The 57,671-nt window shown below is 62.1% G+C and carries 52 protein-coding genes (2 of these 52 running past the window's edge); 25 read left to right on the top strand and 27 right to left on the bottom strand.

The window, feature by feature from the left end:
- Positions 1-56: the 3' portion of an NADPH-dependent FMN reductase gene (locus ACT9T4_RS04320; protein ID WP_499115659.1), read on the top strand. 541 nt of this gene lie to the left of the window's left edge; only the last 56 of its 597 coding nucleotides appear in the window; its start codon lies beyond the left edge, outside the window; the stop codon is at positions 54-56.
- Between the two features lie 104 nt (positions 57-160).
- Here ACT9T4_RS04320 and ACT9T4_RS04315 read toward each other — a convergent pair whose 3' ends face one another.
- From ACT9T4_RS04315 to ACT9T4_RS04300, 4 genes are read right to left on the bottom strand one after another with little or no spacing between them, the layout of a single operon-like run.
- Complete coding sequence (locus ACT9T4_RS04315) at positions 161-1,483, bottom strand: sensor histidine kinase (protein WP_179538177.1); 1,323 nt, start codon at positions 1,481-1,483, stop codon at positions 161-163.
- Complete coding sequence (locus tag ACT9T4_RS04310) at positions 1,480-2,148, bottom strand: response regulator transcription factor (RefSeq protein WP_042552622.1); 669 nt, start codon at positions 2,146-2,148, stop codon at positions 1,480-1,482. Before ACT9T4_RS04310 ends, ACT9T4_RS04315 begins: the two co-directional genes overlap by 4 nt.
- A 1-nt stretch (position 2,149) precedes the next feature.
- Complete coding sequence (locus ACT9T4_RS04305) at positions 2,150-2,428, bottom strand: PepSY domain-containing protein (protein WP_373565145.1); 279 nt, start codon at positions 2,426-2,428, stop codon at positions 2,150-2,152.
- A gap of 35 nt (positions 2,429-2,463) precedes the next feature.
- Positions 2,464-2,772, bottom strand: a complete 309-nt coding sequence (locus tag ACT9T4_RS04300) for a PepSY domain-containing protein (RefSeq protein WP_042552620.1) — start codon at positions 2,770-2,772, stop codon at positions 2,464-2,466.
- A 129-nt stretch (positions 2,773-2,901) separates the two neighbouring features.
- Between ACT9T4_RS04300 and ACT9T4_RS04295 the strand changes: the two genes are divergently transcribed.
- The 6 genes from ACT9T4_RS04295 to ACT9T4_RS04270 all read left to right on the top strand — a co-directional run bounded on the left by ACT9T4_RS04295 (position 2,902) and on the right by ACT9T4_RS04270 (position 8,414).
- A complete protein-coding gene (locus ACT9T4_RS04295) occupies positions 2,902-3,981 on the top strand; it encodes a patatin-like phospholipase domain-containing protein (RefSeq protein ID WP_042552619.1) in 1,080 nt (359 codons plus the stop codon).
- 345 nt (positions 3,982-4,326) lie between these two features.
- Positions 4,327-4,596, top strand: a complete 270-nt coding sequence (locus ACT9T4_RS04290; RefSeq protein WP_042552618.1) for a hypothetical protein — start codon at positions 4,327-4,329, stop codon at positions 4,594-4,596.
- 294 nt (positions 4,597-4,890) lie between these two features.
- Positions 4,891-5,916, top strand: coding sequence for a DNA topoisomerase IB (locus tag ACT9T4_RS04285; protein ID WP_499115655.1), 1,026 nt, complete (start codon positions 4,891-4,893; stop codon positions 5,914-5,916).
- 93 nt (positions 5,917-6,009) lie between these two features.
- Positions 6,010-7,020 (top strand): GlxA family transcriptional regulator, encoded by a 1,011-nt coding sequence (locus ACT9T4_RS04280; protein ID WP_499115653.1) that lies wholly within the window; start codon positions 6,010-6,012, stop codon positions 7,018-7,020.
- Positions 7,013-7,264: a DUF1272 domain-containing protein gene (locus ACT9T4_RS04275; protein WP_499115651.1), complete on the top strand. Its 252-nt coding sequence runs from the start codon at positions 7,013-7,015 to the stop codon at positions 7,262-7,264. Before ACT9T4_RS04280 ends, ACT9T4_RS04275 begins: the two co-directional genes overlap by 8 nt.
- Complete coding sequence (locus tag ACT9T4_RS04270) at positions 7,251-8,414, top strand: MFS transporter (RefSeq protein WP_231570114.1); 1,164 nt, start codon at positions 7,251-7,253, stop codon at positions 8,412-8,414. The genes ACT9T4_RS04275 and ACT9T4_RS04270 overlap by 14 nt, the downstream gene beginning before the upstream one ends.
- A gap of 4 nt (positions 8,415-8,418) precedes the next feature.
- On the opposite strand, the gene ACT9T4_RS04265 is transcribed toward ACT9T4_RS04270, so the two are convergent.
- From ACT9T4_RS04265 to ACT9T4_RS04245, 5 genes are all read right to left on the bottom strand, one after another.
- The gene (locus ACT9T4_RS04265; RefSeq protein WP_042552613.1) at positions 8,419-9,375 is read right to left on the bottom strand and encodes a GGDEF domain-containing protein; all 957 of its coding nucleotides are present in this window, start codon (positions 9,373-9,375) and stop codon (positions 8,419-8,421) included.
- Between the two features lie 5 nt (positions 9,376-9,380).
- Positions 9,381-10,382 (bottom strand): response regulator, encoded by a 1,002-nt coding sequence (locus ACT9T4_RS04260; protein ID WP_042552612.1) that lies wholly within the window; start codon positions 10,380-10,382, stop codon positions 9,381-9,383.
- Between the two features lie 202 nt (positions 10,383-10,584).
- The gene (gene nfuA, locus ACT9T4_RS04255) at positions 10,585-11,169 is read right to left on the bottom strand and encodes a Fe-S biogenesis protein NfuA (protein WP_042552611.1); all 585 of its coding nucleotides are present in this window, start codon (positions 11,167-11,169) and stop codon (positions 10,585-10,587) included.
- Positions 11,170-11,240: 71 nt separating this feature from the next.
- Positions 11,241-12,260 carry an acyltransferase family protein gene (locus ACT9T4_RS04250; RefSeq protein WP_179538184.1) on the bottom strand — a complete coding sequence of 340 codons (1,020 nt, stop codon included), beginning with the start codon at positions 12,258-12,260 and terminating at the stop codon, positions 11,241-11,243.
- 236 nt (positions 12,261-12,496) lie between these two features.
- Complete coding sequence (locus ACT9T4_RS04245) at positions 12,497-14,776, bottom strand: fatty acid cis/trans isomerase (protein ID WP_499115648.1); 2,280 nt, start codon at positions 14,774-14,776, stop codon at positions 12,497-12,499.
- Between the two features lie 197 nt (positions 14,777-14,973).
- On the opposite strand from ACT9T4_RS04245, the gene metH reads away from it, so the two are divergent.
- From metH to ACT9T4_RS04230, 3 genes are read left to right on the top strand one after another with little or no spacing between them, the layout of a single operon-like run.
- Complete coding sequence (gene metH / locus ACT9T4_RS04240; protein ID WP_499115646.1) at positions 14,974-18,690, top strand: methionine synthase; 3,717 nt, start codon at positions 14,974-14,976, stop codon at positions 18,688-18,690.
- Positions 18,687-19,007: a DUF5629 family protein gene (locus ACT9T4_RS04235; protein WP_499115644.1), complete on the top strand. Its 321-nt coding sequence runs from the start codon at positions 18,687-18,689 to the stop codon at positions 19,005-19,007. The genes metH and ACT9T4_RS04235 overlap by 4 nt, the downstream gene beginning before the upstream one ends.
- A gap of 26 nt (positions 19,008-19,033) precedes the next feature.
- Positions 19,034-19,453, top strand: coding sequence for a hypothetical protein (locus ACT9T4_RS04230; RefSeq protein WP_042552607.1), 420 nt, complete (start codon positions 19,034-19,036; stop codon positions 19,451-19,453).
- A gap of 38 nt (positions 19,454-19,491) precedes the next feature.
- On the opposite strand, the gene ACT9T4_RS04225 is transcribed toward ACT9T4_RS04230, so the two are convergent.
- From ACT9T4_RS04225 to ACT9T4_RS04215, 3 genes are all read right to left on the bottom strand, one after another.
- On the bottom strand, positions 19,492-19,794 hold the full coding sequence (locus tag ACT9T4_RS04225; RefSeq protein WP_499115642.1) for a DUF1883 domain-containing protein: 303 nt from the start codon (positions 19,792-19,794) through the stop codon (positions 19,492-19,494).
- 39 nt (positions 19,795-19,833) lie between these two features.
- Positions 19,834-20,544, bottom strand: a complete 711-nt coding sequence (locus ACT9T4_RS04220; RefSeq protein WP_499115640.1) for a substrate-binding periplasmic protein — start codon at positions 20,542-20,544, stop codon at positions 19,834-19,836.
- A 143-nt stretch (positions 20,545-20,687) separates the two neighbouring features.
- A complete protein-coding gene (locus tag ACT9T4_RS04215) occupies positions 20,688-21,614 on the bottom strand; it encodes a ZIP family metal transporter (RefSeq protein WP_042552604.1) in 927 nt (308 codons plus the stop codon).
- A gap of 635 nt (positions 21,615-22,249) precedes the next feature.
- On the opposite strand from ACT9T4_RS04215, the gene ACT9T4_RS04210 reads away from it, so the two are divergent.
- The gene (locus ACT9T4_RS04210) at positions 22,250-23,908 is read left to right on the top strand and encodes a nitrite/sulfite reductase (protein ID WP_499115637.1); all 1,659 of its coding nucleotides are present in this window, start codon (positions 22,250-22,252) and stop codon (positions 23,906-23,908) included.
- A complete protein-coding gene (locus ACT9T4_RS04205) occupies positions 23,892-24,389 on the top strand; it encodes a DUF934 domain-containing protein (protein WP_042552602.1) in 498 nt (165 codons plus the stop codon). Before ACT9T4_RS04210 ends, ACT9T4_RS04205 begins: the two co-directional genes overlap by 17 nt.
- 50 nt (positions 24,390-24,439) lie before the next feature.
- Here ACT9T4_RS04205 and ACT9T4_RS04200 read toward each other — a convergent pair whose 3' ends face one another.
- Positions 24,440-24,658, bottom strand: a complete 219-nt coding sequence (locus ACT9T4_RS04200) for a hypothetical protein (protein ID WP_042552601.1) — start codon at positions 24,656-24,658, stop codon at positions 24,440-24,442.
- 245 nt (positions 24,659-24,903) lie between these two features.
- Here ACT9T4_RS04200 and ACT9T4_RS04195 point away from each other — a divergent pair, with 245 nt between their 5' ends.
- The gene (locus ACT9T4_RS04195) at positions 24,904-27,282 is read left to right on the top strand and encodes a catalase (protein WP_499115634.1); all 2,379 of its coding nucleotides are present in this window, start codon (positions 24,904-24,906) and stop codon (positions 27,280-27,282) included.
- Positions 27,283-27,420: 138 nt separating this feature from the next.
- Here ACT9T4_RS04195 and ACT9T4_RS04190 read toward each other — a convergent pair whose 3' ends face one another.
- Positions 27,421-28,413, bottom strand: a complete 993-nt coding sequence (locus ACT9T4_RS04190; RefSeq protein ID WP_042552599.1) for a YhdH/YhfP family quinone oxidoreductase — start codon at positions 28,411-28,413, stop codon at positions 27,421-27,423.
- A gap of 37 nt (positions 28,414-28,450) precedes the next feature.
- Complete coding sequence (gene sohB / locus ACT9T4_RS04185) at positions 28,451-29,470, bottom strand: protease SohB (RefSeq protein WP_042552598.1); 1,020 nt, start codon at positions 29,468-29,470, stop codon at positions 28,451-28,453.
- 209 nt (positions 29,471-29,679) lie between these two features.
- Here sohB and ACT9T4_RS04180 point away from each other — a divergent pair, with 209 nt between their 5' ends.
- From ACT9T4_RS04180 to ACT9T4_RS04165, 4 genes are all read left to right on the top strand, one after another.
- Positions 29,680-30,378: a histidine phosphatase family protein gene (locus ACT9T4_RS04180; RefSeq protein ID WP_042552597.1), complete on the top strand. Its 699-nt coding sequence runs from the start codon at positions 29,680-29,682 to the stop codon at positions 30,376-30,378.
- A 57-nt stretch (positions 30,379-30,435) separates the two neighbouring features.
- Positions 30,436-30,747: an SCP2 sterol-binding domain-containing protein gene (locus ACT9T4_RS04175; protein WP_042552596.1), complete on the top strand. Its 312-nt coding sequence runs from the start codon at positions 30,436-30,438 to the stop codon at positions 30,745-30,747.
- Between the two features lie 197 nt (positions 30,748-30,944).
- Positions 30,945-32,012 (top strand): phosphotransferase family protein, encoded by a 1,068-nt coding sequence (locus ACT9T4_RS04170; RefSeq protein ID WP_042552595.1) that lies wholly within the window; start codon positions 30,945-30,947, stop codon positions 32,010-32,012.
- A gap of 24 nt (positions 32,013-32,036) precedes the next feature.
- Positions 32,037-32,804 (top strand): SDR family oxidoreductase, encoded by a 768-nt coding sequence (locus ACT9T4_RS04165; RefSeq protein WP_042552594.1) that lies wholly within the window; start codon positions 32,037-32,039, stop codon positions 32,802-32,804.
- Between the two features lie 11 nt (positions 32,805-32,815).
- Here ACT9T4_RS04165 and ACT9T4_RS04160 read toward each other — a convergent pair whose 3' ends face one another.
- A complete protein-coding gene (locus ACT9T4_RS04160; RefSeq protein ID WP_042552593.1) occupies positions 32,816-33,463 on the bottom strand; it encodes a hypothetical protein in 648 nt (215 codons plus the stop codon).
- Between the two features lie 98 nt (positions 33,464-33,561).
- Between ACT9T4_RS04160 and ACT9T4_RS04155 the strand changes: the two genes are divergently transcribed.
- Positions 33,562-34,347, top strand: coding sequence for a TSUP family transporter (locus ACT9T4_RS04155; protein WP_179538192.1), 786 nt, complete (start codon positions 33,562-33,564; stop codon positions 34,345-34,347).
- Here the strand turns inward: ACT9T4_RS04155 and nudC are convergent.
- From nudC to ACT9T4_RS04120, 7 genes are all read right to left on the bottom strand, one after another.
- Positions 34,315-35,145 carry an NAD(+) diphosphatase gene (gene nudC, locus ACT9T4_RS04150; RefSeq protein ID WP_499115628.1) on the bottom strand — a complete coding sequence of 277 codons (831 nt, stop codon included), beginning with the start codon at positions 35,143-35,145 and terminating at the stop codon, positions 34,315-34,317. The two genes, ACT9T4_RS04155 and nudC, sit on opposite strands and share 33 nt — an antisense overlap.
- A complete protein-coding gene (locus tag ACT9T4_RS04145) occupies positions 35,145-36,803 on the bottom strand; it encodes a FimL-related protein (protein ID WP_499115627.1) in 1,659 nt (552 codons plus the stop codon). The genes nudC and ACT9T4_RS04145 overlap by 1 nt, the downstream gene beginning before the upstream one ends.
- 38 nt (positions 36,804-36,841) lie before the next feature.
- Positions 36,842-37,654, bottom strand: coding sequence for a crotonase/enoyl-CoA hydratase family protein (locus ACT9T4_RS04140; protein ID WP_042552589.1), 813 nt, complete (start codon positions 37,652-37,654; stop codon positions 36,842-36,844).
- Positions 37,655-37,855: 201 nt separating this feature from the next.
- Entirely contained in the window at positions 37,856-40,114 is a 2,259-nt protein-coding gene (locus ACT9T4_RS04135; RefSeq protein WP_042552588.1) for an Orn/Lys/Arg family decarboxylase, read from the bottom strand.
- A 115-nt stretch (positions 40,115-40,229) separates the two neighbouring features.
- Positions 40,230-40,973, bottom strand: coding sequence for a DNA polymerase III subunit epsilon (dnaQ, locus tag ACT9T4_RS04130; protein WP_082045724.1), 744 nt, complete (start codon positions 40,971-40,973; stop codon positions 40,230-40,232).
- Positions 40,966-41,418: a ribonuclease HI gene (rnhA, locus tag ACT9T4_RS04125; RefSeq protein ID WP_042552587.1), complete on the bottom strand. Its 453-nt coding sequence runs from the start codon at positions 41,416-41,418 to the stop codon at positions 40,966-40,968. Before rnhA ends, dnaQ begins: the two co-directional genes overlap by 8 nt.
- A gap of 45 nt (positions 41,419-41,463) precedes the next feature.
- Positions 41,464-42,225 (bottom strand): class I SAM-dependent methyltransferase, encoded by a 762-nt coding sequence (locus ACT9T4_RS04120; protein WP_179538195.1) that lies wholly within the window; start codon positions 42,223-42,225, stop codon positions 41,464-41,466.
- Positions 42,226-42,327: 102 nt separating this feature from the next.
- On the opposite strand from ACT9T4_RS04120, the gene gloB reads away from it, so the two are divergent.
- The 7 genes from gloB to ACT9T4_RS04085 all read left to right on the top strand — a co-directional run bounded on the left by gloB (position 42,328) and on the right by ACT9T4_RS04085 (position 52,271).
- Positions 42,328-43,101 (top strand): hydroxyacylglutathione hydrolase, encoded by a 774-nt coding sequence (gloB, locus tag ACT9T4_RS04115; RefSeq protein ID WP_499115823.1) that lies wholly within the window; start codon positions 42,328-42,330, stop codon positions 43,099-43,101.
- A 99-nt stretch (positions 43,102-43,200) separates the two neighbouring features.
- On the top strand, positions 43,201-44,757 hold the full coding sequence (locus ACT9T4_RS04110) for a lytic transglycosylase domain-containing protein (protein WP_499115623.1): 1,557 nt from the start codon (positions 43,201-43,203) through the stop codon (positions 44,755-44,757).
- Positions 44,758-44,864: 107 nt separating this feature from the next.
- Positions 44,865-46,697: an extracellular solute-binding protein gene (locus tag ACT9T4_RS04105; protein WP_042552583.1), complete on the top strand. Its 1,833-nt coding sequence runs from the start codon at positions 44,865-44,867 to the stop codon at positions 46,695-46,697.
- 23 nt (positions 46,698-46,720) lie between these two features.
- A complete protein-coding gene (locus ACT9T4_RS04100; RefSeq protein ID WP_231570113.1) occupies positions 46,721-48,544 on the top strand; it encodes an extracellular solute-binding protein in 1,824 nt (607 codons plus the stop codon).
- On the top strand, positions 48,545-49,633 hold the full coding sequence (locus tag ACT9T4_RS04095) for a microcin C ABC transporter permease YejB (RefSeq protein ID WP_042552581.1): 1,089 nt from the start codon (positions 48,545-48,547) through the stop codon (positions 49,631-49,633). It abuts the gene before it with no gap.
- Between the two features lie 3 nt (positions 49,634-49,636).
- The gene (locus ACT9T4_RS04090) at positions 49,637-50,656 is read left to right on the top strand and encodes an ABC transporter permease (RefSeq protein WP_042552580.1); all 1,020 of its coding nucleotides are present in this window, start codon (positions 49,637-49,639) and stop codon (positions 50,654-50,656) included.
- Position 50,657: 1 nt separating this feature from the next.
- Positions 50,658-52,271 (top strand): ABC transporter ATP-binding protein, encoded by a 1,614-nt coding sequence (locus ACT9T4_RS04085; protein WP_179538197.1) that lies wholly within the window; start codon positions 50,658-50,660, stop codon positions 52,269-52,271.
- Between the two features lie 119 nt (positions 52,272-52,390).
- Here the strand turns inward: ACT9T4_RS04085 and ACT9T4_RS04080 are convergent, their stop codons facing one another.
- The 4 genes from ACT9T4_RS04080 to clpX form a co-directional block, all read right to left on the bottom strand.
- Positions 52,391-54,250 (bottom strand): SurA N-terminal domain-containing protein, encoded by a 1,860-nt coding sequence (locus ACT9T4_RS04080; protein WP_499115619.1) that lies wholly within the window; start codon positions 54,248-54,250, stop codon positions 52,391-52,393.
- A gap of 217 nt (positions 54,251-54,467) precedes the next feature.
- Entirely contained in the window at positions 54,468-54,740 is a 273-nt protein-coding gene (gene hupB / locus ACT9T4_RS04075; RefSeq protein WP_003239952.1) for a nucleoid-associated protein HU-beta, read from the bottom strand.
- A 136-nt stretch (positions 54,741-54,876) separates the two neighbouring features.
- Positions 54,877-57,273, bottom strand: coding sequence for an endopeptidase La (gene lon / locus ACT9T4_RS04070; RefSeq protein WP_042552577.1), 2,397 nt, complete (start codon positions 57,271-57,273; stop codon positions 54,877-54,879).
- A 149-nt stretch (positions 57,274-57,422) separates the two neighbouring features.
- A protein-coding gene (gene clpX / locus ACT9T4_RS04065; protein WP_042552576.1) for an ATP-dependent Clp protease ATP-binding subunit ClpX crosses the window boundary here: on the bottom strand, positions 57,423-57,671 show its end. It continues 1,032 nt past the right edge of the window; the window shows 249 of its 1,281 coding nt (coding positions 1,033-1,281); the start codon falls outside the window, past its right edge — the gene reads right to left on this strand; its stop codon occupies positions 57,423-57,425.

Genomic DNA, 57,671 nt, shown 5'->3' with positions numbered 1-57,671 from the left:
AGCCGGTACGGGCCAATATCGACCTGAGCGATCCGGCGTTCACCAACGGCATGTAAGCAACAGCGAGGTATTCGTCGATCGATGCCTCGCACTGCAACCAGGCCATGAGCCGGGTTGGAACCGAGGAAAACCCTGGTCACAACGCTCAGCGCAATAGCGATCAGCGGCCGCGCAGCGGCAACTCGATTCTCACCCGCAGCCCACCCAGATCACTGTCGTGCAACGATATCGTGCCGCCCCAGGCGTCGACGATATCACGCACGATGCCCAGCCCCAGGCCGTGCCCGGCGGTCTGCTCATCCAGACGAATGCCGCGGCTGAGCACCTCCTCGCGCCGCTCGCTGTCGATCCCCGGGCCATCGTCGTCGACGTCCATCACGTAGGCGTCGGCCGTGCGCCCGATATGCAGGCGCACCTGGCTGTCTGCCCACTTGCAGGCGTTGTCCAGCAGGTTGCCGAGCAGTTCCAGCAGATCTTCGCGGTCCCGTGGCAGACGCAGGTCCGGCGGCGAGGCCTGCCAGCTCAGATCCAGGCCGCTATCGTGGATCATGCCCAGGGTGGCGAACAGCCCAGGCAACTCTTCTCTGCAATCGAAATGCGCGCCGGGCAAGGCCTCTCCGGCCAGCCGGGCACGGCCCAGCTCGCGGGCGATACGCTGCTCGATCTGCTGCAGGTGTTCGATCAGGTTGTCGCGCAGCTCCGGATGGGCGCGCAGTTCGTCCCGCGAAGCCAGGTTGACCAGCACCGCCAGCGGCGTTTTCAGGGCATGCCCGAGGTTGCCCAGGGCATTGCGTGAACGCTTCAGGGTTTCTTCGGTGTGGGCCAGCAGATGGTTGATCTGCTCGACCAGGGGCTCGAGTTCCTCGGGTACCCGCTCATCCAGTTCCGAACGCTGGCCTTGCTGGAGTTGGGCGATTTGCACCCGGGTCTGCTCCAGCGGGCGCAGTGCGCGGCTGACGGCAAGCCGTTGCAGCAACAGGATCAGGGCCAGGCTGCCCAGGCCCAGGCCCAGGCCGATGCGCTGCACGCGCCGGAAGCTTTCCAGAACCGGTGTGTAATCGCGAGCCACTGAAATGTTCAGTTGCTGGCCAAAACGCCGGTAATCGCCGCGAAATGTCACCAGCAATTGCCCCTGGGGGCCATCCTGCAGCTCGGGCTGCAGGCCATCCACATCGCTGGGCTGCAATTCGCTGTCCCACAGCGAACGTGAACGCCAGCTCTTGTCGGCGAAGTCGATGCGAAAATAAAGGCCGGAGTATGGGCGCTGGAACGCCGCACTGAGCCGCGACTCATCCAGCTGGATGCCGGAGGGCCCTCGCACCAGTGCAACGAGAAGCGATTGCGCCTCCTCCTCCAGGCCGGACTGCATGTAGCGCCGCAGGCTGTTGTCGAACAGCCACAGGCAGGTCTGCGCCAGCAGCAGGCCGATGATCAGCAGGACGCTGATCAGGCCGAGACTCAGGCGCCGCTGTATCGACCTCAAGCGGCGCTACCGCTGAACCGGTAGCCCTGGCCGCGTCGGGTTTCGATCACTTCGCGGCCGAGCTTGCGGCGCAGGTGATTGACGTGAACCTCGATGACGTTGGAGTCACGCTCGGTTTCACCATCGTAGAGATGCTCGGCCAGGTGACTCTTGGAGAGAATCTGCCCGGCGTGCAGCATGAAGTAGCGCAGCAGGCGAAACTCTGCAGCGGTCAACTCGATCTCCTGCTCGCCACGGCTGACGCACTGCCGGCCTTCATCCAGGTGCAAGCCGGCAGCCTGCAACTGTGGCTGGTTGGCCAGCCCGCGGGCACGGCGCAGCAGCGCCTGAATGCGCAACTGCAGCTCTTCGGGGTGAAACGGCTTGGTCAGATAATCGTCGGCACCGACCTTCAGCCCTTCGATACGCTCGGCCCAGGAGCCACGAGCGGTGAGCACCAGCACCGGGGTGGCAAGGCCACCCTTGCGCCATTCCTGCAGCACCTCTAGCCCCGGCTTGCCAGGCAGGCCGAGGTCGAGAATGATCAGGTCATAGGGCTCACTGGCCCCCTGATAGACGGCATCGCGGCCATCGGCCAGCCAGTCGACCGCGTAGCCCTGGCGGGTCAGCGAAGCGATCAGCTCATCGGCAAGCGGTACATGGTCTTCCACCAGCAACAGGCGCATGTCAGTCGTCTACCTCATCCTTCAGTATCCGCCCGTCGTGGGCGTCCAGTTCCAACTCGCGAACCACGCCCTCCCGGGTCAGCAGTTCCACTTCGTAAACGAAGACATCGTCCTCTTCCTCCAGCTCGGCCTCGAGCAGGGTCGCGCCGGGATAACGCTCCAGCGCTTCACGCATCAACTGGTCGAGCGGCAGGATCACGCCGCTCAAGCGCAGATCCCGCGCCTCGTCCTGATCGAGGTCACGCGCACTGGCGGCGCAAGTCAGCGTCACCAGCAGCATGATGGAAATGAAGCGTAAAAGCGGATTGCCTTTCATCAATCATCCTGATGGTTCTTGAGGATGGTGCCATTGGTCGCGTCGAGTTCGACATCCCATTTGCGGTTCTGGGCGTCACGCACTTCTACCTGATAGAGGTAGCGACCATATTCTTCCTCGAGTTCGGTGCCCTCCAGTTTACCGCCCGGATGCTCGGCAAGGGCAGCCTCATTGAGTTTTTCGAAGGACTGGATGGTTCCGGCGTCACGCAGCTTGAGTGCCTCGTCCGGACCCAGGTCACGGGCCTGGGCGATCCCGGCGGTGGCGATGAGAGCGGCAGCGGCGAACAATGCGGTCAATTTCTTCACGGTTAACTCCTTGGTGAACTGTTTCGACGGTGTTCAGATTAAGGGAAGCGACTTAACTCAAACTGAATTGCTGCACAGACCGGCCGGCACCGCACGCCTTATACTGGCGCCTTGCCGCCGGAGCCCCCCATGAGCGCCATTCAGATCAAGTACCCTGCCCTTACCCTCAAAGCGGGCCGCCGTGCCTTGGCGCGCATTCGCGAGCGTCATCTGCAGCCAGCGGATGTCGGCACCCTGCCCGGTGCCGCAGGTGGCCCCAAGGCGCTGGGCATCCAGGGGCTGGATATCGCGCTGTTCGGCGACTGGCTGGCGCGTGCCCCGCGCGAGCGCTCGTTGATCGGCGCCTCGATTGGCTCCTGGCGCTTCGCCAGTGCGTGTCTGCCAGAGCCAGCGGTGGCCTTGCGACGCCTGGGCGAGCTGTACACCGGCATGCGCTTCGCCAAGGGCGTGAGCATGCTCGAAGTGTCCCGGCGCTGTGCGCAGATGCTCGATGAACTGCTGCAGCAGCAAGATGCTGCAGTGCTCGACAATGCCCACTACCGGCTCAATATCGTGGTGGTGAAAAGCCACGGTCGGCTTGCCGAAGATGGCCGACGCGCGCTAGGGCTGGGTCTGTCGTCGGTGATGGGTAGCAACATCCTCGGGCGCCCGCGTCTGGCCCGCCACTTCGAGCGGGTGATTCTCCACGACGCGCGCCTGGCACCACCGCTGCACCCGCTCACCGATTTTCCTTCACGCTGCCTGCCGCTCGATGTCGGCAATCTGCGCCATGCACTGCTGGCATCCGGCTCGATCCCCTTCGTGATGCAGGGCGTACGCGACATTCCTGGTGTTGGGCCAGGCACCTATCGCGATGGCGGCCTGCTCGACTATCACCTGGACCTGCCATACAGCGGTGACGACATCGTGCTGTACCCGCACTTCACCGATCGCGTCATTCCCGGCTGGTTCGACAAGGGCATGCCCTGGCGTCGCGGTGACGCCACACGCCTGCAGGATGTCCTGCTCCTGGCGCCATCGCGGGAGTACCTGGCGCGCCTGCCCTTCGGCAAGCTGCCGGACCGCAAGGATTTCAGCCGTTTTCTCGGCGATGACGCCGGGCGTGAGCGCTACTGGCGCCTGGCAATGGACGAAAGTCAGCGCATGGGCGATGAATTTCTCGAACTGCTCGAGACCGGTAGCCTGGCAGACAGACTGCAGCCGCTCTAGGCGGTAGCGGCATGGTCGCCGGAAAACCGGCAGAAAATCCTTCGATACGCTTAAGCGCTTGCCGTTATTGATAAAAAATACGGAACCAAACGGAACCGAATACCCGGGTTATTTTCCTATTAACTGTTGGTGTCGTTTCAATGGTCGGTAACGTAATTGCGTACTGGAACCCTTGAAAACTTTGATGCTCGTCAACTTCACAATTTAATTTTCGGTTTTTTGAAAAATTAATTGATTCGGATGTGACTTGCAGGGCTCATCGAAACATCAACAGCTATGAACGTCAGCGTTAACACACGATGCTGACACTATGAATCATTGGGAAAACCTCGGAGAACCGACCCCATGAACGCTTCGCTGCGTTTCAATGATGCACTGCTGATTGCCGATCGTGCCTTTCAACCTTTTCACTGTGTCGCCTGGGCTCCCCAGGACGGTACCGGCGTGCTGAGCCTTACGGTCGTAGACCGCACCAGCACTCGCCTGATCGATCGTACGCAACTCACCAGCAGCATTTACAGCGATCCGCTAGAACTGGCCAAGGCACTGAAAAAGTCCCGTGACGAGCTGAGCAGCAAAGGCTTCGACCTCGCCCCGTGGAGCATGCCGGAATAGAGCGCCAGTCGCTGACTTTCGTTATTGCCATGAAAGTTGCCGCACTTCGGGTGCGGCAACTTGTCTCTGGATTGAAACATCCCCTTTCCGCGTTATCCGCCCCACTCACCGTATCGGTAAAAGACTGAACTTCCTGTCGTGTTCGGCTGGCTAAGTCTTTATCCGTCGCAACGAGCTGGCCGGCATGCATTACGTCGATGAAGTACAGCGGTTTCCGGTGACGTATTGCGTCGCCCTCCCCTTGGTTGGCATCACGCTCACCACCGTCTCCGTTGCCGCAGCGGAGGGCCGTCGATGAGCGATTCGTCGTTGATCCCCGAGCTACCCAACGACCTGCACTACGTCGATGACGGCGGCCCGGGGATCACCCGGCGCAAACTGCGCGGCAAGTTCTGCTACTTCGAGCCTGACGGTGAACGCATCCGCGATGCCGAGCAAATCGCGCGCATCAATGCACTGGCCATCCCGCCCGCCTACGTCGACGTATGGATCTGCCCGGATCCCAAGGGCCACCTGCAGGCTACCGGCCGCGACGCGCGAGGTCGCAAGCAATACCGTTATCACCCCCGCTGGCGCGAAGTGCGCGACACCGACAAGTACGCCAATCTGCTGCTGTTCGGCAAAGCACTGCCGAAACTGCGCCAGACGGTGGAGCAACACCTGCTGTTGCCCGAGCATGGTCGGGAAAAGGTCATGGCCACGGTCATTACCTTGCTCGACAACACGCTGATCCGTATCGGCAACGTACGTTACGCCAAGGAAAACCGCTCTTACGGCCTGACGACCCTGCGCAACCGCCACGTCGAAGTACAGGGTAGCGCCATACGTTTCCACTTCCGCGGCAAGAGCGGCATCGAGCACGAGGTGGAGGTCAGTGACCGGCGCCTGGCACGCATCATCCGCCGTTGCCTGGAGCTGCCGGGGCAGCATCTGTTCCAGTACCTCGACGCGAATGGCGAACGCCATACCGTGACATCGACCGACATCAACAACTACCTGCGCGAGCTCACGGGTGCCGATTTCACCGCCAAGGATTACCGCACCTGGGCGGGAAGCGCTCTGGCGCTGACCCTGTTGCGTGAACTGGAGTGGCAGCCGGAGAGCTCGGCCAAGAAGCACGTGGTGGCGATGGTCAAGCAGGTTGCCGAAGAGCTGCGCAACACGCCGGCGGTGTGCCGCAAATGCTACATCCACCCGGCCCTGATAGATGCCTTCCACTGCGGTGAGCTCGCCGATTTGCGCCTCGCTGCGGCGCGCAAGGGGCTGCGATCAGAGGAAAGCCTGCTGATGCGGTTTCTGGAAAAGATCCCAGTGCCCTGAGCCCCTTCAATGTGGCGAGATATGTGGGAATAATGTCATTGCCGCCACTCTCTCGCCCGCGCACACTGCGTCCATGTTCCCCGAGGGATTGTCATGGACGAAAGCAGATGCATCGCCGCACTGGTCTACACGGACTTCATGAGTCTCGACGTGGTCGGCCCCTTGCAGGTATTCGCCTCCGCCAACGTTGAGCGCAATCGCCAGGGGCTGGGCGATGCCTACCGCTTGCTGATGCTCGCCGAGCAGGCTGGGCAGGTGCGCAGCTCTTCTGGCATGCGCGTGGTGGCAGACGCCGCCTGGGCCGACTGTGACCCCGCCAGCCTGGACACCCTACTGATTCCCGGTGGTATCGGTGAAACCGTTCAGTGTGAAAACCAGGCCCTGCTGAGCTGGCTGCGCGGTGCCGAGCCCGGCATACGCCGCCTGGGATCGGTCTGTTCGGGAGCACTGATCCTGGCGCGTACCGGCCTGCTCGACGGCCAACGGGTGACGACGCACTGGGCGGATATAGACACCCTTCGCCAACACGATAAGTTACGCGTCGACAGCAACTGCCTGCACACCTACGACCCCGCTGGCGCCGGTGGCAGCGGCCATCTGTTCACCTCCGCGGGCGTCACGGCCGGTATCGATCTGGCCCTGGCGCTGGTGGAGGCCGACCTTGGCCGCAGCATGGCACTGGCCGTAGCGCGCCGCCTGGTGATGTTCCTGCGCCGCCCTGGCGGCCAGGCGCAGTTCAGCGCCCTGCTCGCCCCGGAACCCAGCCGCACGCCTCGGCTTGCCGAGCTGCTCGACTGGATTCCCGCCAATCTGGGGGCAGACCTGTCACTGGAGGCGCTGGCCAGCGAAGCGAAGATGGCGCCACGCACCCTTTCCCGGGTTTTCGCCAGGGAGCTGGGCACCGGCCCGGCACGTTACGTGGAGCGCATTCGCCTGGAAGCCGCCCGCGCGCTGCTCCAGGACGCCCAGGCCTCCGTGGCGACGGTCGCCCGCCTTACCGGCTTCGGCCACCCGGAGAACCTGCGCCGGGTCTTTCAGAAGCACCTTTCCATCAGCCCCCAGGAATACGCCGAACGTTTCGGCCAGGAGACATCCCATGCTTGAACTGCGCCCCAACTGCGAATGCTGCGACCGCGACCTGCCACCCGAGTCCTGCGACGCGCGCATCTGCTCGTTCGAATGCACCTACTGCAGCGAATGCGCCGACACCCACTTGCAAGGCCACTGCCCGAACTGCTCGGGCGAACTGGTCCGCCGCCCGATCCGCCCGGCCGCGAAGCTGCCTGCCAACCCGCCGTCGACGTTGCGGGTGCTCAAGGCTGGAGGATGCGATGCTGCTACTGCGTAACCGCGCGCTACTGATCCTGTTCTTCGCTCAGGCGCTGTATTGGAGCTGCTCGCTGATTGGCATCACCCTCACCGCCCTGATCGGTATGCAACTGTCTCCGTACAACAGCCTGGCGACATTGCCGCTGGCTCTGCTGGTGCTGGGCAATCTGCTGGCCACTCATCCGCTGTCGCTGTTCATGCAGCGTCATGGCCGCCGTCCCGGGCTGACGCTCGGCGCCGCAGCCGGAATCCTCGGCGGGCTGATCAGCGCCCTTGGCGTGTGGTTGGCGGATTTCAATCTGTTCTGCCTGGGCGCCTTGCCAATCGGGGTCTACCAGGCGTCCGCCATGTACTACCGTTTTGCTGCGCTGGAAACGGTGGATGAGGCACACAAGGGGCGCGCTGCAGCCTGGGTGATCGGTGGCGGTGTCTGTGCCGCCCTGCTTGCCCCTACCTTGACGCTATGGGCACGCAATGCATTGAGCACGCCTTTCGTCGGCGCTTACCTGCTGCTTGCGGTGCTGGCATTGCTGGGGTTTTTGCTGCTGAGCGCACTGCGCGAAGGGGCAATCCCCGCCGCTCCTCGTGGCAATATGCGCGAGCTGCTGGCTCGCCCGGCAATCCGCTCTGCGCTTGCCATTAGCGCCATCGGTCATGGCCTGATGATTCTGGTGATGAATGCCACACCGCTGGCCATGAGTTTTTGTGGTCTTTCAGTGGAAAGCGCGGCGCAGGTAATCCAGTGGCACATGCTAGGCATGTTTCTACCTGCGCTGATCGCTGGGCCGCTGGTGGACCGTCTCGGTGGCCGACGTATCGCGATGACTGGTGTCGCGCTGCTCAGCAGCAGCGCCTTGATCGCACTGACCGGTGAGACACAGCCATATTTCCTGATTTCATCGCTGCTACTTGGGATCGGCTGGAATCTGATGCTGGTAGCCGGCACCACGTTGCTGGTCAGCGCTCACAGCGCCGAGGAGCGTGGCAGGGCTCAGGGGTTGATGGAGCTGGCCAATGGCAGTGTTGCCGCCTGTGCGGCATTCGCATCCGGTGCGCTGATCACCGGACTGGGTTGGAGCCTGGTCAACCTGGCCATGCTGCCGGTGCTGGCAATAGCCGTCGTGGCGTTGCTGGGCCGATCGGCTCCAAGAGCGCCACTGGCAGGCTGAGCCATCAGGCACCGAAAACGGTCACCTGGTTACGACCGTTGCGCTTGGAGGTGTAAAGCGCCTGATCGGCCCACTGCAGCAGTTGCAGGTGGTCGTGGCTGGGTTCGCTCAGGTCTGCCACGCCAAGGCTGATGGTGAAGGGAATCACCTGCCCCTCGTGACTGATCTGCAGATGCTCGACCACGCCACGCAGGCGCTCGGCGAAGACTCGCCCACCTGCACAGTCGACGTCGGGCAGCAATACCACGAATTCCTCGCCACCGTAGCGCCCGGCAATGTCGGTATCGCGGATCTGCTCGCTGACCACCTTGGCCAGGCCCTGAATCACCGCATCGCCTGCCTGGTGGCCATAGGTGTCGTTGACCTTCTTGAAATGATCGATATCGAAGATCACCAGCGAGGCACTGCTGCCGTAGCGACGATGGCGGGCATGCTCGCGCTTGAGCTCTTCTTCCCAGTGCCCGCGATTGTTCAGGCCGGTCAGTCGGTCGGTACGCGACAGGTGCTTGAACTGATCGCTCATCGACTGCAACTGGCGCTTGTTCACCGCGACGCTGGTAACGTCATAGATGATCAGGCACAGGTGCTCGATCTTGCTGTTGGTGGCCTGCAGCGGCAGCACGGTGGTGTTCTGGTACATGAAATCTTCCAGGCCGGTAATCGGCTGGTAGTTCTTGAAGCGCACCAGATAAGGCCGCTGCTCCCAGATGGTGAAAGCCGGCGTGCCAAGGGTGGCGACGCTATCCACCTTGCGGCGAAACCAGCCTTCCTCGACCTCGGGAAACAGTTCGAAGAACGAGCGCTCGGCAGCATCCTGCGCGGTACGCCCGGAGTGATTCTCCATGAAGCTGTTCCATACCTCGACCCGGTAGTCGCGATCCAGCACCACCACACCGACGTCGATGCTCTGCACGATCGCCAGCAGCCAGTGGAACTCGTTGAAATCCATGTTCGCGACCATGTCTGTCATTCCATCAGGTAGGCGAGTTTTTTGGTCAGCAGCGGCACCGAGTCCTCGGTGAACAGCAACAGCAGGTCGAAGTGGATATTGTGCCCTTCGATGCTGTAACTGACTTCCACGGCGAGGGTCTTGCGCCAGCGCTGACCGTTGAGGCGGATCAGTTCGTCGATCGAGGCATGCTCACCGAGCACCTGCGGGTGGCCCTGGGAGAAGCTCACGTCGAGCTGCTCGGCAATGCCGCTCAGGCACGCGCCGATGATCACGCTGGACATGTCCAGGAGCATTTCCATGGACGAATAATTCTGCTGCTGCCACTGCATCAGCCTGGCCATGTCCCCTACTTCCGAGTCATGGAAGATGAGCAGGGCTTCACCGCTGATGCCGCCACCGATATAGCCCTGGCACACCGCAGTCAGCCCGTTGCCGCGCTGGGCATCGGCCAGCGCCATGTGCAGCTCGCTGACTTCGAGAATGTTCACGTTGGGGATCGGCAACTGCACGAACACACCCAGTACCCGCGCCAACAGCGCTGCCGCCTGGCCCATGGCGACGTTGACCACTTCGCGGAAAGCGTCGCGGAACGATACCTTGGGCTCTCCCAGCGCTGCCACGGGCGCCGTGGCCGGCGCGGAAGGCGCGCTGAGGAAGCCCAGACGGTCGAGGGTCTGGCGCAGCAATTCGGGATCGGCAGGTTTTTTCAGAAAGGCCAGCGCGCCGAGCTCCTGAACCCGGCGCACGGCTTCTTCCTGAACGTCACCGGAGACAACGATGACCTTCTGGGCAAGACCTTCGGCCTTGAGCGCGGCCAGCACGCCATAGCCGTCGAGCACCGGCATGGTCAGGTCGAGCAGCAATAGATCGAAATGCGCCGCACGAAGCTGCTCGAGGGCTTCCTCACCATTGCTGGCCTGGCTGACCGTTACCGGCCAATCCGTGGGCAAGGCGCGCAGCAGTTGCTTGCGTGCCATGTTCGAATCGTCGCAAACGAGAAGAGATGCTTCCGGCATCGGTACGCCTCGAGAAGGTGAGCCAGTTCCGGCTTGTTACGCTGCGGTGAAATGCCGACAACGATGGCGCCATCCTAGAGCGTTCCTGACAATCTATAGCAGAATGCCATTACGCTTTTGTTTTTTTATCCTGCTTTCGTGAACCGTAGCACCCTGAAAACGGACAAGGCGACCGAAGTCGCCTTTTGCAGCAAGCCGATGATCAGTAGTACGCGTTTTCGCGATTGCTGTGATCGGTCACGTCACGCACACCCTTGAGCTGCGGAATGCGTTCGAGCAAGGTCTTCTCGATACCTTCCTTGAGGGTCAGGTCGGCCTGGCCGCACCCCTGACAACCACCACCGAACTGCAGTACGGCGATGCCTTCGTCGACCACGTCGATGAGTGTCACCTGGCCGCCGTGGCTGGCCAGACCGGGATTGATCTCGGTTTGCAGGTAATAGTTGATACGCTCGTTGAGCGGGCTGTCTTCGTTGACCATCGGCACCTTGGCATTTGGCGCCTTGATGGTCAGCTGGCCACCCATGCGATCGGTGGCGTAGTCGACCACGGCGTCTTCCAGAAACGGCTCGCTGACGGCGTCGATCCACGCGGTGAAGCTGGCCAGGCCGATGGCCTGATCTTCCGGCTTCTGCTCACCGGGCTTGCAGTAGGCGATGCAGGTTTCCGCGTACTGGGTACCGGGCTGGGTGATGAAAACGCGAATGCCGATTCCGGGAGTATTCTGCTTGTTCAGCAGGTCTGCCAGGTAATCATGGGCGGCATCGGTAATGGTAATAGTGCTCATGGCAACTCCTCACGGTCATGTGCTGAATTGTACGCCAAATGGCGGCCCCGGACAAAGTCCTACTATTTTACTCAGGATAGCGCCTGAACACGGCCGCTGCCCGTGCGTTCGGCGATCCATACCTTGGCCTGCACGAAAAAGCGCTTTTCGATCAACTCGTAGCTGCCCCAGGACGCCAGGGCGATCAGCGGCATGCACGCGGCGATCACCACATAGGGATTGAGATCCAGGCTGGCCTGCAGGTACCAGCCCAGCGACAGCACGATCACGTGCAGCAGATACACCGAGTAGGAGCAGTCGCCCATTCGCGCCAGCAGGCGATTGTCCTTGAACCAGGGCTCCATGGCGATGCAGGCGGCGACGATCAGCGCACTCGGCACGCCCCAGTGCAACAGGCGCATGGTGTTGTCCAGGTGATAGATGGCCAGCAGCGAGCCGGCGATGAGCAGCAGTGGCAGCCACAAGCCCTGGCGGATCCAGCCGCGGTTGTAGACCATGCCCAGCAGCACGCCGAAGAGAAACTCGTAGACGATGCTGTTGCGGTAGAAATCGCTGACCCAGGGCTGCGTCGCCAGTAGCCCGAAAACCAGCAAGGTGCTGGTGATCAGCAGCAGGCGCAAGCGCTCTGGAACCATGAAGGCCAGCGCGAACAGCAGGTAGAAGAACATCTCGTAGTTCAGTGTCCAGCCGACGTTGAGCGTGGGGTACAGACCGAAACCAGCGGGGTTTTCTGCGGGGATGAACAGCAGCGACATCATCAGGTGCTGCATATCGAATGCCTGGGTCGGCATCACCGGGTTGGCGAAGGCGATGATCAGGGCGGCGATCAGCGAATACAGCCAGTACGCCGGGACGATACGCAGCGCGCGGTTGAGCATGAAGCGCCAGGGGGTGATGCTCTTGCCCTGGGTGGAGAGGTAGATCACCAGCCCGCTGATCACGAAGAAGATATCGACACCGACGGCTCCCTTGTCGGTGAACAGATAGCCCATGAAGCTATCTGCCTTGAAATCGAAGAACACCTGCATGACATGGTGAAAGACCACTACCCAGGCTGCCAACGCCCGCAATGCCTGCACTGAAATCAGCATAGAACCGCCATTCTCCCTCTCGTTGAAACCGATACGGGTGGCCCGGAATCAGACCACCACAAGGTCCGACCGCAGCGGTTTGAGAAAGGTCGAGAGAAATGCCCCTAGGTGCCCGGCAGGCCATGGCTGCCCGCCGGATTCCACGCTGCGCAGGTGCAGCTTGGAGGCGACGGCACTGGCGATGCGGCCCGTGCTTTACAGGCATTGCAGCGCTCGGCGCCAAGCGCTGCACGGGGTCAGAGGTTCTCGTAGCGATTCATGTCCAGCACGCCGGCTTCCACTGGGTCGTGCTCACGGATATGCGCGCTCAGGTCGTGAAAATACCGCCAGAACTGCGGATGGGTACGACGAATGCCCCAGCGCTCGACCACCTTGTCGAAGCTGGCGGAATTGTCGACCTGCTCCAGAGCGTCAACGAAATCCGCCACCTGACTGGCCGGCACCGAGAACATGAAGTTCGGGTAGCTGGTCATCACCTCCGGATAGAGGGTCAGGGTGTCCAGACGTGGCTGGTAACGCAGGTCCTCGCCAAGCATGAAGGCCACGTTGCTGTGCGCGCGGTTGCGCAACAGGCTGTAGACCTCACGGCGACCATTGCCAGCCTCGACACGTAACAAGGTCGCTTCCGGCAACTGGTGGATCACCTTGAGTTGCGAGGCAGGCCTGGAGGCCAGGCGACTCAGTGCCTGTTCCGCCTGCTGCAGGTCGGCTGGCAGGCCATCGCGATGGCAGTGCTGACCGGTACAACGATTGATCGGGTCAGGCCGTGCATTGAGGGCGGCGAAGCGCTGCAGCAACTGCTCGGCGAACTGCCGCTTGGGATCCTCGCCGGAGAGTGGCAGGCCACTCGGGGTTTTCCGGTCCAGCGGGTAGTAATCCATCCACGCCTTGAGCTTGCCGCTCTTCTGATACCAGTCGCTGAACAGCCCGGAACGCGCGTCGGCTGGCATCAGGCGCAGGAAATTCTGCTCCGCTCCGTTGCGGATCAGGTCGAAGTACAGGCGAGTCTGCGCCTGATGCGAGACATTGCCGAATACATCGAAATTCACCACCAGTTGGTAGTAGGTACGCTCGAGCAGTGGGTAATCCATCCACCACAGGGTCTGCGGAATTTCGCCGACCAGCCCTTTGCGCACCGAGGCGCTGTCGTGCTGACGGAAGATCGACAACAGCGCGTTGTCGTTGCCGCGCCAGATGTGTGACCAGTCAGGCGCAGGCGCCTCGGCATAGCCGGAGGTGCGCAGGGCCTCGTAATCGTTGCGCTTGTTGCGGTAGGCGCGCCACAGGCCCAGCAGGTCGCCGATCTGGTCGAGCTGGCCAGGCATGGACAGCAACGGTGTCGTCTCGCCCCGATAAGCTGGGTCGGTGATGTACAGATCATGCTGCGGGTCCTGGAAGACCACCCAGAAGTTGTCGCGAATCACGTCGGTAGCGATCTGCCCTCGGCATACCGGCCCGCGGATGAAAGTGCGCACGAAGTATTCGGCGTTATCGAGCATGAACTGATAACGCGCCTGAGCCGGAATCGCCTCGAAGGTTTCGAACGGGTTGGAGCGGCGCTGCACCCCGTAGCCCGGCACCACGCCCACCTGCCAGTCGCTACCGAAAAACAGCGATTTGACCCGGGCCAGCTTCTCGGCGCTCAGCGGGTAGGTGATGTGGGTCTTGTGGACGATCACGCCCTGGATCGGCATCAGGCGGTAATGGACGGTGGTACCGGGATCGTCATTGGGACGTCGGGTGGCGATGATGTCCACCGGCTGGCCGCTGGGCGTGCGCGAACGCACCAGTTGGAAGAAGTGCCCGGGCTCGCCACCTTTGAAATGCAGGTGCGCGAGAAACAGATGCTCATACAGCCAGCGGCTGACCAGGCCCTGCTCGTCACCCGGGGCGTTGAGAAAACGCTCCCACTCGGCGATCTGCCGCGCTTCGCCTGCACTGGGTTGCAATGCCTGCTCGTCGAGCGGCGCGCCCTGCTCCAGCCAGCGCTGCACCGTCTGGTAGTCCTGCGCGGTCAGGCCGGTGACCGCGAACGGCATGCCGGCCATGGGGTTCTTGGCCGCGAACGCCTCGAACTCGCCGGGCAACGGACACTGGTTTTCCCGGTCGATGCCAATGGCCAGGTCCTTGGGCAGCTTGCTGTTGGCGGGTAAAGGCGTGGCATGCCCGAGCTCGAGCATGCGCGCCATCAACGCAGCCTGGCCGCCCTGCTGTTCGAGTACCGAGTGGAAATCCTTGCGGCGCCAGGCCGGCTCACCGTGGGCGTCCATGAACAGCCGTGTGGTGGCCTGGGTCTTGGTGCGCGTACCGTCATAGACCGTGGCCTTGCTGGCACCGCGCTCGACGCCCTCGCCACTGCCCAGGTTGAGCTGGCACGGCGCGTCGTAACAGGCATGACAGGCCACGCAGTTCTGGGTGAAGATCGGCTCGATGTCGCGGGTATAAGAAACCGACTGCGCCACCGCCAACGGGCTGATCAAGGCAAGACAAACACTCAACAGCAGCCGGTAGCGCATGGTCGCAAATCCAAAAAAATAGCCGGCCATTCTAGCCGTCTCGCTTGTGCTATCGCTATGCCTGCATCGAGCGAAAATGGCAGGTCCGCCCCCGCGAACATGAGCATATTTCATGCACAACCGCGCAGCGCAGAAAATCCGCCAAGGTTTGTTATCATCTGCGGTCTTGTCGTAGCCTCCCGTTCAGAGCCTTTTCCATGCCCTTGTCAGATCGTAACGCCCGCTTTCAAGCACTTCAGCAAGCCCTCAAGAATCGCATCCTGATTCTCGACGGCGGCATGGGCACCATGATCCAGAGTTACAAGCTGGAAGAAGCCGATTACCGCGGCGAGCGCTTCGCCGACTGGCCGAGCGACGTCAAGGGCAACAACGACCTGCTGCTGCTCAGCCAGCCGCAGATCATCGCGGCCATCGAGAAGGCCTACCTGGATGCCGGCGCGGACATCCTCGAAACCAACACCTTCAACGCCACCCAGGTGTCCCAGGCCGACTACGGCATGGAGTCGCTGGCCTATGAGCTGAACCTGGCCGGAGCCCGGGTGGCCCGCGAGGTGGCCGATGCCAAGACCCTGGAAACCCCGGATCGCCCGCGTTTCGTCGCCGGCGTACTGGGCCCTACCAGCCGCACCTGCTCGATCTCTCCGGACGTCAACGATCCGGGCTACCGCAACGTCACCTTCGACGAGCTGGTGGACAACTACACCGAGGCCACCCGCGGCCTGATCGCGGGCGGCGCCGACCTGATCCTGATCGAGACCATCTTCGACACCCTCAATGCCAAGGCGGCGATCTTCGCCGTACAACAGGTGTTCGACGAGGATGGCGTCGAGCTGCCGATCATGATCTCCGGCACCATTACCGACGCCTCCGGCCGCACGCTGTCCGGGCAGACCACCGAGGCGTTCTGGAACTCGGTCGCCCACGCCAAGCCGATTTCCGTGGGCCTCAACTGCGCCCTCGGCGCCGCCGACCTGCGGCCCTATCTGGAAGAGCTATCGAACAAGGCTGGTACTCACGTTTCCGCGCACCCCAACGCCGGTCTGCCCAACGCGTTCGGTGAATACGACGAGACCCCCGCGGAAATGGCCGCGGTGGTCGAAGAGTTCGCCGCCAGCGGCTTCCTCAATATCATCGGTGGTTGCTGCGGCACCACGCCTGGGCATATCCAGGCCATTGCCGAGGCGGTCGCCAAGTACCCGCCGCGGCCGATCCCGGATATTCCTAAGGCCTGCCGTCTGTCCGGCCTGGAGCCGTTCACCATCGACCGCAAGTCGCTGTTCGTGAACGTCGGCGAGCGCACCAACATCACCGGTTCGGCCAAGTTCGCCCGGCTGATCCGTGAAGAGAATTACACCGAGGCACTGGAAGTCGCCCTACAGCAGGTGGAAGCCGGCGCCCAGGTGATCGACATCAACATGGACGAGGGCATGCTCGACTCCAAGGCGGCCATGGTCAGGTTCCTCAACCTGATCGCCGGCGAGCCGGACATTTCCCGCGTGCCGATCATGATCGACTCATCCAAGTGGGAAGTGATCGAGGCAGGCCTGAAGTGCATCCAGGGCAAGGGCATCGTCAACTCGATCTCCATGAAGGAAGGCGTCGAGCAGTTCAAGCACCACGCCAAGCTGTGCAAGCGTTATGGCGCTGCCGTCGTGGTGATGGCCTTCGACGAGGTCGGCCAGGCCGACACCGCCGCCCGCAAGCGCGAGATCTGCCAGCGCAGCTACGACATTCTGGTCAACGACGTGGGCTTCCCGCCGGAAGACATCATCTTCGACCCGAACATCTTCGCGGTCGCCACCGGCATCGAGGAGCACAACAACTACGCCGTGGACTTCATCGAAGCCTGCGCCTTCATTCGCGACAACCTGCCCTACGCACTGAGTTCGGGCGGGGTATCCAACGTGTCGTTCTCGTTCCGTGGCAACAACCCGGTGCGCGAAGCGATCCACTCGGTGTTCCTCTACTACGCCATCCAGAATGGCCTGACCATGGGCATCGTCAACGCCGGCCAGCTGGAGATCTACGACGAGATTCCCAAAGAGCTGCGCGACAAGGTCGAAGACGTGGTGCTCAACCGCACCCCAGGGGGCACCGATGCGCTGCTGGCGATCGCCGACAACTACCGGGGCGGTGGCGCGACCAAGGAAGTCGAGAACGAAGAGTGGCGTTCGCTGCCGGTCGACAAGCGCCTGGAACACGCCCTGGTCAAGGGCATCACCGCGTTCATCGTCGAAGACACCGAGGAGTGCCGTCAGCAATGCACGCGGCCGATCGAAGTCATCGAAGGGCCGCTGATGAGCGGCATGAACATCGTTGGCGACCTGTTCGGCTCGGGCAAGATGTTCCTGCCCCAGGTAGTGAAGTCCGCCCGAGTGATGAAACAGGCCGTCGCCCACCTGATTCCCTTCATCGAAGCCGAGAAAGGCGACAAGCCGGAAGCCAAGGGCAAGATTCTCATGGCCACGGTAAAGGGTGACGTGCATGACATCGGCAAGAACATCGTCGGCGTGGTGCTCGGCTGCAACGGCTACGACATCGTCGACCTTGGCGTGATGGTGCCGGCAGAGAAGATCCTGCAGACCGCTATCGCCGAGAAATGCGACATCATCGGCCTGTCCGGCCTGATCACCCCGTCGCTGGACGAAATGGTGCACGTCGCCAAGGAAATGCAGCGCCAGGGCTTCACCCTGCCCCTGATGATCGGCGGCGCCACTACCTCGAAAGCGCACACCGCGGTGAAGATCGACCCGCAGTACAGCAACGATGCGGTCGTCTACGTCACCGACGCCTCACGCGCCGTGGGCGTGGCGACTCAGTTGCTGTCCAAGGAACTCAAACCCGACTTCGTGCAGCGCACTCGCGACGATTATGTGGTGGTGCGCGAACGCACCTCGGCCCGTGCCTCGCGCACCGAGCGCCTGAGTTACGACAAGGCCGTCGCCAACAAGCCGACGTTCGACTGGGCCGGTTACACCGCGCCGCAGCCGAGCTTTACCGGCGTGAAGGTGCTCGATGACATCGACCTCAACGTGCTGGCCGAGTACATCGACTGGACGCCTTTCTTCATCTCCTGGGACCTGGCCGGCAAGTACCCGCGCATCCTCACCGACGAGGTGGTCGGCGAAGCGGCCACCAGCCTGTTCAATGACGCCAAGGTGATTCTCAGGAAGCTGATCGACGAGAAGCTGATCAAGGCCCGTGCCGTATTCGGCTTCTGGCCGGCCAACCAGGTACGCGACGACGACATCGAAGTCTATGGCGAGGACGGCCAGCCGCTTGCCACCCTGCACCACCTGCGCCAACAGACCATCAAGCCCGACGGCAAGCCGAACCTGTCCCTGGCCGACTTCGTCGCGCCGAAGGACAGCGGCATCAGCGACTACGTCGGCGGTTTCATTACCACCGCGGGCATCGGTGCCGAGGAAGTGGCCAAGGCCTACGAGGCCAACGGCGACGATTACAACTCGATCATGGTCAAGGCGCTGGCCGACCGCCTCGCCGAAGCCTGCGCCGAATGGCTGCACGAATGCGTGCGCAGGGAGCACTGGGGCTATCAGCCTGATGAGCACCTGAGCAACGACGATCTGATCAAGGAAGCCTACAAGGGCATCCGCCCTGCCCCCGGTTACCCGGCCTGCCCGGATCACACCGAGAAACGAACCCTGTTCAACCTGCTCGACCCGGAGGCCGACTACCACAAGGCGGGCCGCAGCGGCGTGTTCCTCACCGAGCACTACGCCATGTTCCCTGCAGCGGCTGTCAGCGGTTGGTACTTCGCCCACCCGGAGGCCCAGTACTTTGCCGTCGGCAAGGTCGACAAGGACCAGATCGAGCAGTACAGCGAGCGCAAGAATCAGGACATTACCGTCAGCGAACGCTGGCTGGCACCCAACCTGGGATACGACGAATGAGTGATCAACCTTACCTGCTCGACCAGCTGGAAACCGCCGACATGCTGGAGATCGACGGCCTGCATGCCTTCGACTTCCAGCTCGACGACAGGTTGCTCGACCAGGCCGAGGCTGCCGCCGAAGCCGATCAGCCGTTCGCCAGCGAAGCCACCGTCCTGACCATCGAGGTGCAGGACGGTCGTGAGCGCAAACGCTGGCAGTTCAGCTATAACGCAGTGATGGAGGCCGAGTATCGCTCTGCCAATGACAGCTGGACGCTGGGTGATCATCAGCTCCGCTGTTTTGCCGCGACCGCAGCCAGCAGCGACGACGAGTAGCAGCCCACCCTCGAGGAGAAGCCCACGTGCTGAAGATGACCCGCATCGACCCGCCGCACTGGGCTCCCGACTACGCACGCCACGTGACCGACTACCTCGGCGATGATGGCGAGGCCAGCCAGCGGGCTTTCGAGCCGCTGCTGGAGCGGATTCACGCCAGCCTGGACGAGCGCATCAATGCGTTCGTCAACGACCCTAGGCAGTGCTTTGGCGATGAGGAGCAATTCCCCAGCCGCAGCCGTCTATCGGGCCAGTACTACATTGGCTCGCAAACGTTCGAAGGCTATCGCGATGACGGTGACTACCAACTGTGGATCCAGATCCGCTGCCTCGAAGAGGACGCTCACGAGTCGGCCGATTATCTCGGGCTGGAAGTTATCTGCAGCTTCACGCCCGCCACGGGTGAACTGCTTATCGAGGAAGGCTTCAATACCAGCGTGATTTAGGGCCTCGCCGCCAGGCTGCATGGCGAGACCTGGCGGTATCAGGACAGATCGGAAGACGAGCGGCGCACGATCTTGATGGAATGCTTCAGCGTCGGCTTGCGGGTGACGCTGATCGCCTTGCGGGTCACGGTATCGACGGTGATATTCCAGAAACCACTGCTGGGCACGGTGATCTTTGCCGGGAATTTATCGAAAGCCCCGCCGTGATAGGTATGCCGGCCACCATTCTTGAAGCTGCGAAAATTCGCGTCGCTCATCAGGCGGATATTGCAGGGTTGCGAGCATTCGATGACGACCAGGTCGTCTTCGTTGAGGTGCTCGCGCTGGTGTATGAACTTCATCAGGCGCTCCACGCGGTGTTTTCAGGGCGATAGCATGACTCACCAGCCGTCCGACAGCAAAGTCTGTGACTTTTCCAGGCCCAGATAGCTCGCCAATATGCGCTGCCAACTGCCGTCGCTGCGCATTTGCGCGAAGGCGTCGCTCATTCTCTGGCGCATGGCTTGCGCGCCATCGAACCTGAGGCTGGCGGCGATATGGCTGCGCGTCTGGCTGAGTGGCTTGCCGAACAACAGCGGCGCCTCGTACCCCAACTCACGCCACAGATACAGCGCACGCAGGTCGATCTCGAACCAGGCGACCACCCGGCCGCTGTGCAGCAGCTGAGCAGCCTGCTGTGGATCGGTGACTTCGACGACCCGTTGCCCCGAGGTACGAATGGCATTGATATCGTTGGCTCTGGGTGTCCCCCCCATGACCGCTACCGGGCCAGCCTTCAGCGCCTCGGCCAGGCTGTTGTAAGGGTGATCGACGCTGGCCAGCACGTAGGGAGTGGGCAGCACGTCGAGCAGCCAGGCGAAATCGCCCTCACGCTCGGCAGTACGCCCGAGGTTCAGCACGATGCCGTGCTCATCGTCGCTCGCCTCGCTCAACACCCGGCGCCAGGGTACGCTGCGAAAAACGCATTGTTGCTCGGTACGAGCGCACAATTCCCGCATCAGATCGCCAAACAGGCCCGCTCGGTCGGCCACGCCATCGGCGAATGGCATCTGCCCCTGACCGACATAGATATTCAACGGCTCGGCTTGCACGCTGCCTGCACCCCATAGCGCACCGACAACCAGGAGTGCGCAGCCAGCCCGGAGACAGCACGCCCTCACATCACTTATCCGCACACGCGCCCCCCTATCCGACCGCTCGGCTGCAGTGTGCATCAGGTGCGCAGAAACGCCAATCAGCCCAGTGCCGTATCCAGGAACATCATCACAGCAAATCCGCCCATCAATCCGAGTGTCGCAGGCGTCTGATGACCGTTGCGATGGGTTTCCGGGATGATTTCATGGGACACCACGAACAGCATGGCCCCGGCAGCCAGCCCCAGGCCGATCGGATAGGCGAGCGCATAGCTGCTGGACATGCCAACGCCAACCAGAGCCCCCAGTGGCTCCATCAGTCCACTGGCCGCCGCGATCAGCGCCGCCTGCCAGGCCGACAGGCCGGTGGTACGCAGCGCCAGGGCGACCGCAAGGCCTTCGGGAATATCCTGAATGGCAATGGCGGTGGCCAGAGGAATCCCCACCTTCATGTCGTCGCCGGCGAAACCGACACCAACCGCCATACCTTCCGGCAGGTTGTGCAAGGTGATGGCGAAGACGAATAGCCATACGCGGTTCAAGCGTTCGCTCTGCGGCCCGAGCGGCCCGGTACTCTCGTGCTCGTGCGGGGTGAAGTGATCGAGACCCAGCATCAGCAGGACACCAAGGGCCAAGCCGACCACCACGGTGGCGGCGCCGAGCATGCCGCTGCCGGTGATGCTTTCGGCAGCCTCCAGGCCCGGGATGATCAGCGAGAAGGAACTGGCGGCGAGCATCATGCCCGCGGCGAAGCCAAGCAGGCTGTCCTGGGTTCTTACGCTGATGGTGCCAAGCGCCAGCGCCGCCAACGCCCCCAGAGCGGTGGCCGCGAAGCCAGCTCCGCCACCGTATAGCGCATGACGCACACGCTCGGGGTGCCCGTCTTCGTATACGTTGAAAAGGCTGCTTATCAGTAACCAGAGCACGACCAGCAGGGCAACCGCGAGCCCGGCGGCGACCCAGGGCGATGCCCGCACCTGAGTGAGCCAGGCCTGCAGAAAACTGGTGGGCTGCGAAAGCGTTTGCATGTAACCCCTCTGACCGAATGAACGAAGACGTTGATATCCACTTGATAGCTGCGACAGCCCGATGATCCGCGGCGTTTCATCTTAACGTTGCATGCCGGCCGTCTAACCGGAGATCAGCGCACTATCTTCAAGCCAGGGTCGGCGTATGATCGAATCGGCATCCCCCCCGATCATCGGTTGCCAGCATCTGCTGACTCCCAGGCGATGGACATGCCGCTCAGGGTCACCGGATAGTCTGCGCGCCAGATCTGCAAGCACTTGTTTTATCGGGCTATTGCGAACCATTCCCGAGTGGCGCCCGACCTGGGCGAGCGATTCGGCCCGGCCGCGCTGCAGGCTCGCCCCGTGCAGTTATGCATGCACTGTTGCTTAGCACCAAAAGTTCTTTTCATATATTAAAACGTCACTTTTGCGCATAAACCTGAACTGGTATCTTCCCCCGGCTCCGCCTGGAGTGCGCGGCCGTGCGCGCAGATTTGCTGTAACAGGTCATCGAGAACGTTGCGAGCGACGGCTAGCCAGGAACGGAATCAGTAAACGGACGGTTAACCGTCGCGACGCTGATTCCAATACCGCACAGCTGCGCGCAGTAGCCTTTCACCGATCTGGCAAGCAGCCTGATAACAGGATTCTCCATGTACGTATACGACCAGTACGACCAACAAATCGTCGAGGACCGCGTCAAGCAGTTCCGCGATCAAACCCGCCGGTATCTCAGTGGCGAACTGAGCGGTGAAGAATTCCGTCCGTTGCGCTTGCAGAACGGTCTGTACATTCAGCGTTTCGCGCCCATGCTGCGCGTCGCCGTCCCCTACGGCCTGCTGTCTTCCACGCAGGTGCGCAAGCTGGCACAGATCGCCCGCGATTACGACAAGGGCTATGCCCACATCAGCACCCGTCAGAACGTCCAGTTCAACTGGCCGGAGCTGGAAGACGTGCCTGAAATTCTCGCCGAACTGGCTACCGTGCAGATGCACGCGATCCAGACCAGCGGCAACTGCATCCGTAACACCACCACCGACCAGTTCGCCGGTGTTGCCAAGGACGAACTGATCGATCCACGCCCCTGGTGCGAGATCATCCGTCAGTGGTCGACGTTCCATCCCGAGTTCAGCCATCTGCCACGCAAGTTCAAGATTGCCGTCAATGGCTCGACCAGTGACCGTGCGGCCATCGAAGTGCACGACATCGGCCTGGAAGCGGTGAACAACGAAGCGGGTGAGCTGGGCTTCCGCGTAGCAGTGGGCGGCGGTCTCGGACGTACCCCTATCGTTGGCAGCTTCATCAACGAATTCCTGCCGTGGAAGCATTTGCTCTCCTATCTCGACGCCATCCTGCGTGTGTACAACCGCTATGGCCGTCGTGACAACAAGTACAAGGCGCGCATCAAGATCCTGGTCAAGGCGCTGACCCCCGAAGTGTTCGCCGAACGCGTGAACGCCGAGTGGGCGCACCTCAAGGACGGCCCGACCACCCTGACCGATGCAGAGGTGGCGCGCGTCGCCGCTCACTTCGTCGACCCGGCCTACAAGGCGCTGCAGGATCAGGACGCCCTCCTCGCTGGCCATGACGCCGAGCATCCAGGCTTCGCCCGCTGGCGCGAGCGCAACACTTTCGCCCACAAGAAGCCGGGTTACGTCGCCGTGACGCTGTCGCTCAAGCCGACTGGCGTAGCGCCGGGCGACGTGACCGACAAGCAGCTCGAGGCCATCGCCGAGCTGGCTGACCGTTACAGCTTCGGTGAGGTGCGCAACAGCCACAACCAGAACATCATTCTCGCGGACGTCGAGCAGGAGCAGTTGTTCACCCTGTGGGGCGAGCTGCGCGAGCAGGGTTTCGCCACGCCGAACGTGGGCCTGCTGACCGATATCATCTGCTGCCCGGGTGGCGACTTCTGCTCCCTGGCCAACGCCAAGTCGATTCCGGTCGCCGAAGCCATTCAGCGGCGCTTCGACAACCTCGACTACCTGTTCGACATCGGCAACATCGACCTGAACATCTCCGGTTGCATGAATGCCTGCGGCCACCACCACGTGGGCCACATCGGCATTCTCGGTGTGGACAAGAAAGGCCAGGAGTTCTACCAGGTGTCGCTCGGCGGCAGCGCCGGGCGTGACGCCAGCCTGGCGCAGATCCTCGGCCCGTCCTTCGCTCAGGACGACATGCCGGACGTGATCGACAAGATCGTCAACGTCTACGTCGAACAACGTACCGAAGAAGAGAGTTTCCTCGACACCTTCCGCCGTATCGGTGTCGCCCCGTTCAAGGAGCGCGTATATGCAGCGAATCATTAAGAACGGCCAGATCGTCGACGAAAGCTGGCACCTGCTGCCGAAGGAAACCACCTTCGAAGAGCTGTCCAACTGCGACGACCTGATCGTCCCGCTGGCACTCTGGCTGGAGCATGGCAACGCGCTCAAAGCGCGCGACGGCGGCTTGGGCGTGTGGCTGGATGCAGAGGAAGAGATCGAGTCCATCGTCGACGCGCTGGACGATTTTCAGCTCATCGCGCTGAACTTCCCGGCCTTCACCGATGGTCGCCACTCCTCCTCCGCCTACCTGTTACGCACCCGCTACGGCTTCAAGGGTGAGCTGCGCGCCATCGGTGATGTGCTGCGTGACCAGCTGTGGGCGCTCAAGCGTTGTGGCTTCGATGCCTTCGCCCTGCGCGAAGACAAGGACCCCGAAGACGCGCTGAAAGCCTTCGAGGAGTTCGCCGAGGTCTATCAGGCCTCCAGCGACCAGCCGGTACCTCTGTTCAGGCGCCGCGCCTGAAACCAGGAGCCCCGCCAATCGGCGGGGCTTTTTTCTGGGCGCTGTCCGCCCTACCGATCCAGTTTGCCGAACTGCTCGGCAAGCTCATCGATTCGTTCGGGAATCTGTGGTTGCCTGGAGAGGATGAAGGCTTTCTGGTTGCCCACCAGGGTCTCCAGAAGATAGAGCCTGTCACCCACGTCGACGCCAAGTTCCTGCAACGCCTCATCGGGCAGCCGTATGGCACCGTCGCCATCCCAGTCCTCGATCGTAACCGCCATCGTATCCATGGTATTTCCTGTATCGGTGAATAATCGTGCGGGGGGCATCGTTGCATCCTCTCCAAGGTGGCACAAGGCCGGTGACCGTTGAGGACTTTACCCTGAACCTAACTCGCGTCAGGTCATTCGTACCCATAGGCCTACCAAGGCCATGGGCGTCGAGCCAGAGCAACTACTACAAATCGCTCGGCGGCCCTTGTCTGCAATTAGCTGCGCACAACCGATGCGTGGCAGCCCTGATGAGGATAAAGCAAATGGCTTCGCGCAAAACCTCCACCCCGAAATCCTCCGCCGCCGACAGCGCCTATCTGAAAAGCGATAGCGCCGCCGCTGCGGCGCCGCCTGCCGGAACCGGCAAGGCAGTCATCGAACAGAAGCGTGCCACCGGCGAAACCGTCGACGCCATGCCGCACAACGCCAACAAGGCCGATGAATACGGTGAGGCCTCCAGCAAGCCCCGCCAGGGCGCTGCGGTCGGCTGCCCCTTCAGCGTGGGCGCCAGCACCGTCAGCGAGACCAATACCAACGAGAAGACCGGTGACGCGCCCGAACAGGGCGTCAATGCCGCCAGTGGCCATTTGCCGAGAGTCCGTGCCGACAGCGGCGGCCAGGGCATGACCACCAACCTCGGCGTGCCCATCGCGGACAATCAGAGCTCGCTCAAGGCGGGGCTGCGTGGCCCGGCGCTGCTCAAGGACTTCATCCTCCGCGAGAAGATCACCCATTTCGACCATGAGCGGATTCCGGAGCGCATCGTCCACGCTCGCGGCTCGGCAGCCCACGGCTACTTCGAGAGCTACGATTCGCTGCAGGACCTGACCTGCGCCTCGCTGTTCGCCGAAGCCGGCAAGCAGACTCCGGTCTTCGTGCGTTTCTCCACCGTGGCCGGCGAGCGTGGCTCCAAGGACACCGCCCGTGATGCCCGTGGTTTCGCGGTGAAGTTCTACACCGACCAGGGCAACTGGGATCTGGTGGGCAACAACATCCCGGTGTTCTTCATTCAGGACGCGATGAAGTTTCCCGACCTGGTCCATGCGGTCAAACCCGAACCCCACCACGGCATGCCGCAGGCAGCATCGGCCCATGACACTTTCTGGGATTTCATCTCGCTGATGCCGGAGTCGGCGCACATGATCATGTGGGTCATGTCCGATCGCGGCATCCCGCGTAGCTACCGGATGATGCAGGGCTTTGGCGTGCACAGCTTCCGTTTCGTCAACGCCGCAGGGGAATCGCACTTCGTCAAATTCCACTGGAGCCCGAAGCTCGGCACCCACTCCCACGTGTGGGACGAGGCGGTGAAGATTTCCGGCGCCGACCCGGACTTCCACCGCCGCGATCTCTGGGAAGCCATCGAGGCCGGCGAGTACCCGGAATGGGAGCTGGGCGTACAGGTCATCTCCGAGGCCGAGGCGGAATCCTTCAGTTTCGACATTCTCGACTCGACCAAGCTGATTCCCGAGGAACTGGTACCCGTGCGCCCGATCGGTCGCATGGTACTGAACCGCAACCCGGACAATTTCTTCGCTGAAACCGAGCAGGTGGCCTTCTGTACCGCACATGTGGTGCCAGGCATCGACTTCAGCAACGACCCGCTGCTGGCCGGGCGCATCCACTCCTACGTGGATACCCAGATCACTCGCCTGGGTGGTGCCAACTTCCAGGAGTTGCCGATCAATGCCCCGGTTGTGCCGGTGCACAACAATCAACGCGACGGCATGCATCGGCAGACCATCCACCGTGGTCGGGTGGCCTACGAGCCGAACTCCCTGGCGGGTGGCTGCCCGTTCCAGAACGGCGAGATGGGCTTCGTCCCCTTCCCCGAGCCGATTCAGGGTGACGAAGTGCGTGGCAAGCCAGAGAAGTTCGCCGAGCACTACAACCAGGCCAGCCTGTTCTTCAACAGCCAGGCGGACCACGAGCAACAGCACATCATCGATGCGCTGCGCTTCGAATTGAGCAAGGTGACTGTGCCCGGTATTCGTAACCGTACCCTGGCGATGCTGCGCAATATCTCGGAAACCCTGGCTCAGGGCGTCGCCGATGGTCTCGGCATGCCATTGCCGGAGCCGTTGCCAAAGGCCAACCCGCAGCCCATAGCGGCTGAAATAGAGGACTCTCCTGCGCTGTCGCTGCTGGCACGACCAGGCGATGGCAGCATTCGTACCCGCCAGGTGGCGATTCTTCTGGCTGCCGGTGTAGACGCCACTTCACTGCAAGCGGTGTCTAGCGCCCTGCAGGCCGAAGGCGCGGTGGTACGCCTGGTTGGCCCACGGGTAGGTCCGTTCAACGCCGCTGACGGCAATGTCATCGAAGCCGACTGCTCGCTGGAAAACCAGCCGGCACCACTCTTCGATGCGCTGGTGGTACCCGATGGCCAGGATGCCAGCACCGCATTGCAAGCGGATGGGCGCGCGCTGGAGTTCGTGCGTGACAGCTTCCGCCACGGCAAGAGCATTCTCGCCATCGGTGCCGGCACTCAGTTGCTCGAGAAAGCCGATGTGCCGCTGCAGAGCGCGCCTGCCGGGGTCTACGACGGCAGCAGTGCGGATCAGACGCTCATCGATCAACTGATCGCCGGTATCGCCCAGCACCGCCATCCATCCCGCGAGACCAACCCACCGCAAGTCTGATACCCGCACCATCTAGCCCGGCACCCGCCGGGCTTTTTTTGCCCTGATCCGCGGCGCGGATCGACGCAACCCGCCACAGGGCAGTTGACATGAAAACGCCCGGCGATACCGGGCGCTTCGTTCACAAAGCCGCTGACGTCAGTCCAGCCTGACCAGTATCCGCCCGACCTGACCACCTTGCAGAATTCGCTCGATCGCCTCGGGCAACTGCGCCAACCCCACTTCGCTGACCAGATCATCGAGGTTCGGCAGTTTCCACTGCAGCGACAGCTTGTCCCACATCGATGCCTTGACCACCAGTGGCAGCTCGACCGAGTCGACGCCCAGCAGATTCACACCACGCAGGATGAAGGGCAGCACGCTGGCCTGAAATTCGACGCCCGCAGTCAGCCCGCAGCAAGCGACGCTGCCGCCGTACTGGGTGGCCTTGAGAACGTTGAAGAGGATGTCGCCCCCGACCGTATCCACCGCACCGCTCCATTGTTCGCGCAGCAGCGGTCGATCGGAGCCTGCCTGCAGCTCGAGACGCGGAATCACCTGGGTGGCACCGAGGCGGGTCAGCAGTTCGCTTTCCTGCGCCTTGCCGGTCGCCGCCGTCACCTGATAGCCCAGCTTGCTCAGCAACATCACCGCGATGCTGCCCACACCGCCCGTAGCGCCAGTCACCAGCACCGGACCGTCGTCCGGGGCTAGACCGGCACGTTCCAGCTTGTCGACGCACAGGGCGGCAGTCAGGCCTGCGGTACCGAGAATCATCGATTCACGCAGTGACAGCCCCTGGGGCCGCTTGATCGCCCAGCCGGCGGGAATACGGATGTATTGGCCAAAACCGCCAGCGGTATTCATGCCGAGGTCGTAGCCGGTGACGATCACCTCGTCGCCCTCGTTGAATTCCGCGGCGCTGGAATGCTCCACCACACCCGCCGCATCGATGCCCGGGGTATGCGGGTAATGACGGCTGACACCCCGCTGCCCACTGGCCGAGAGCGCGTCCTTGAAGTTGAGAGAAGAGTACTGAACGCGGATCAGCAGCTCGCCCGCCGGCAAGTCGGCGACATCGCGCTCGACCACCTGCTGGGCGAAGGTGCCACTTGCATCCGGGGCTGCCTGTAGAGCGAAAAAACTCGTCATCCAAACCTCCTTCATCCGCCTTGGCGGAACGTAGCGGTTACCAGAAGCGTTGCTGACCGAGACGGCCTAGCCAGGTCAGTGCAAAGCGATCCAGCGCCACGCTGGCAGCCAGACCGACACGCTCCTGCAGGGATTTCTTCTGCACGAAGTGCAGTTGGAACAGATCGGCGTCGCGGGCACGCTCGGCCAGGTACTCGTCACTGGTTTTCAGCTCATCGACCAGCTGTTTTTCCAGTGCAGCCATGCCCAGCCAGACTTCGCCGGTGGCAATTTCATCGATCTCCAGCTGTGGGCGGTAGCGAGCGACGAAGTTCTTGAACAGCTCGTGGGTGGTTTCCAGGTCTTCCTGAAACTTCTCCCGGCCCTTTTCGGTATTTTCGCCGAACACCGTGAGGGTGCGCTTGTATTCGCCAGCGGTCAGCACCTCGAAGTCGATATCGTGCTTCTTCAGCAGGCGATTGACGTTCGGCAACTGGGCGACCACGCCGATGGAACCGAGGATGGCGAAGGGTGCGGAAATGATCTTCTCGCCAATGCAGGCCATCATGTAGCCGCCGCTGGCCGCGACCTTGTCGATGCACACCGTCAGCGGCACGCCGGCCTGGCGGATACGCGCCAGCTGCGAGGATGCCAGCCCGTAGCTGTGTACCATGCCGCCGCCACTTTCCAGGCGCAGCACGACCTCATCCTGAGGCGTGGCCAGGCTCAGCAGCGCGGTGATTTCGTGACGCAGGCCGTCGGTCGCCGAGGCCTTGATGTCGCCATCGAAATCCAACACGTAAACCCGGGACTTCTGCTGCGGCTTCTTCTTGGCAAGTTTGGCCGACTTGGCTTCCTCCTTGCTCAGGGCCTTGAGTTGATCCTTGTCCAGGATCGACTGCTCCAGGCGCTGACGCAGTGCCTTGTAGAAATCGTTGAGTTTGACCACCTGCAGTTGGCCACCACCACGGCGACCACGGCTGCGCACTGCGACGAGGGCGACCAGTACGACGATGAAGGCCACCACCAGCGTGACCGTCTTGGCCAGAAACCCTGCGTAATCAGCAAGAAACTCCACACACTTCCCCTCTATCCAATCGATGGCCTCTCATAGAGACCTTGCGTTACCCAAGCATACCGGCGCCACCTGGGCACGGCCAGACAGCTTCGCGGCTTTCAGCGGATGCATGCCATACGAATTCAAACAAACGTATGAATTTTCGTTGACAGCCTCGGGCCACCCTCCTACCCTCGGCAAACATTCAAGGTTCCCGGGTTGCAGCGGACGTGGGCAGCATCTACCTGATTCGACATGGCCAGGCTTCGTTCGGTGCAGAGGATTACGACGTTCTCTCGCCCTTGGGCGCGCAGCAGTCCAGCCTGCTTGGCAGCCACCTGGCGCAAACCGGGCTACGCCTTGATCGGGCGATCAGCGGCAGCCTGCTGCGCCAGTCCCACACCGGGCGGTTGGTACTCGAACAACTGGAGCAGGCTCCTGCGCTGGAAACCGATCCGGCATTCAATGAATTCGATGCCGAGGGCGTTATCCGCGCCCTGCTCCCGGCACTGCTACCCCATGAGCCGAAGGCCGTCGAGATCATGCGTGACGCCGCGCACAACCGCGCCGAATTCCAGCGCCTGTTCGTGCGGCTGCTGGAAACCTGGATAGGTGGCGATTACGACGCCCCGGCGCTGCAAAGCTGGCAGGCTTTCGTCGACCAGGTGGACGGCGGCTTGCAGCGCCTGCTCGGCAGTGCAACATCCAGAGAGAAAATCGCCGTGTTCACCTCCGGCGGCACCATCACCGCGTTGCTGCACCTGCTGACCGGCATGCCGGTCGCCAGTGCCTTCGCGATGAACTGGCAAATCGTCAACACCTCGCTAAGCTGCCTGAAGTTTCAGGGCGAGCGGGTGACCCTGGCTTCGTTCAACAGCCACGCCCATTTGCAGCTGTTGAATACACCGTCGCTCATCACCTATCGCTGAGCTTCGGCCAACGTACCCGCGAGGGTGCAGAACACCCCGAAAACAAAGGAAACCACCATGAGCGTCGCAGACATCGTCCAAACCATGCAGGCCAAGTTCAACCCCAGCGCCGCCGAAGGCCTGGACCTGGTCTTCCAGTTCAATATCGAAGATGCCGACAACCACTACCTGATCGTCAAGGACGGCACCTGCGACGTCAAACAGGGCGACAGCCCGGACGCCAACGTCACGCTGATCATGGACAAGGAAACCTTCAAGGGCATCACCACCGGTGAAACCGACGGCATGCAGGCATTCATGGCCGGCAAGCTGCGCGCCGAGGGCGACATGATGCTGGCGCTCAAGCTGAGCGAACTGTTCCCGGTCTGAGACCGCAGCGACAGGTTCGGCAGCCAAAACCGGAGTCTTGCGATTCCGGTTTTTTTTCGTCTGCCAGGGACGCATCAGCGGCCTTGATCCGCTACCAACAGCCATATCGATAAGCCGGTGATGTGCTTGTGGCCCCGGGCCGGGCTGATTAGATTGGCCAGATCATCACCGCCAACGACAACTAGAAAGGGATAGGGATGACACTCACCGACCGATCCAGTGCCATTCGCCAGGGCGAGGAACTCGACGCCACTGCCATCGACGTCTATCTCAAGGCGCATATGCATGGTTTGAGCGGCACACCGCAAATCAGCCAGTTTCCCGGCGGCGCCTCGAACCTGACCTATCTGCTGCGCTATGCCGATCGGGAACTGGTGCTGCGTCGCCCGCCGTTTGGCAGCAAGGCGAAGTCGGCCCATGACATGGGCCGCGAATTCCGCATTCTCAACAGGCTCCGTGACGCCTTCCCCTATTGCCCGCAAGCCTTCGTGCACTGCACCGATCCGTCGGTCATCGGCGCCGAGTTCTACGTCATGGAGCGGGTCGAGGGCATCATCCTGCGCGCCGATCTGCCTGCCGAACTGCAGTTCACGCCTGCGCAGACCACCACCCTGTGCGAGAGCTTCATCGACCGTCTCGTGGAACTCCATCAGGTCGATTACGCCGCCTGCGGCCTGGCCGATCTCGGCAAGCCGGACGGCTACGTGGCGCGACAGATCAGTGGCTGGAGCGAGCGCTACGATAACGCCCTGACACCCGACGCACCGCTCTGGCAAGAGGTCAGGCGCTGGTTGCAGGAGAAGATGCCGGCCGACCACCCGCAACCGGCAATCGTGCACAACGACTATCGCTTCGACAATGTGATTCTCGATCCGCAGGATCCCATGCGCATCATCGGCGTGCTCGACTGGGAACTCACCACCCTGGGCGACCCGCTGATGGATCTGGGCAACACCCTCGCCTACTGGATCGAGGCAGACGACCCACCCGCCGTGCAGATGATGCGCCGCCAGCCGAGCAATGCCCCCGGCATGCTGACTCGCCAGGCCTTCGTCGATTACTACGCGCAACGCGCCGGCATCGAGATCGAGTGCTTCGACTTCTATTACATCTACGGCCTGTTCCGCCTCGCCGGAATCGTTCAGCAGATCTATTACCGCTACTACCACGGTCAGACCGCCGACAAGCGCTTCGCCTCATTCGTGCAGATGAACGCATTGCTGGAACAGATGGCTCTTGGGGTCATCGCTCGCTCGTCACTTTGACGTCACCCATTCAGAGAGGCTCACATGTCCAAGACCCAGTTGTTCGACCTCGATGGCAAGATCGCCTTCGTATCCGGTGCCAGCCGCGGGATCGGTGAAGCGATCGCCCATCTGCTGGCCCAGCAAGGCGCCCAGGTGATCGTCGCCAGCCGCAAGCTGGACGACTGCCAGACGGTGGCGGATGCCATCATTGCCAAAGGTGGCAAGGCAGTGGCGATGGCTTGCCACATTGGCGAGATGGAGCAGATCCAGGCGGTATTCGCACAAATCCGCGAGCGCTTCGGCCGCCTCGACATTCTGGTCAACAACGCCGCGACCAACCCGCAGTTCTGCAACGTGCTGGATACCGATCTCGGAGCTTTCCAGAAGACGGTCGACGTGAATATCCGTGGCTACTACTTCATGTCCATCGAAGGCGGCAAGCTGATGAAGGAAAGCGGCGGCGGCAGCATCATCAACGTGGCATCGATCAACGGCGTATCACCGGGTGAGTTCCAGGGCATCTATTCGGTCACCAAGGCTGCCGTTATCAGCATGACCAAGGTGTTCGCCAAGGAATGCGCGCAGTTCGGCATCCGTTGCAACGCCCTGCTCCCCGGGCTCACCGATACCCGCTTCGCCTCGGCGCTGACCAAGAACGAGGCGATCCTCAACTTCGCCCTGCAGCGCATTCCGCTCAAGCGCGTCGCCGACCCGAGCGAAATGGCCGGCGCGGTGCTCTACCTGGCCAGCGACGCGTCGAGTTACACCACCGGCGTGTCGCTGAATGTCGACGGTGGCTTCCTGTCCTGAGGCTACGCGCCCTACTGCCAGTCCTGCAGCGCCTGGTGGGCGGCCTGATTCATCGGCTGGGCCAGCAACCCGGTAGGCGTCAGGCTGATGTTGAATACCGCCCCATCGGCCATCGGCAGATAGGTTACACGGCGGGCCTGGGCATCGAACATGAACAGATCATGCTGGCCCAGGCGCAGCCAGCGCCACAGATCGACGCCATACAGGCTCTGGGTCAGCTCCACCTGGGTGTAGCGAGCCTGGCTCTGCTGCTCGATGGCCAGGAAACGGCTGTTGAGCTTCTCCAGGCGATAGCCCGGCTCGAGGCCGATCAGGTCCGCCAGCCCCTTCCATTGCAACAGGCGCGCATCCAGCTGCCACAGGTCGCCCTCCAGATTGACGCTGCGCTGGGCAGCGCCCTCGGTGATATCGACCTGATAGACATTGCCCGCACGATGAAAACTCAGGGTCAGCAGTGGCTTGTCCGCCGGCCATGGTTCGTAACGGCTCAGGTCGTAGGCCACCAGCCCGACCAGCACTGCGGCGAGCAGAAATACCAGCCCGCAGGTGCCGCGTAGCCAGGCCAGGAACCAGCGCCCGCCGAACAGGATACGCACCGCGACGAAGAGCACCAGCAACGCCAGCAGAGCCGTCGCCCAGGCAAGACCGTTGTACTGCATGGAATCAATTCCTTGTACGTGAAAATGTCGGCATTATGCGCAGCGCATTCGCATGCGAATAGCGCCGACACCGCACAATCGGATACAGGTCGCCTTTTATGTCCCTCCCGTTCGAAATGGCCGTCGATCCCACGACGTTGCTGCTGCTCGCCCTGGTTGCCTTCATCGCCGGATTCATCGACGCCATCGCCGGGGGCGGCGGCCTATTGACCATTCCCGCGCTGCTCACCACCGGCATGCCACCGCACCTGGTACTGGGGACCAGCAAACTCTGTGCGACCTTCGGCTCCGGTACTGCGGGCTATACCTTCTATCGGCGCAAGCTGTTCACCCCGGCCAAGTGGCGCAACGCGATGATCGGCACGGCCATCGGCGCCATTGCCGGTGCCGTGCTGGTGCACTGGATGCCCGCGGAGTGGATCAACAAGATGCTGCCGGTGGTGGTGTTCGCCTGCGGCCTCTATCTGCTGTTCGGCAAGACCCCCAGCGCTCCGCTGGACGCCGACCTGCCGATCGCTAAAAAACGCCAGTGGCCGCAGAGCCTGACCCTGGGTTTCTACGACGGCGTGGCCGGCCCCGGAACCGGTGCGTTCTGGACGGTCAGTACGCTGCTGATGTACCCGCTGGATCTGGTCCGCGCGAGCGGCGTGGCGCGCTCGATGAACTTCATCAGCAATGCCTGTGCGCTGGCGGTGTTCATCGCGGCGGGTCAGGTAGCCTGGGTGCTGGGGCTGTGCATGGGCTTCTCGCTGATGGCCGGCGCCTTTCTCGGCGCGCGCACCGCCATAGGCGGCGGCTCCCGGTTCATCCGCCCCGTGTTCATTCTGGTGGTTCTGGGGCTGACTACGCGGCTAGTCTGGCAGCACTGGTTCAGCGCGGCCTAAGCGGCGCGCCACATACAGATCGATCAGGTATCGAGCGATGGACCGAGACGCCGGTAATGGTGGCAGCTCATGCACGGAGAACCATTGCGCGTCCTCGATCTCCTCCTCCTGCCTGACGATCTCGCCACCGGCATAGCGAGCATGGAAGCCGAGCATCAGCGAGTGCGGAAACGGCCAGTTCTGGCTGCCCTGGTACTCGATTTCGCACACCTCCACGCCCACCTCTTCGCGCACTTCCCGGGCGACGCACTGCTCCACCGACTCGCCGGGTTCGACGAAGCCGGCCAGGGTGCTGTAAACGCCGGTGACGAAGCGCGGTGAGCGCGCCAGCAAGACCTCGTCACCGCGCGTGACCAGCACGATCATGCTCGGCGACAAACGCGGGTACTGACGAAGGTTGCAGCGCGGGCAGTGCATGGCCCGCTCGCCAGCGACGGATTGCATGGCCGTGGCACAGCCACCACAGAACCGGTTGTCACTGGCCCAGGTGCCGATCTGCGCCGCATAGCCGAGCATCTGGAACAACTCGGCGTCGCCTTCGAGCATCACCTGACGCAGGCCCTGCCAACTGCACCCCGGCAGCTCCGCCTTGTCATCGAGCTCGAGGAGGTAGAGCGGCTCACCGCGAAAATGGCCGAGACCATGCTCGGCGATCACCGGCAGGCTCTGACTCTTCAGCCAGTCACGGGGAAACAGCAGGCCATGGGCGTCGCCCAGAAAATGCTGGCGATGGTGTGCCAGCACCAGGCCGCCAGGCTGCCGGCAATCCAACAGTTGGGGAACCCAGCCCGAACGCATCAGGCGGCCACCGGCTGACCCAGGGCGCGCACGCTTTCCGTGGCCAGATCCAGCACGCTTGGCTGCGCCAGACCGTTGTCGGCTTCCAGGTAGTATTCGAGGCTGCTCAGCGCGTCGGCGAGCACCTCCAGGCGTGTTTCGGCAGGCATCTGCTCGACATCGAGCATCTGCGTCTGGATGTAGTCGGCACAGGCACCCACCAAGGCCGCAGCGCGTTCCTGGCCGAGGAACCACAGGCCGCCGCGAACCGCCTGCAGGCTGAACGGCACGTTGGCCAGGTGCATGCGATCACCGGCGGCTTCGAGGTAGGCAGTGATCGCACGCTTGGCCAGGGCGAGACCGGCACGCGCCTCGTCCAGCACCACGATGCGCGCTTCGAAGAGCTGATGCTGCGCGAAGGTGCATACTTCTGGCTCCGGCCGTGGCGTGACCACTCGCTCGCCACGTTCGAGGGTGGCCACCATCCCTTCGACATAGAGCACGGCATCGGCCAGGGTAATCAATTCATCCGGCTGGGCCGCAGCGCCTTCGCACCAGGCAGCGACGGTTGGCAACTGGTTGGCCAGGGAGTTGCCTGCGGAGCTGAGGCCGACCATGGCGAGGGTCTTGCTCAGCTTGCCCAGCAGCGCATGCAAGCTGCTCAGCCCGTCACCCTGCAACGTACCGCGCTCGATCAGATCGAGCAGGTCCTTGACGCTGGCCAGCTCTTCACGGATGGCCGAGCTGAGCGAACGCATGACCGCCTTGCCGGGCCCGGAAAGCCGTTGATATTCCTCTTCCAGCAGGTGATCGGTGAACGGCAACGGAGTGATGCCGAACAACTCGCGCACCTCGGCTGCCAGTGCCCCTCGGCCGCCGGACAACGCGACCAGGTAGAGCAACTCCTTGAGCAGGCTGCGCGGCGGTTCGTAGGCACCGTTGGCGAGGATCTGCCGCAATTCGCGGTCGATCCGCGAGAACAGCTGCTTGCGCGATTTGCGCGGCAACAGCTGACCATCGTTCTGAGCCTCCAGGGCAGCCGCCCCCAACCAGCACAGACGACCGCGCGGCTCGTTGGCGAACAGCCCGTCCAGGCGGCTCATCGCGCGGCCCATCAGGCGCATGCTGGCGGCCGGGTTCTGTTCGCGGATGAAGCCAAGCAAACCGACCTGGTACATCTGTCGCAGGCGGCGGCCTTCGTTTTCCTTGGCGGCTGCGTCCAGCGCAGGCGGCACCATGCGCGGCCTGGCCTGGTCGAGGCGCACGCTGAAGAAGAAGCTCTCCGGTAGCGGCGGCTGCTTGCAGGCGTGGCGCAGATCGTTGATCGCCGGCAGCAGCAGTTCGGGCATTTCCTGGCGATGCGCATCAAGGCCTTCCAGATACCGACGCAGCACATGCAGGGCATTGCTCAGCGCCGCCAACTGGGCGTCACGTTCAGGGCCCACACCAGCGGGAATGTCTGTGGCCTGGTCGAGCACTTCCTGGGCCAGCAGCTCGGCACCGGTGAGCTCGATCAGGTTGAGCGTGCCACGCACCTGTTGCAGGTTGTCCACGGCCTGTTGCAGCAAGCTGCCGTTATTACGCTCGACGATGAACTGTTCGAGGCTCGCTTCGGCCTCTTCGATCGTGGCGAACAGTTCGTCGCGAACCAGCCCCAGTGACGATGCTCCAGAAACCATTCGCTATTGTGCCTCCCGCACAGGTGATAGAACCGCAATCAATCAGCGAACTCGGGGTTCTGCTTGTTCATATGGGCCGCCATGGCCACACGCAGGTCAGCGGATTGCAACATGGCAGCATTCCAGGTGGCGACGTATTCGAGGCCGTCGTCGACGCGATGATCGCGCATATAGCGGATCATTTCCTTGGTGCCGCGCACGGCAACCGGCGATTTTGCGGCGATCACGCGCGCAATGTCCATCACCCCGGCGAGCAATGCGTCGAAATCGCCGTATACCTGGTTGACCAGGCCAATCTCCCGGGCCTCTGCCGCGCCCACGCTACGCCCGGTGAACGCCAGCTCGCGCAGCATGCCATCACCGATGATCCGTGGCAGACGCTGCAGGGTGCCGACGTCGGCGGCCATGCCGATATCGATCTCCTTGATGGCGAACTGGGCATCCTCGGCGCAGTAACGCATGTCGCAGGCCGACACCAGATCGACCGCGCCGCCCAGGCAATAACCGTGAATGGCGGCCAACACCGGCTTGCTGCAGCCGTCGACGGCATTGAACGAGGCCTGCAGGTCGAGAATCTTGCGTCGCAGCGTCCGCGCGTTACGGCCGGGGTCCTTGCCCAGCTGCGTGCCGACCTGGGCCAGCAGGCTGAGATCGATGCCCGAGGAGAAGTGCTTGCCGGCACCGGACAACACCACAGCTCGAATTTCGTCGGTCTCGTCGATCCAGCGGAAGATCTCGATGATCTCCGTCCAGAAGGCGGCATTCATCGCATTGATCTTGTCGGGGCGGTTGATCACCACGTGGGCGACCTTGTCCAGCAGCTCGACACGAAAGGCCTGATATTCGGGCATTGCAGTCATCCTCGGCAGACGGCGCTGGGCGCCCGGGGTACGTTGAACGGATTCTTGTCAGCGGCTCTGAGAGCGCCGCCAAGGCAGCTGCTTGCAAACCGGGCAACTATAGCAAGCAGCGCCTGAAAGTCGATCACGCCCGGTGTGACGTGGAGCACGCCTGGCCCAAGCGGGTGTTTCAGCATGACGGCTGCGCCCGGTTCATGCCTCGATGATGCAATCCACGGTGTAATAACTGCCCTGCTCGCCCTCGTGACGCTGCAGCCCATGCACATCGGCGTCGAAACCCGGGAAGCGCTGCTCGAAGGCCTGTGCGAAGCGCAGGTAATCGATGATCGAGCGGGTTTCCGTGGTGAATCGCTCACCCGGCATGATCAGCGGAATACCCGGCGGATAAGGCACCAGCATCACTGCAGCGATGCGCCCCTGCACGTCGTCGACCAGCACCTCCTCGACCTCGCCACGTACCAACTGGTTATAGGCATCGGCGGGCTTCAGGGCAATCTGCGGCAACACGGTGTACATACGCTTGAGAGATTTGGCGGTGGCGTTTTCCCGGTAGCAGTCGTGCAAGGCGTCGCACAGATCACGCAGGCCCATGCCCTGATAGCGGCCTGCGCCTTCCCGGGCGATGGACGGCAACACGGCGCTCAACGGCAGGTTGGCGTCATAGCTGCGCTTGAATTCCAGCAACTCGGTCAGCAGGGTGCTCCATTTGCCCTTGGTGATCCCCATGGAGAACAGCACGAGGAACGAATACAGCCCCGTCTTTTCGACCACCAGGCCACGCTCCCAGAGAAACTTGCTGACCACCGCGGCAGGAATACCACGCTCGTCGAGACGACCGCCTGCGGTCAGTCCTGGCATCACCAGCGTCACCTTGATCGGGTCGAGCAGCACGTAATCCTCGGCCACATCGCCGAAACCGTGCCAGTCGGCCTCGGGCTGCAGCAGCCAGTCGGGCGTCGACACGTCGTCGGCACCTTCGGTCTGCGGCGGCTGCCAGATGCTGAACCACCAGTCCTCGCTGCTCAAACTCTGACCGAGGTTGGCCAGCGCGCGACGGAAACTCAGGGCTTCGTCGAAGGTTTCCTGGATCAGCGAGCGCCCGGCCGGCCCTTCCATCATCGCCGAGGCCACGTCCAGCGAGGCAATGATGCCGTACTGCGGCGACGTGGAGATATGCATCATGAACGCTTCGTTGAAGCGGTCACGGTCGAGCTTGCGCACGCCACCATCCTGCACGTGAATCATCGACGCCTGACTGAAGGCTGCCAATAGCTTGTGAGTCGAATGGGTGGTGAACACCATGGGCCCACCCGCCTCACGGGTGGTGCCCATACCGTAGCGACCGGCATAGAACTCGTGGAAGGCGGCGTAGGCATACCAGGCTTCGTCGAAGTGCAGAACCTCCACCGAATCGCCCAGGGTGCGCTTGATCAGCTCGGCGTTGTAGCACAGCCCGTCATAGGTCGAGTTGGTCACCACCGCCAGCTTGACCCTGGGCGCACGGCCCCGAGCCAGCGGGCTGGCATCGATCTTGGCCTGGATCGACTCGCGGGAGAACTCGCTCAGCGGAATCGGCCCGATGATGCCCAGCTCGTTACGTTCCGGCGACAGGTACAGCGGAATGGCGCCGGTCATGATGATCGCGTGGAGAATCGACTTGTGACAGTTGCGATCGACCAGCACCAGGTCATCGCGGCCGACCATCGAGTGCCAGACGATCTTGTTGGCGGTCGAGGTGCCGTTGATCACGAAGTAGGTGTGATCGGCGCCGAAATTGCGGGCGGCCCGCTCTTCGGCTGCGGCCAGCGGGCCGGTGTGATCGAGCAGCGACCCCAGCTCGGGCACCGACACCGAAAGGTCGGAGCGCAGGGTGTTCTCCCCGAAGAACTGGTGAAAGGCCTGCCCGACCGGGCTCTTGCGATAGGCCACGCCACCACCATGGCCCGGTGTGTGCCAGGAATAATTGGACTGCGAGGTGTGCTGCACCAGGGCCTTGAAGAACGGTGGCAGCAGGCCATCGAGGTAATTACGGGCAGCACGTGCCACCTGGCGGGCCAGAAACGGCACGGTGTCTTCGAACAGATAGAGAATGCCGCGCAGCTGGTTGAGGTCAGCCATGGCTTCGGCCGGTGCATTTTCGATGGTGACCTGCTCGCCGAGCGCGAAGATCGGCAACTGTGGCGCACGCCGACGGGCGATGCGGATCAGCGCGACCATGTCCTGAAGCAGATGGCGATTTTCCCCGGCGCCCTCGGCGGCAACGAGGATGCAGGCCAGGCCATGATGGGTCGAGGCGACGATGTGCCCTTCCGCCGAGCTGGCGGTGGAGAGGATGGTGAAACCGTCCTGCTCCAGTTCCTGGGCGATGGCCCGTACCCGCTCGCCGGCCACGGTATCGGCCTTGATATCACGATGAACGATGAGTACGGGGAACTTGAGGTCTTTGTACATCAGCAACACCTGAGGTCACACGGGATTGGCCCGCTGTGCCCTCAGGGTAGAGGCTCGCCGGAAAGGACGGAACCCCTCGCGGGCGCGGCTATACGAAAAGGTCGCAATTCGCCGCTCAGGAGGCGGAAGTGTCCTGCTCCATCTGCGCCCATACGGCCGGCGCACCAGCGGATTTCTCGATGGCGGCGAGTCGTGCGACGTGTGCGGCAAGGTCGTCGGCGCTGGCGGCGATCACCGCACCCCGAGCACGGTCGGCCGGTAGGCGACGAATCGGCGTCGGCTGCTGACGGCCATTGCCGTCGCCTTCGGAACCATCGCCCGCCAGGGACAGGTTGGTCTGCCCACCGGTCATCGCCAGGTAGACGTCGGCGAGAATCTCCGAGTCGAGCAAGGCGCCGTGCAGTTCGCGGCCGGAGTTGTCGACGCCATAGCGCTTGCACAGCGCATCGAGGCTGTTGCGCTGCCCCGGATGACGCTCGCGGGCCATTTGCAGGCTGTCGAGCACGTCGCAGTAGGAGGCCAGATCGGCGCGATCATGCTGACCGATCAGGGCGAACTCGTTATTGAGGAAGCCCACGTCGAACGGCGCGTTGTGGATGATCAGCTGCGCGCCCTTGATGAACTCGTAGAACTCGTCGGCGACTTCCTTGAAGCGCGGCTTGTCCTTGAGGTCTTCGCTGGTAATGCCGTGAACCGCGATGGCGCCTTCGTCGATCTCGCGATCCGGCTGCAGGTATACATGGAAGTGGCGTCCGGTCAGGCGGCGACCCTCGACCTCGACGCAACCGATCTCGATGACCCGGTGGCCATCGCTGACCGGCATACCGGTGGTTTCAGTATCCAGTACGACTCTACGCACGCTTCATGCTCCTGATGTCTTCGACGCCGCGGTTGGCCAGTTGGTCCGCACGTTCATTGCCGGGGTGGCCGATGTGGCCGCGCACCCATTGCCAGGTCACGTTGTGCCGGTTCACCTGCTCGTCGAGTTGCTGCCACAGGTCGGCATTCTTCACCGGCTCTTTCGCGGCGGTTTTCCAGCCACGCTTCTTCCAGTTGGGCATCCATTCCTGAATGCCCTTCATGACGTACTGCGAGTCGGTGACCAGGCGTACGTCACAGGGGCGCTTCAGTTCGGCCAGGCCGCGGATCGCGCCCATCAATTCCATGCGGTTGTTGGTGGTCACGGCTTCACCGCCCCACAACTCCTTCTCCACACCCTGGAACACCAGCAATGCGCCCCAGCCACCGACGCCGGGATTGCCCTTGCAGGCACCGTCGGTGTAAAGCTCAACTTGTTCGGACATTCAGCGCCTTTCTATCTATGGTCTGATTCGAGAATGCAACAGCGCTCAGGGCGCGTCGCTATCGCGACGGCTGACCTTGGCTACCGGCATGGGCACCAGCTTGCCCATCGGCTCGCGACGGGACTGGCGCAGCGGGCGCAGGCCGACCACCAGCTTGCGCGCTACCAATACGTAAAAACCGCCACCCGGCGACTGCCAGGCACCGCCCCAACGTTCCAGAGGGGCTAGCCGAGCCTGCCAGGCAGCGGAAGCAAGCGGCGGACGATAACATCCGAAGCGCCGTTTCTCCAGCGCGAAGCCAAGCAGGTTGAGCCAGTCGCCAAGGCGCCCGGGAGCGATGCAGCGCGCGTCGTGGAGGATGTCATGGGCGAACAGATGGCGTACTCCCCAGGCACTCAGCGGGTTGATTCCCACCACCAGCAGATGGCCGCCAGGGCGCACGCTGCGTGCAGCTTCGCGCAGCAGCCCATGGGGTGACTGGCAGAAATCCAGACCGTGCTGCAGCACCACCACATCGGCGGCATGCTCGACCAGCGGCCAGGACTGTTCCTCGCAGACGATCTCGACCCCCGCGAATGGCGCGCCAAGGCGCACGCTGCGCTGAATCTGCTGGGTTTCGATGGCGGTTTCGGCACAGGGGCCGTAATGCACCAGATAGCCGCCGAAGAAGCGTGCCAGTTCTTCATCGAGCAGGCGCTGCTCCTGCTCCAGCAGCAGACGCCCCAGCGGGCTGGTGAACCATTCTCGGGCAGCACCGATCAGCTGGAGCCAATCGGCATCGGCCTGGGCAAAGGGATTGTCGCTCATGGACGCTTGCTCACGGACTCTTGTTCATAGGGATCACCTGCATGGCCATCGTCAACAATGACACCTAAGATGCACCTTTGTCCCCAACTTGGCGACCACCTGATGATCAAGATCGAAGCCCTGAGTGCATTCTCGGACAATTACATCTGGCTGCTCCAGGATGAGCCGCGCAAGCGTGTCGCCGTGGTCGACCCCGGTGATGCCGCGCCCGTGCAGGCCTGGCTGCACGCTCATCCCGACTGGACCTTGAGCGACATCCTGATCACCCACCATCACCCCGACCATGTTGGCGGCGTCGAGCAATTGCGCCGTGACAGCGGTGCCCGCGTCTATGGCCCTGCCAGGGAAAACATCCCCGCCCGCGACCAGGCGCTGGTCGATGGCGAACGTATAGAAGTGCTTGGCCTCTCCTTTCAGGTGATCGACGTACCGGGCCATACCCTTGGCCACATTGCCTTCTACCAGGGCGACCATCACTGGCTGTTCAGTGGCGACACCCTGTTCGCGGCAGGCTGTGGCCGGCTGTTCGAAGGAACGCCAGCGCAGATGCACCATTCGCTGCAACGCCTCGCCGCATTGCCGGATGACACCCTGATCTACTGCGCCCACGAATACACCCTGAGCAACCTGCGCTTCGCCCACGCGGTCGAACCCGAGAATCCGACGGTCGCCGAACGCCTGCAACAGGTCACCGAATGGCGTGAGCAGGGTCGTATCAGCCTGCCTTCCGTGCTGGAACTGGAACGGGCGACCAACCCCTTCCTGCGCGGCGCTGAAACATCGGTTAAAGAAATGATCGCCAGCCGCGAGGGTCGCCCTATCGGCAGTGAGGCCGAGGTTTTCGCCGCGTTGCGCGCCTGGAAGGATCGCTTCTGAAGCGCCGACTGAGCCGCAAAATTCTGGTCAAAACTTGACCACCCCTGGATCGGTTTCTAGAATCCCCCGACTTTCGATCCAGGACGCCCCCACCAACCAATGCCTTCGCAACCTTGTAACTCATTGAATTCAAAGGCATTGGCCTTGCGCTACCCGGCGCTCGCCGTGGCCATCTGTGCCGTTCTCAGCGGCTGCCAGAGCCTGGATCAACAGAACGTTGACTCAGCCCCAGCGGTCGATTTGAGCGGCAGAACGCCGCATGAGCCCCTTTGGATCAATGGATCGGCCCAGGCCGAGCAGCCCAAGGACATCTGGGAGCGGGTACGCGCGGGTTATCAGTTGCAGGACAACATCGGCGTCAACCCGCGTATCGAGCAACAACGCCTGTGGTTTGCCAGCAACCCGTCGTTCGTCGAGAAATCCGGCGAGCGCAGCAGTCCCTACATCCATTACATCGTCGAGCGCCTGCAGGAGCGCAACATGCCGATGGAGCTGGCGCTGCTGCCGATGATCGAAAGCGCTTACAACCCCTTCGCCTATTCCCCAGCCGATGCGGTGGGTCTGTGGCAGTTCATCCCCTCCACGGGGCGCAACTTCAACCTGCGCCAGACCAGCTGGTACGACGGCCGTCGCGACGTCACGGCATCCACCCAGGCCGCCATGAACTACCTGGCCCGCCTGCACGAGATGTTCAACGGTGACTGGCTGCTGGCCCTGGCTGCCTACAACGCCGGTGAAGGTCGAGTCAGCCGGGCCATCGAGCGCAACCAGAAGCTTGGCTTGCCCACCGATTACTGGAACCTGTCGCTGCCTCAGGAAACCCAGAATTACGTGCCCAAGCTGCTTGCCCTTTCTCAGGTGATCATGGCACCCAACGCTTACGGCGTGAGCCTGAGCCCGATCGCCAACGAACCCTACTTCGAGGAGGTGGAGCTCAAGCAGCGCATGGATCTTTCCCGAGTCGCCGCACTCGCCGAAGTCGATGAAGACGAGCTTTACCTGCTCAACCCGGCCTTCAAGAAGCGCATCACCGTCGACGGCCCACAGCATCTGCTGGTGCCGACGCAGAAAGTCGAACTGCTGACTGCCAACCTGTCGACTCTCAAGCCCGAGGATCTGCAGAACTGGCAGGAGTACGTGGTGCGTCCGGGCGATAACCTGCACGGCATCGCCAACCGCTACGAGCTGAGCGTTGCCAGTATCAAGGAGCTCAATCAGATCGCCGGCAACACCCTGCGCGTCGGCCAGCACCTCAATCTGCCCAGCACGGCGCAACCGGCACCGGACTCGACGCCGCAACGCACGGTCAATACCGCCATCGCCTCGCGCAGTTATCAGGTGCGCAACGGTGACAACCTGTGGCAGATCGCCAAGGCTCACAATGTCTCGGTTACCGACATCCGACGCTGGAACGCGCTCAAGGGCAACGCCCTGCGCGTCGGCCAGGACCTCAAGCTGCGGGGGGGCGCGAGCACCCAGGCAGTCGCCCGCGCCGAGCGCGACGACGTGACCTACTACAAGGTACGCAAGGGTGATTCGCTGCACCTGATCGCCAAGCGTTTCAACGTGCAGATGAAGAACCTGCAGAGCTGGAACCCGAGAACCGGCAAGGCGCTCAAGCCAGGCCAGGTCCTGACCCTGCGCCTGCCTGACTGAAGCGCATTGCAACACACTTGATGCACACCGCCGGGGCCGGTCTTTTTCCTGTACAGACAAGCTGTTACTGTACGGAGACCTTTGCCGCCCCGGACCGGATATTGCACTTGAGACGCCCTCTCCTCTCGCTGATTTTCGGCCTGGCCACCAGCTTCCCGGCCCTGGCAACGCTCAGCGAAAGCCACGGGTATGCGCAGTTCGGTGCGCTCAAGTATCCAGCCAGCTTCACCCACTTCGACTGGGTCAACCCCGAGGCCCCCAAAGGCGGCACCTTGCGGATCATGGCATCCGGCAGCTTCGACACGCTCAATCCCTACACCTTCAAGGGCACCAGCCCGGTCGCCACGGCCAACTTTCTGCAATATGGCGTGAACGAACTGAACGAGCCGCTGATGGTCGGCACCGGGATGTACGACCCCTCCGGTGATGAACCCGCGTCCAGTTACGGGCTGATCGCCCAGTCGGTGGAGTACAGCGAGGATCGCAGCTGGGTGGTATTCAATCTGCGTCCGGAAGCACGCTTCCATGATGGCAAGCCGATTACCGCCTACGACGTGGCTTTTTCGTACCGCCTGCTGCTAAAAGAGGGGCACCCGCAGTACCGCACCAACCTGCAGGAAGTGAAGCGGGTCGACATCCTCAATCGCCATCGCGTGCGTTTCGTTCTCAAGCGCTCGAACAATCCGCTGCTGATCCTGCGCCTGGGCGAGTTGCCGGTGCTGCCGCAGCATTACTGGAAGGACCGCGATTTCAAAGCGACCACCTTCGAGCCACCACTGGGCAGCGGCCCTTATCGAATCACCCGGGTCAACCCCGGACGCAGCCTGAGCTTCGAGCGGGTCGAGGACTGGTGGGGCGCCTCGTTGCCGGTCAACCGCGGCAAGTACAACTTCGATCGCGTCGAGGTGGATTTCTACCGCGACAGCCATGTCGCCTTCGAAGCCTTCAAGGCCGGTGAGTTCGACCTCTACATCGAACAGCAGGCGAAGAACTGGGCCAACAGCTACCGCTTCCCCGCCGTCACTCGTGGCGATGTGGTACGTGCGGAAATTCCTCACCAGATCCCTACTCAGACTCAAGCGCTGTTCATGAACACGCGCCGTGGCACTTTCGAAGACGTGCGAGTCCGCGAGGCCCTGGGCCTGATGTTCGATTTCGAGTGGACCAACCGCACGCTCTTCAACAGCTCCTACACCCGTGCAGCAAGCTACTACCCGAACAGCGAGTTCTCTGCCAAGGGCAAGCCGGAAGGAGCAGAATGGCTGCTGCTGTCGCCCTTTCGTGCACAACTGCCGCCGAAGCTGTTCACCGAACCGTTCCAGATGCCGGTCACCGATGGCCGCGGCATCCCCCGCGAAACCTTGCGCCATGCCCTCGGTCTATTGGCCGACGCTGGCTGGAAACCCTCTGGCCAACGCTTGCTGAACGACAAGGGACAGGCGCTGCGTTTCGAGATCCTGCTGGTCAATCCCAACCTCGAGCGTATCCTTCAGCCCTTTACCGAAAACCTCGCGAGCATCGGCATACAGGCCAACCTGAGAACCGTGGATCGTGCCCAGTACAAGCAACGTCTGGATCAGTTCGAATTCGACATGATATTGCTGACCCTGCCGCAAACCCTCAGCCCAGGCCTGGAGCAGTCACTGTACTTCCACTCCAGCCAGGCCAGCGTCAAGGGCGGGAAGAATTACGCAGGCATCAACGACCCGGTGGTCGACGCCCTGCTGGAAAAACTGCTCTCTGCCCGCAGCCGCGACGAACAGGTGGCCGCTACCCGCGCCCTGGATCGGGTGATGCTCTGGCAGTACTACACCATTCCAAACTGGTACATCGACTATCACCGCCTGGCGTACCGCAATCGCTTTGCATTCGTCACCACGCCGCCCTACACGCTGGGGCTGCGCACCTGGTGGCTGAAAACCACGGAGAACGCCCGATGACGCATCCACTGCGCTCATTTCTGATGCATGGCAGCGCCCTGCTGCTGCTTGGCCTTGCCAGCCTGTCCCAGGCTGCCCCACAGCATGCCCTGACGCTTTACGGCGAGCCGCCGAAGTACCCGGCCAACTTCAAGCATTTCGACTACGTCAATCCCGATGCGCCCAAGGGTGGCATCCTGCGTCTGCCAGGCCTCAATGGCTTCGACAGTTTCAACCCGTTCATCCCCAAAGGTAACGCGGCCGACCGTGTAGGGCTGATCTACGACACCCTCACCTACCACTCGCCGGACGAGCCTTTCACCGAGTACGGGCTGCTGGCGGAAAAGGTCGAAAAGGCCGCAGACGACAGCTACGTACGCTTCTTCCTCAACCCCAAGGCGCGCTTCCACGACGGAGAGCCAGTGACCGCCGAGGACGTGATCTTCACCTTCAACGCGCTTCTCGAACATGGCGACCCCATGTACCGGCACTATTACGCCGATGTCGCCAAGGTCGTCGCCGAGAACGAACGCACCGTGCGCTTCGACTTCAAACACGCCGGCAACCGCGAGCTGCCGCTGATTCTCGGCCAGTTGGCGGTGCTGCCCAAGCACTGGTGGGCGGAGCGTGACTTCTCCCGAGGCAGCCTGGAAATTCCCCTGGGCAGCGGCCCGTACCGCATCGCGGGTTTCTCGCCGAACAGTTCGATCCGCTTCGAGCGCGTCAAGGACTGGTGGGCCAAGGACCTGCCCGTGGCCCGCGGCCAATACAACTTCGACGAGATTCGCATCGAGTACTTCCGCGACATGGCGGTGGCCCTCGAGGCGTTCAAGGCTGGCCAGTTCGACGTCAACCTCGAGTACTCGGCCAAGGATTGGGCCACCGGCTACAACTCACCGGCCCTGCGCGCCGGGCGCTTCGTGCAGGAGGCTTTCCCCAACCGCAATCCGGCAGGCATGCAGGGTTTCGTGTTCAACATCCGTAAGCCGATGTTCCAGGATCCACGCGTGCGTGAGGCGATCGCGCTGCTGTTCGATTTCGAGTGGGCCAACAAGCAGCTGTTCTACGGCGCCTACAAGCGCACCAACAGCTACTTCGAGAACTCGGAAATGGCTGCCACCGGTCTGCCCAGCGAAGCTGAGCTGAAGCTGCTGGAGCCACTGCGCGGGAAGATCCCGGAAAAGGTGTTCACCGAGACGTTCAAATCACCGGTCAGCGATGGCAGCGGCATCATCCGTGACCAGGCGCGCCGCGCGTATCAGTTGCTCACGGAGGCAGGCTATCGCATCGAGAACGACAAGATGGTCGACGCCAACGGCAACCAGCTGGCCTTCGAGTTTCTCAATCACCAGGCCAACCTGGAGCGGGTGATCCTGCCGTTCAAGCGTAATCTCGCGGAGCTGGGCATCGACCTGCAGATCCGCCGCGTCGACGTATCCCAGTACATCAACCGCCTGCGCTCGCGGGACTTCGAAATGACCTCGACGATCTGGCCGCAGTCCAGCTCTCCAGGCAACGAACAGCGCGAATTCTGGCACTCCAGCAGCGCCGACAACCCAGGCAGCCGCAACGTCATCGGCTTGCGCGATCCGGCAATCGATCAACTGGTAGACGGCTTGATCCGCTCCGACTCGCGGGCGTCGCTGATCACCCATACCCGAGCGCTGGATCGCGTTCTGCTATGGGGCAACTACGTCGTGCCCAACTATTACGTCGACGCCTACCGCGTGGCCTACTGGAAGCGCTTCGGGCATCCGGAAAAATCGCCGCTGTACGATTACGGCCTGATGACCTGGTGGCAGGAAAAACCCGTCGGCGAAGTGGTCACCCCTGAAGAAGCGCCCACCACCGAGCAGGAAGAACGCTAGATGCTGTCCTATATCCTGCGGCGCCTGCTGCTGATCATTCCGACCCTGTTCGGCATTCTGGTGATCAACTTCGTGATCATCCAGGCCGCCCCCGGTGGCCCGGTCGAGCAGATGATCGCCAAACTCGAAGGTTTCGATGCCGCCTCCGGTGGGGCCACCGGAAGAATCTCCGGAGGCGGCGGTGGCGAGGTGTCCACCGCCGGTTCCAATTACCGCGGCGCGCAGGGCCTCGACCCCGAGCTGATCGCCGAGATCGAGAAGATGTATGGCTTCGACAAGTCGGCGCCCGAGCGTTTCTGGATCATGCTCAAGAACTACGCCCAACTGGATTTCGGCGAGAGTTTCTTCCGTGACGCCAAGGTCATCGACCTGATCATGGAGAAGATGCCCGTATCCATATCCCTCGGGCTATGGAGCACCCTGATCATGTACCTGGTATCCATTCCGCTGGGCATTGCCAAGGCCACCCGACACGGCAGCGCCTTCGACGTCTGGACCAGCTCGGCGATCATCATCGGCTATGCGATTCCGGCATTCCTGTTCGCCATCCTGCTGATCGTGCTGTTCGCTGGTGGTAGCTATTACGACTGGTTCCCGCTGCGCGGACTGACCTCGAGCAACTTCGATGAACTGAGCTTCAGCGGCAAACTGCTGGACTACTTCTGGCACCTGGCACTGCCGGTCACGGCGCTGGTGATCGGCAACTTCGCCACCCTCACCCTGCTGACCAAGAACAGCTTCCTCGACGAGATCAACAAGCAGTACGTGACCACCGCCAGGGCCAAGGGCCTGAGCAACACCCGCGTGCTCTACGGCCACGTGTTCCGCAACGCCATGCTGCTGATCATCGCCGGTTTTCCGGCCGCCTTCATCGGCATCTTCTTCACCGGATCCTTGCTGATCGAGGTGATCTTCTCTCTCGACGGCCTCGGCCTGCTGAGTTTCGAGGCGGCGATCAACCGCGATTATCCGGTGGTCTTCGGCACCCTGTTCATCTTCACCTTGCTGGGACTGGTCGTGAAACTGATCGGCGACATCACTTACACCCTGGTCGATCCGCGTATCGACTTCGAAAGCAGGGAGGCCTGACTCATGGCCCTTTCCCCGCTCAACCAACGCCGATTCGAACGCTTCAAGGCCCACAAACGGGGCTGGTGGTCGCTATGGATCTTCCTTGCGCTGTTCTTCGTGACCCTCGGCGCCGAGCTGATCGCCAACGATAAACCACTGGTGGTCAGCTATGACGGCGAGCTGTATTACCCCGTGCTCAAGCGCTACCCGGAAACCACCTTCGGTGGCGAGTTCCCGCTGCAGGCCAATTACAAAAGCCCGTATATCCGCGATCTGATCGAGCAGAAGGATGGCTGGATGGTCTGGCCGCCGATTCCCTACAGCTACTCCAGCATCAATTACGACCTCAAGGTACCCGCCCCCGCACCGCCCTCGGCGGACAATTGGCTGGGCACCGATGACCAGGGGCGTGACGTGCTCGCCCGGGTGATCTACGGCTTCCGGGTGTCCGTGCTGTTCGCCCTGACCCTGACGCTGGCGAGCTCGGTGATCGGCGTTGCCGCGGGCGCCTTGCAAGGCTTCTATGGTGGCTGGGTCGATTTGACCGGGCAGCGCATTCTGGAAATCTGGTCAGGCCTTCCGGTGCTGTACCTGCTGATCATCCTCGCCAGCTTCGTGCAGCCCAACTTCTGGTGGCTACTGGGGCTGATGCTGCTCTTCTCGTGGATGAGCCTGGTGGATGTGGTACGGGCTGAATTCCTCCGTGGCCGCAACCTGGAGTACGTGCGCGCTGCCCGCGCGCTGGGCATGCGCAATGGCTCGATCATGTTCCGACACATCCTGCCCAACGCCATGGTGTCGACCATGACCTTCCTGCCCTTCATCCTCACTGGCGCCATCGGCACCCTCACCGCGCTGGACTTCCTCGGCTTCGGCCTGCCTGCCGGCGCCCCGTCGCTTGGCGAGCTGGTCGCCCAGGGCAAGTCCAACCTGCAGGCGCCATGGTTGGGGATCAGCGCCTTCGCCGTGCTGGCCATCATGCTCAGCCTGCTGGTGTTCATTGGTGAGGCCGCTCGCGATGCCTTCGACCCGAGGAAATAAGATGACCTATCCCGAAAACCTCGTCGAAGTCCGTGACCTGTCCGTTGCATTCGTCAATGGCGACAGCCACCGGCAGGTGGTCAACACCATCAGCTTCGACATTCGCCGGGGCGAAACCCTGGCTCTGGTCGGTGAAAGCGGCTCTGGCAAATCGGTTACCGCCCATTCGATCCTGCGTTTGCTGCCCTACCCGCAGGCGCAGCACCCCAGTGGCAGCATTCACTACGCCGGTGAGGATCTGCTCAAGATCAGCGAGAGAAAGCTGCGCGGCATTCGTGGCAACCGTATCGCCATGGTGTTTCAGGAACCGATGACCTCGCTGAACCCGCTGCACAGCATCGAGAAGCAGATCAACGAGGTGCTTGCCCTGCACAAGGGCCTGAGTGGCAAGGCAGCCACACGGCGCACTCTGGAGCTGCTCGAGCTGGTCGGCATACCGGAGCCGCAGAAGCGCCTCAAGGCCCTGCCCCACGAGCTCTCTGGCGGGCAGCGGCAACGGGTGATGATCGCCATGGCCCTGGCCAACGAGCCGGAACTGCTGATCGCCGACGAGCCGACCACCGCCCTCGACGTCACCGTGCAATTGAAGATTCTCGAATTGCTCAAGGAGCTGCAGGCGCGTCTGGGCATGGCCATGCTGATCATCAGCCACGACCTCAACCTGGTGCGACGTATCGCTAACCGCGTCTGCGTGATGCAGAACGGCGAACTGGTCGAACAGGCTCAATGCGAGGCGCTGTTCACCAGCCCGCAACACCCCTACACCCGCGAACTGCTGGCCGCCGAACCGGATGGCAACCCGGTGGCCACGCAAGCCGCTGAAACCATGCTCGAAGTGGATGACCTGCGCGTCTGGTTTCCGATCAAGAAAGGCCTGCTGCGCCGCACCGTCGATCATGTAAAAGCGGTGGATGGCATCAATTTCAGCCTGCAGCGCGGCCAGACGCTGGGTATCGTCGGCGAAAGCGGCTCCGGAAAATCCACGCTGGGGCTGGCCATTTTGCGCCTGATCGGCAGCCAGGGCGGCATACGCTTCGACAAACAGTCACTCGATGGCTTGTCGCAAACGCAGGTGCGTCCATTCAGGCGACAGATGCAGGTGGTGTTCCAGGATCCCTTCGGCAGCCTCAGCCCGCGCATGACGGTGGCCATGATCGTTGGCGAAGGCCTGCGTATCCATGGCATCGGCAATGCTGGCGAACAGGAGCAGGCGATCATCGACGCGCTTCAGGAAGTCGGTCTGGATCCCGAAAGCCGCCACCGCTACCCCCACGAGTTCTCCGGTGGACAGCGGCAACGTATCGCCATCGCTCGCGCCCTGGTGCTCAAACCGGCGCTGATTCTGCTGGATGAACCTACGTCGGCACTGGATCGTACCGTGCAACGTCAGGTCGTCGAGCTGCTGCGTTCGCTGCAGACCAAGTACAACCTGACCTACCTGTTCATCAGCCATGACCTTGCAGTGGTACGAGCGCTCAGCCATCAGTTGATGGTGGTCAAGCAAGGTCAGGTGGTCGAGCAAGGCGACGCCGAGGCGATCTTCCGGGCACCACAGCACGCCTACACCCAGCAACTGCTGGAAGCGGCGTTTCTGTCGCCGGCCAGCAGCGCATAAACCTGCGGTAATGCAACGCAAAAGGCCCCGCTGTCCTGCGACGCGGGGCCTTTTCTTTGGTCGGCAGAAACACAAAGGCCCCGAAACCGGGGCCTTTGCTCACTGGCGGACAGCGGCGCTTAGAAGCGCTCGATGTCTGCCTTGCTCTCCAACTGCTTGCGGAAGGCTGCAAAGTCCTGCTGGCCACTGCGCGAAGCGAGGAAACGGCGGTACATCGCCTTCTCCTCATCACTCAGTGCCTGCTCAGGCTCGCTGACACCCTTCAGGCGTACCACCACGAAGTCACCGTTGCCCAGCGTAACGCCAGTGAACTCGGAAGCGTCACCAGTCGGCTTGGGCATGCGGAACAGCGCCTGCAGCACGGCCGGGTCGACACCTTCCTGGTTACGGGTAGCGGCTTCCACCACCTGCCAGTCACCGCCCTCTGCCTGCGCCTTGCCGTCACGCAGCTCGGCGACCAGCGCCTCGCCAGCGGCCTTGGCCGCTTCGCTGGCACGGGTCTGGGTCAGTTGGCCACGGATGCTGTCGCTCACCTGCTCCAGCGTCAGCTGTTGCGGCTTGCGGTGCTCCTTGACGCGAACGACCACCAGTGTGCTCGGGTCGAGCTCGATGGCACCGCTGTTGCTGCCATCTTCCAGGACTTCCTGACTGAATGCAGCCTGCAGCACCTGACGGTTGCTGGCTAGGCCCTGGCCACCCTGACGACCGAACGGCTCGCTGGTCTGCACTTTCAGACCGAGTTCCTGAGCTGGCTGAACCAGATCGGAGGACTCGAATGCGGCGTCTTCCAGCTGCTTGGTAGCTTCGACGAAACGCTGCTCGACACGCTGCGCCTTGAGATCGGCCTCGAGCTTGTCCTTCATGCTGGCGAGCGTCGGGACCTCAGGCGCCTGTACGCCCAGCAGCTTGATCAGGTGCCAGCCGAATTCGCTGCGTACCGGTGCCGATACTTCGTCCTTGTTCAATGCGTACAGGGCATCCTCGAAGGCAGGGTCGTAGACACCCTTGCCTGCGTAACCGAGATCACCACCTTCGTTGGCGGAACCCGGGTCCTGGGAGAACTCCTTGGCCAGCGCAGCGAAGTCTTCGCCTTGCTGCAGACGCTTCTGCACGTCGTCGATCTTGGCTTTGGCCTGCTCGTCGCTGACGTCGCCGCCGACCTCGATGAGGATATGGGCTGCCTGGCGCTGCTCTGCCAGGTTGGCGATCTCCGACTCGTAGGCAGCCTTCAGCTCTTCGTCGCTGACGGAAATTTCCGAGAAGAAGGCATCCTTCTTCAGCTCGACGTACTCGAGTACCACCTGCTCCGGGCTCATGAACTGAGACTGCTGGGCGTCGTAGTAAGCTTTGACGTCGTCGTCGCTGACCAGCACCGAGCCGGCATCCACCTTGATGGTGCGGGTGGCGAAATCGCGGGTCTGCTTTTCCAGGCGAGCGAATGCCGTCACTTCTTCATCGGTGACGAAACCGCTACCGGACAGACCTGCACGCAGCTGGCCGATCAGCATTTCCTGCTCGAGCATCTGACGGAACTGCATACGGGTGTAGCCAAGCTGGCGGATCACCTGATCGAAACGCTCGGCGTTGAAGCGGCCATCCACCTGAAATTCAGGTGTCTGCACGATTACCTGATCGAGAGCGGGTTGAGAAAAGGCGAATTTGGCATCCGCAGCGCCCTGCAGCAGCAGAGAACGCTCGATCAAGCCTTTCAGCGAAGCCTCACGCAGCAGATTTTCGTCCAGCAGAGATGGGTCGAATTCCTGGCCGAGCTGCTGCAACAGCTGACGGCGCTGCATTTCCACAGCTTGATTGAGTTCGTTCTGGCTGATCGCCTGGCCATTCACTTCGGCAGCATTCTGGCTGTTGCTGGCACCCGTGATGATGGCGTCAACGCCGGTCAACGCCATGAGGACGACGATCAGGCCGATGATGGTTTTGGCAATCCAACCCTGTGAATTGTCCCTGATATTTTGCAGCATGCTTCCCCCAGAACGACCACGTACTAAGAATGGCCGCGCAGCGTGGGTAAAATCCGGATAGAAGAAAGGCGCATCCTGGGATGCGCCTTCTCGTAACGTGCGAAGCGGATCGGGATCATCAATCTACAATCCCCGGCGTTACGGACCAGAAGGTCCTATTGCCGCTCCGCAACCGAGCCGGGGTTAACCGACCCGGCGGGCAAAAGCCCGAAGACGCTTAGTTGACGGCGTCTTTCAGTGCTTTACCAGCTTTGAAACCTGGGATCTTGGCAGCAGCGATGCTGATCGGCTTGCCAGTCTGCGGGTTACGGCCAGTACGAGCAGCGCGCTCTTTGACAGCGAAAGTACCGAAGCCTACCAGTACCACGGAGTCACCAGCTTTCAGAGCGCCAGTAACGGATTCAATCACTGCGTCCAGCGCACGGCCAGCAACAGCTTTCGGGATATCAGCAGATGCAGCGATGGCATCGATCAGTTCCGACTTGTTCACTCTAAGTCCCCTTAATTTCGGTTGAGTTTGTTTCTTGATTTTAATGGAAGCGAATCGGGTGCTGGATGGCTCTGCCGACACGATAAGAGCCGCTTTATAGCAAGGGCTCTAAAATTGTGTCAAGGAAGCCGCCCGGCTAATGCGTGCTGATTCGCTCCTTGGAATCAGACTCGCGTTTTTCATCCTTTGCAACCAACTCCGGAGCCGCGTCTGGCAAGGGCTCCGGGGCGTATTGCAGCGCAATTTGCAGGACCTCGTCAATCCATTTAACCGGTTTAATCTGCAGGTCCTGCTTGATGTTCTCCGGAATCTCCTTCAGATCGCGAACATTCTCCTGGGGAATGATCACGGTTTTGATTCCACCACGGTGCGCCGCGAGCAGTTTTTCCTTGAGGCCACCGATCGCCAGAACCTGCCCGCGAAGGGTGATTTCCCCGGTCATCGCCACATCGGCGCGGACGGGAATCTGGGTCAGAGCGGACACCAATGCGGTGCACATGCCGACGCCCGCACTGGGGCCATCCTTCGGCGTAGCCCCCTCGGGCATGTGGATATGAATATCGCGTTTCTCATAGAAATCCGGGGCCACTCCAAGGCTCTTGGCACGGCTGCGGACCACTGTTTGCGCGGCTGTGATCGATTCGACCATGACATCGCCAAGCGAGCCGGTCTTGATCAGATTGCCCTTGCCGGGCACCACTGCCGCCTCGATCGTAAGCAGCTCGCCGCCCACCTGAGTCCATGCCAGACCGGTTACCTGGCCGATCTGATCCTGCTGTTCGGCAAGGCCATAGCGGTGCTTGCGAACGCCCAGGAAGTCCTCGAGCGAATCGGCCGTGACCAGCACATGGAAGCGTTTTTCCTTCGCGTGTTTCTTGACCGCACGCCGGCAGACCTTGGCGAGTTGCCGCTCGAGACTACGCACACCCGCTTCTCGCGTGTAGTAACGAATGATGTCGCGGATCGCCGCTTCCTCGAATTCCAGCTCGGTTTTTTTCAGGCCATTGGCCTGAATCTGCTTGGGCGCGAGGTATTTGACGGCGATATTGACCTTTTCGTCCTCGGTGTAACCGGGCAGACGAATCACCTCCATACGATCCAGCAGTGCCGCCGGAATGTTCATGGAGTTGGCGGTACACAGGAACATCACGTCGGACAGGTCGTAATCGACCTCGAGATAATGGTCGTTGAAATTGTGGTTCTGCTCGGGATCGAGCACTTCGAGCAGCGCAGAGGCAGGATCGCCGCGCATGTCCTGGCCCATCTTGTCGATTTCATCGAGCAGGAACAGCGGGTTGCGCACGCCGACCTTGGTCATTTTCTGAATCAGACGACCAGGCATCGAACCGATGTAGGTACGCCGATGGCCACGAATTTCCGCCTCGTCCCGTACACCACCCAGGGCCATGCGCACGAACTTGCGGTTGGTGGCGCTGGCGATGGACTCGGCCAGCGACGTCTTGCCCACGCCAGGCGGGCCTACGAGGCACAGGACGGGGCCCTTGAGCTTCTTCACGCGCTTCTGCACGGCAAGATACTCGAGGATACGCTCCTTCACCTCCTCGAGGCCGTAATGGTCAGCATCGAGAATGTTTTCGGCACGGGTCAGGTCCAGGCGCACCTTGCTCTGGGCCTTCCAGGGCACGTTGACCAGCCAGTCGATGTACGAACGGACAACCGTGGCCTCGGCGGACATCGGCGACATCTGCTTGAGCTTGTTCAGTTCGGCCTGGGCCTTGCCGTAGGCTTCCTTGGTCAGCCCGGCGTTCTCGATGCGGCGCTTGAGCTCATCGAGCTCGTTGTGCCCCTCTTCGTTGTCACCCAGCTCCTTCTGAATGGCCTTCATCTGCTCATTCAGGTAGTACTCGCGCTGGCTGCGCTCCATCTGCTTCTTGACGCGGCCACGGATGCGTTTCTCGACCTGCAGCAGGTCGATTTCGGCATCCAGCAGGGCCAGTACGTGCTCGACACGGGTCGGCAGATCGACGATCTCGAGGATTTCCTGCTTCTGCTCGATCTTCAGCACCATGTGGGCAGCCATGGTATCGACCAGACGGCTGGGCTCATCGATGCTGTTGAGTGACGACAGCACTTCGGCAGGCACTTTCTTGCCTAGCTGTACGTATTGTTCGAACTGGCTGAGCAGGCTGCGGGTGAACACCTCGGCCTCACGCTCCGGCGCGTCGATCTCGTCGAGTAGCTGGACCTCGGCACGGCTGTAGCCGTCGGCCTCGAAGAACTGCTCGATCTCGCCGCGCTGCTCGCCCTCGACCAGCACCTTGACGGTGCCATCGGGCAGCTTGAGCAATTGCAGCACGGTCGCAACGGTGCCGACTCGGTAGAGCCCTTCTTCACTCGGTTCATCGTCAGCGGGATTCTTCTGGGCCAGCAGCAGGATCTGCTTTTCCCCGTTCATCGCCGCTTCGAGTGCTTCGATGGATTTCTCGCGCCCCACGAAAAGCGGGATGACCATGTGCGGATAGACCACGACATCGCGCAAAGGCAGGAGAGGCAATTCGATGGTTGTCTTCATGATTTTGGCTCTACAGCGGCCTTGCGGCCGTAAACGGTGGGATTACCCTTGGCCCTAAGATGGGGGTAGCCCCAGGAAAAAACAAGCACTGCTGTCGGCAAAAACAAAGGGGCCCGCAGGCCCCTTGCTTTCAACATATGACAAACGCGTTATGCGTCTGGTGCTGCCTTGGCAGGCGGCTCGCTGTTTTCGTAGATCAACAGCGGCTTGGAACTGCCGTCGATGACACTCTCATCGATGACCACCTTGCTGACGTCCGATTGCGACGGAATCTCATACATGGTGTCGAGCAATACGCCTTCGAGAATCGAGCGCAGGCCACGGGCACCGGTCTTGCGTTCCAGCGCCTTGACAGCGACGGCCTTGAGCGCGTCGGGACGGAACTCGAGATCCACCCC

It is taken from the genome of Pseudomonas sp. SZ40 (genome assembly GCF_052958135.1).
The sequence above is the reverse complement of the archived record's forward strand: the minus strand, read 5'-3'. Positions and strand labels throughout refer to the sequence as shown.

Coding starts and splice junctions, on each gene's coding strand:
- ACT9T4_RS04140 (WP_042552589.1), bottom strand. CDS start 37,654: ATGCCCGAATATCAGGCCTTTCGTGTCGAGCTGCTGGACAAGGTCGCC.
- ACT9T4_RS04175 (WP_042552596.1), top strand. CDS start 30,436: ATGAGCGTCGCAGACATCGTCCAAACCATGCAGGCCAAGTTCAACCCC.
- ACT9T4_RS04260 (WP_042552612.1), bottom strand. CDS start 10,382: ATGCCGGAAGCATCTCTTCTCGTTTGCGACGATTCGAACATGGCACGC.
- ACT9T4_RS04190 (WP_042552599.1), bottom strand. CDS start 28,413: ATGACGAGTTTTTTCGCTCTACAGGCAGCCCCGGATGCAAGTGGCACC.
- metH (WP_499115646.1), top strand. CDS start 14,974: ATGCCCTTGTCAGATCGTAACGCCCGCTTTCAAGCACTTCAGCAAGCC.
- ACT9T4_RS04250 (WP_179538184.1), bottom strand. CDS start 12,260: ATGCTGATTTCAGTGCAGGCATTGCGGGCGTTGGCAGCCTGGGTAGTG.
- ACT9T4_RS04165 (WP_042552594.1), top strand. CDS start 32,037: ATGTCCAAGACCCAGTTGTTCGACCTCGATGGCAAGATCGCCTTCGTA.
- ACT9T4_RS04090 (WP_042552580.1), top strand. CDS start 49,637: ATGGCCCTTTCCCCGCTCAACCAACGCCGATTCGAACGCTTCAAGGCC.
- ACT9T4_RS04145 (WP_499115627.1), bottom strand. CDS start 36,803: ATGGTTTCTGGAGCATCGTCACTGGGGCTGGTTCGCGACGAACTGTTC.
- ACT9T4_RS04295 (WP_042552619.1), top strand. CDS start 2,902: ATGAGCGCCATTCAGATCAAGTACCCTGCCCTTACCCTCAAAGCGGGC.
- nfuA (WP_042552611.1), bottom strand. CDS start 11,169: ATGAGCACTATTACCATTACCGATGCCGCCCATGATTACCTGGCAGAC.
- gloB (WP_499115823.1), top strand. CDS start 42,328: ATGATCAAGATCGAAGCCCTGAGTGCATTCTCGGACAATTACATCTGG.
- ACT9T4_RS04210 (WP_499115637.1), top strand. CDS start 22,250: ATGTACGTATACGACCAGTACGACCAACAAATCGTCGAGGACCGCGTC.
- ACT9T4_RS04200 (WP_042552601.1), bottom strand. CDS start 24,658: ATGGATACGATGGCGGTTACGATCGAGGACTGGGATGGCGACGGTGCC.
- ACT9T4_RS04305 (WP_373565145.1), bottom strand. CDS start 2,428: ATGCTGCTGGTGACGCTGACTTGCGCCGCCAGTGCGCGTGACCTCGAT.
- ACT9T4_RS04095 (WP_042552581.1), top strand. CDS start 48,545: ATGCTGTCCTATATCCTGCGGCGCCTGCTGCTGATCATTCCGACCCTG.
- lon (WP_042552577.1), bottom strand. CDS start 57,273: ATGAAGACAACCATCGAATTGCCTCTCCTGCCTTTGCGCGATGTCGTG.
- ACT9T4_RS04225 (WP_499115642.1), bottom strand. CDS start 19,794: ATGAAGTTCATACACCAGCGCGAGCACCTCAACGAAGACGACCTGGTC.
- nudC (WP_499115628.1), bottom strand. CDS start 35,145: ATGCGTTCGGGCTGGGTTCCCCAACTGTTGGATTGCCGGCAGCCTGGC.
- ACT9T4_RS04215 (WP_042552604.1), bottom strand. CDS start 21,614: ATGCAAACGCTTTCGCAGCCCACCAGTTTTCTGCAGGCCTGGCTCACT.
- ACT9T4_RS04285 (WP_499115655.1), top strand. CDS start 4,891: ATGAGCGATTCGTCGTTGATCCCCGAGCTACCCAACGACCTGCACTAC.
- ACT9T4_RS04205 (WP_042552602.1), top strand. CDS start 23,892: ATGCAGCGAATCATTAAGAACGGCCAGATCGTCGACGAAAGCTGGCAC.
- ACT9T4_RS04290 (WP_042552618.1), top strand. CDS start 4,327: ATGAACGCTTCGCTGCGTTTCAATGATGCACTGCTGATTGCCGATCGT.
- ACT9T4_RS04170 (WP_042552595.1), top strand. CDS start 30,945: ATGACACTCACCGACCGATCCAGTGCCATTCGCCAGGGCGAGGAACTC.
- ACT9T4_RS04280 (WP_499115653.1), top strand. CDS start 6,010: ATGGACGAAAGCAGATGCATCGCCGCACTGGTCTACACGGACTTCATG.
- ACT9T4_RS04135 (WP_042552588.1), bottom strand. CDS start 40,114: ATGTACAAAGACCTCAAGTTCCCCGTACTCATCGTTCATCGTGATATC.
- ACT9T4_RS04080 (WP_499115619.1), bottom strand. CDS start 54,250: ATGCTGCAAAATATCAGGGACAATTCACAGGGTTGGATTGCCAAAACC.
- ACT9T4_RS04085 (WP_179538197.1), top strand. CDS start 50,658: ATGACCTATCCCGAAAACCTCGTCGAAGTCCGTGACCTGTCCGTTGCA.
- rnhA (WP_042552587.1), bottom strand. CDS start 41,418: ATGTCCGAACAAGTTGAGCTTTACACCGACGGTGCCTGCAAGGGCAAT.
- ACT9T4_RS04195 (WP_499115634.1), top strand. CDS start 24,904: ATGGCTTCGCGCAAAACCTCCACCCCGAAATCCTCCGCCGCCGACAGC.
- ACT9T4_RS04120 (WP_179538195.1), bottom strand. CDS start 42,225: ATGAGCGACAATCCCTTTGCCCAGGCCGATGCCGATTGGCTCCAGCTG.
- ACT9T4_RS04155 (WP_179538192.1), top strand. CDS start 33,562: ATGTCCCTCCCGTTCGAAATGGCCGTCGATCCCACGACGTTGCTGCTG.
- ACT9T4_RS04100 (WP_231570113.1), top strand. CDS start 46,721: ATGCATGGCAGCGCCCTGCTGCTGCTTGGCCTTGCCAGCCTGTCCCAG.
- ACT9T4_RS04265 (WP_042552613.1), bottom strand. CDS start 9,375: ATGGTCGCGAACATGGATTTCAACGAGTTCCACTGGCTGCTGGCGATC.
- ACT9T4_RS04245 (WP_499115648.1), bottom strand. CDS start 14,776: ATGCGCTACCGGCTGCTGTTGAGTGTTTGTCTTGCCTTGATCAGCCCG.
- ACT9T4_RS04235 (WP_499115644.1), top strand. CDS start 18,687: ATGAGTGATCAACCTTACCTGCTCGACCAGCTGGAAACCGCCGACATG.
- ACT9T4_RS04160 (WP_042552593.1), bottom strand. CDS start 33,463: ATGCAGTACAACGGTCTTGCCTGGGCGACGGCTCTGCTGGCGTTGCTG.
- ACT9T4_RS04275 (WP_499115651.1), top strand. CDS start 7,013: ATGCTTGAACTGCGCCCCAACTGCGAATGCTGCGACCGCGACCTGCCA.
- ACT9T4_RS04310 (WP_042552622.1), bottom strand. CDS start 2,148: ATGCGCCTGTTGCTGGTGGAAGACCATGTACCGCTTGCCGATGAGCTG.
- ACT9T4_RS04110 (WP_499115623.1), top strand. CDS start 43,201: ATGCCTTCGCAACCTTGTAACTCATTGAATTCAAAGGCATTGGCCTTG.